The organism is Candidatus Neomarinimicrobiota bacterium, assembly GCA_041862535.1.
Lineage (GTDB): Bacteria > Fidelibacterota > Marinisomatia > SCGC-AAA003-L08 > TS1B11.
Genome location: JBGVTM010000201.1, coordinates 1 through 56906 on the forward strand (window position 1 = coordinate 1; position 56906 = coordinate 56906).

55 protein-coding genes and 2 tRNA genes are annotated in these 56906 nt (G+C 56.2%); 28 read left to right on the top strand and 29 right to left on the bottom strand.

Annotation, left to right across the window (positions count from 1 at the left end):
- Positions 1–124: 124 nt before the first annotated feature.
- A complete protein-coding gene (gene ruvB / locus ACETWG_07125; protein ID MFB0516359.1) occupies positions 125–1156 on the bottom strand; it encodes a Holliday junction branch migration DNA helicase RuvB in 1032 nt (343 codons plus the stop codon).
- 342 nt (positions 1157–1498) lie between these two features.
- On the opposite strand from ruvB, the gene ACETWG_07130 reads away from it, so the two are divergent.
- Both ACETWG_07130 and ACETWG_07135 read left to right on the top strand, forming a co-directional pair.
- A complete protein-coding gene (locus ACETWG_07130; protein MFB0516360.1) occupies positions 1499–2572 on the top strand; it encodes a N(4)-(beta-N-acetylglucosaminyl)-L-asparaginase in 1074 nt (357 codons plus the stop codon).
- A gap of 107 nt (positions 2573–2679) precedes the next feature.
- Positions 2680–2934 carry a hypothetical protein gene (locus ACETWG_07135; GenBank protein MFB0516361.1) on the top strand — a complete coding sequence of 85 codons (255 nt, stop codon included), beginning with the start codon at positions 2680–2682 and terminating at the stop codon, positions 2932–2934.
- A gap of 253 nt (positions 2935–3187) precedes the next feature.
- Here ACETWG_07135 and ACETWG_07140 read toward each other — a convergent pair whose 3' ends face one another.
- Entirely contained in the window at positions 3188–5539 is a 2352-nt protein-coding gene (locus tag ACETWG_07140; GenBank protein ID MFB0516362.1) for a PKD domain-containing protein, read from the bottom strand.
- 238 nt (positions 5540–5777) lie between these two features.
- A complete protein-coding gene (locus ACETWG_07145) occupies positions 5778–6611 on the bottom strand; it encodes an RNA polymerase sigma factor RpoD/SigA (protein MFB0516363.1) in 834 nt (277 codons plus the stop codon).
- A 444-nt stretch (positions 6612–7055) separates the two neighbouring features.
- Between ACETWG_07145 and ACETWG_07150 the strand changes: the two genes are divergently transcribed.
- Positions 7056–8048 (top strand): asparaginase, encoded by a 993-nt coding sequence (locus ACETWG_07150; protein ID MFB0516364.1) that lies wholly within the window; start codon positions 7056–7058, stop codon positions 8046–8048.
- A gap of 201 nt (positions 8049–8249) precedes the next feature.
- On the opposite strand, the gene ACETWG_07155 is transcribed toward ACETWG_07150, so the two are convergent.
- Complete coding sequence (locus ACETWG_07155) at positions 8250–9350, bottom strand: GNAT family N-acetyltransferase (protein MFB0516365.1); 1101 nt, start codon at positions 9348–9350, stop codon at positions 8250–8252.
- A 342-nt stretch (positions 9351–9692) separates the two neighbouring features.
- Between ACETWG_07155 and ACETWG_07160 the strand changes: the two genes are divergently transcribed.
- The 15 genes from ACETWG_07160 to ACETWG_07230 all read left to right on the top strand — a co-directional run bounded on the left by ACETWG_07160 (position 9693) and on the right by ACETWG_07230 (position 22111).
- A tRNA-Gln gene (locus ACETWG_07160) sits at positions 9693–9763 on the top strand.
- 32 nt (positions 9764–9795) lie between these two features.
- Positions 9796–10734 carry a ribose-phosphate diphosphokinase gene (locus ACETWG_07165; protein MFB0516366.1) on the top strand — a complete coding sequence of 313 codons (939 nt, stop codon included), beginning with the start codon at positions 9796–9798 and terminating at the stop codon, positions 10732–10734.
- A gap of 3 nt (positions 10735–10737) precedes the next feature.
- Entirely contained in the window at positions 10738–11406 is a 669-nt protein-coding gene (locus ACETWG_07170) for a 50S ribosomal protein L25 (GenBank protein MFB0516367.1), read from the top strand.
- Between the two features lie 9 nt (positions 11407–11415).
- A complete protein-coding gene (gene pth / locus ACETWG_07175; GenBank protein ID MFB0516368.1) occupies positions 11416–12012 on the top strand; it encodes an aminoacyl-tRNA hydrolase in 597 nt (198 codons plus the stop codon).
- Positions 12009–14060 (top strand): sodium-translocating pyrophosphatase, encoded by a 2052-nt coding sequence (locus ACETWG_07180; GenBank protein ID MFB0516369.1) that lies wholly within the window; start codon positions 12009–12011, stop codon positions 14058–14060. Before pth ends, ACETWG_07180 begins: the two co-directional genes overlap by 4 nt.
- 17 nt (positions 14061–14077) lie before the next feature.
- Entirely contained in the window at positions 14078–14572 is a 495-nt protein-coding gene (gene rpsF / locus ACETWG_07185; protein MFB0516370.1) for a 30S ribosomal protein S6, read from the top strand.
- A gap of 84 nt (positions 14573–14656) precedes the next feature.
- On the top strand, positions 14657–15064 hold the full coding sequence (locus tag ACETWG_07190; GenBank protein MFB0516371.1) for a single-stranded DNA-binding protein: 408 nt from the start codon (positions 14657–14659) through the stop codon (positions 15062–15064).
- A gap of 78 nt (positions 15065–15142) precedes the next feature.
- Positions 15143–15373 carry a 30S ribosomal protein S18 gene (gene rpsR / locus ACETWG_07195; protein MFB0516372.1) on the top strand — a complete coding sequence of 77 codons (231 nt, stop codon included), beginning with the start codon at positions 15143–15145 and terminating at the stop codon, positions 15371–15373.
- 20 nt (positions 15374–15393) lie between these two features.
- The gene (gene rplI, locus ACETWG_07200; protein MFB0516373.1) at positions 15394–15837 is read left to right on the top strand and encodes a 50S ribosomal protein L9; all 444 of its coding nucleotides are present in this window, start codon (positions 15394–15396) and stop codon (positions 15835–15837) included.
- Positions 15838–15948: 111 nt separating this feature from the next.
- Entirely contained in the window at positions 15949–18183 is a 2235-nt protein-coding gene (gene priA / locus ACETWG_07205; GenBank protein MFB0516374.1) for a primosomal protein N', read from the top strand.
- A gap of 59 nt (positions 18184–18242) precedes the next feature.
- On the top strand, positions 18243–19190 hold the full coding sequence (locus ACETWG_07210; GenBank protein ID MFB0516375.1) for a peptidase MA family metallohydrolase: 948 nt from the start codon (positions 18243–18245) through the stop codon (positions 19188–19190).
- A 3-nt stretch (positions 19191–19193) separates the two neighbouring features.
- Positions 19194–20201, top strand: coding sequence for a hypothetical protein (locus ACETWG_07215; protein ID MFB0516376.1), 1008 nt, complete (start codon positions 19194–19196; stop codon positions 20199–20201).
- Positions 20202–20274: 73 nt separating this feature from the next.
- Positions 20275–21156, top strand: coding sequence for an endonuclease/exonuclease/phosphatase family protein (locus tag ACETWG_07220; GenBank protein MFB0516377.1), 882 nt, complete (start codon positions 20275–20277; stop codon positions 21154–21156).
- Between the two features lie 359 nt (positions 21157–21515).
- Entirely contained in the window at positions 21516–21740 is a 225-nt protein-coding gene (locus tag ACETWG_07225) for a hypothetical protein (protein MFB0516378.1), read from the top strand.
- A gap of 152 nt (positions 21741–21892) precedes the next feature.
- The gene (locus ACETWG_07230; GenBank protein ID MFB0516379.1) at positions 21893–22111 is read left to right on the top strand and encodes a hypothetical protein; all 219 of its coding nucleotides are present in this window, start codon (positions 21893–21895) and stop codon (positions 22109–22111) included.
- A gap of 215 nt (positions 22112–22326) precedes the next feature.
- Here ACETWG_07230 and ACETWG_07235 read toward each other — a convergent pair whose 3' ends face one another.
- Positions 22327–25347 (bottom strand): M1 family metallopeptidase, encoded by a 3021-nt coding sequence (locus ACETWG_07235; protein MFB0516380.1) that lies wholly within the window; start codon positions 25345–25347, stop codon positions 22327–22329.
- 152 nt (positions 25348–25499) lie between these two features.
- On the opposite strand from ACETWG_07235, the gene pip reads away from it, so the two are divergent.
- Positions 25500–26444 (top strand): prolyl aminopeptidase, encoded by a 945-nt coding sequence (gene pip / locus ACETWG_07240; protein MFB0516381.1) that lies wholly within the window; start codon positions 25500–25502, stop codon positions 26442–26444.
- A gap of 13 nt (positions 26445–26457) precedes the next feature.
- Here the strand turns inward: pip and ACETWG_07245 are convergent, their stop codons facing one another.
- Positions 26458–27045: an ACP phosphodiesterase gene (locus ACETWG_07245; GenBank protein ID MFB0516382.1), complete on the bottom strand. Its 588-nt coding sequence runs from the start codon at positions 27043–27045 to the stop codon at positions 26458–26460.
- 63 nt (positions 27046–27108) lie between these two features.
- Between ACETWG_07245 and ACETWG_07250 the strand changes: the two genes are divergently transcribed.
- The gene (locus tag ACETWG_07250) at positions 27109–27528 is read left to right on the top strand and encodes a secondary thiamine-phosphate synthase enzyme YjbQ (protein MFB0516383.1); all 420 of its coding nucleotides are present in this window, start codon (positions 27109–27111) and stop codon (positions 27526–27528) included.
- A gap of 38 nt (positions 27529–27566) precedes the next feature.
- Here ACETWG_07250 and ACETWG_07255 read toward each other — a convergent pair whose 3' ends face one another.
- From ACETWG_07255 to ACETWG_07275, 5 genes are all read right to left on the bottom strand, one after another.
- The gene (locus tag ACETWG_07255) at positions 27567–27791 is read right to left on the bottom strand and encodes a putative signal transducing protein (GenBank protein ID MFB0516384.1); all 225 of its coding nucleotides are present in this window, start codon (positions 27789–27791) and stop codon (positions 27567–27569) included.
- Positions 27792–27817: 26 nt separating this feature from the next.
- Complete coding sequence (locus ACETWG_07260) at positions 27818–29842, bottom strand: M1 family aminopeptidase (GenBank protein ID MFB0516385.1); 2025 nt, start codon at positions 29840–29842, stop codon at positions 27818–27820.
- Between the two features lie 159 nt (positions 29843–30001).
- A complete protein-coding gene (locus ACETWG_07265; GenBank protein ID MFB0516386.1) occupies positions 30002–30745 on the bottom strand; it encodes a hypothetical protein in 744 nt (247 codons plus the stop codon).
- A gap of 79 nt (positions 30746–30824) precedes the next feature.
- Positions 30825–32069, bottom strand: a complete 1245-nt coding sequence (locus tag ACETWG_07270; protein MFB0516387.1) for an OmpP1/FadL family transporter — start codon at positions 32067–32069, stop codon at positions 30825–30827.
- Between the two features lie 20 nt (positions 32070–32089).
- Positions 32090–33097 (bottom strand): hypothetical protein, encoded by a 1008-nt coding sequence (locus tag ACETWG_07275; protein MFB0516388.1) that lies wholly within the window; start codon positions 33095–33097, stop codon positions 32090–32092.
- Positions 33098–33435: 338 nt separating this feature from the next.
- Here ACETWG_07275 and ACETWG_07280 point away from each other — a divergent pair, with 338 nt between their 5' ends.
- A complete protein-coding gene (locus tag ACETWG_07280; GenBank protein MFB0516389.1) occupies positions 33436–33822 on the top strand; it encodes a DoxX family protein in 387 nt (128 codons plus the stop codon).
- 157 nt (positions 33823–33979) lie between these two features.
- Here ACETWG_07280 and ACETWG_07285 read toward each other — a convergent pair whose 3' ends face one another.
- The gene (locus tag ACETWG_07285) at positions 33980–35797 is read right to left on the bottom strand and encodes a M14 family metallopeptidase (GenBank protein MFB0516390.1); all 1818 of its coding nucleotides are present in this window, start codon (positions 35795–35797) and stop codon (positions 33980–33982) included.
- A 638-nt stretch (positions 35798–36435) separates the two neighbouring features.
- Between ACETWG_07285 and ACETWG_07290 the strand changes: the two genes are divergently transcribed.
- Positions 36436–36672 carry a CDGSH iron-sulfur domain-containing protein gene (locus ACETWG_07290; protein MFB0516391.1) on the top strand — a complete coding sequence of 79 codons (237 nt, stop codon included), beginning with the start codon at positions 36436–36438 and terminating at the stop codon, positions 36670–36672.
- Positions 36673–36675: 3 nt separating this feature from the next.
- Here ACETWG_07290 and ACETWG_07295 read toward each other — a convergent pair whose 3' ends face one another.
- Positions 36676–36990 (bottom strand): BolA family protein, encoded by a 315-nt coding sequence (locus ACETWG_07295; protein MFB0516392.1) that lies wholly within the window; start codon positions 36988–36990, stop codon positions 36676–36678.
- Positions 36991–37028: 38 nt separating this feature from the next.
- Positions 37029–37101: transfer RNA gene (locus ACETWG_07300), tRNA-Thr, on the bottom strand.
- A gap of 165 nt (positions 37102–37266) precedes the next feature.
- Between ACETWG_07300 and ACETWG_07305 the strand changes: the two genes are divergently transcribed.
- The 4 genes from ACETWG_07305 (at position 37267) to ACETWG_07320 (ending at position 41455) form a co-directional block, all read left to right on the top strand.
- Entirely contained in the window at positions 37267–37974 is a 708-nt protein-coding gene (locus tag ACETWG_07305) for an SGNH/GDSL hydrolase family protein (protein MFB0516393.1), read from the top strand.
- A gap of 112 nt (positions 37975–38086) precedes the next feature.
- Positions 38087–39394 (top strand): aminotransferase class V-fold PLP-dependent enzyme, encoded by a 1308-nt coding sequence (locus ACETWG_07310; GenBank protein ID MFB0516394.1) that lies wholly within the window; start codon positions 38087–38089, stop codon positions 39392–39394.
- 352 nt (positions 39395–39746) lie between these two features.
- On the top strand, positions 39747–40208 hold the full coding sequence (locus tag ACETWG_07315; protein MFB0516395.1) for a RidA family protein: 462 nt from the start codon (positions 39747–39749) through the stop codon (positions 40206–40208).
- Between the two features lie 41 nt (positions 40209–40249).
- Positions 40250–41455 carry a DUF1343 domain-containing protein gene (locus ACETWG_07320; protein ID MFB0516396.1) on the top strand — a complete coding sequence of 402 codons (1206 nt, stop codon included), beginning with the start codon at positions 40250–40252 and terminating at the stop codon, positions 41453–41455.
- A 68-nt stretch (positions 41456–41523) separates the two neighbouring features.
- On the opposite strand, the gene ACETWG_07325 is transcribed toward ACETWG_07320, so the two are convergent.
- From ACETWG_07325 to ACETWG_07370, 10 genes are all read right to left on the bottom strand, one after another.
- Positions 41524–41652: a hypothetical protein gene (locus ACETWG_07325; GenBank protein MFB0516397.1), complete on the bottom strand. Its 129-nt coding sequence runs from the start codon at positions 41650–41652 to the stop codon at positions 41524–41526.
- A gap of 79 nt (positions 41653–41731) precedes the next feature.
- Positions 41732–42694, bottom strand: coding sequence for a hypothetical protein (locus tag ACETWG_07330; protein ID MFB0516398.1), 963 nt, complete (start codon positions 42692–42694; stop codon positions 41732–41734).
- 9 nt (positions 42695–42703) lie between these two features.
- Complete coding sequence (locus tag ACETWG_07335; protein ID MFB0516399.1) at positions 42704–43705, bottom strand: glycosyltransferase family 2 protein; 1002 nt, start codon at positions 43703–43705, stop codon at positions 42704–42706.
- Positions 43706–43776: 71 nt separating this feature from the next.
- Complete coding sequence (locus ACETWG_07340) at positions 43777–44442, bottom strand: hypothetical protein (protein ID MFB0516400.1); 666 nt, start codon at positions 44440–44442, stop codon at positions 43777–43779.
- Positions 44439–45131 carry a WbqC family protein gene (locus ACETWG_07345; protein ID MFB0516401.1) on the bottom strand — a complete coding sequence of 231 codons (693 nt, stop codon included), beginning with the start codon at positions 45129–45131 and terminating at the stop codon, positions 44439–44441. Before ACETWG_07345 ends, ACETWG_07340 begins: the two co-directional genes overlap by 4 nt.
- Positions 45106–45612 carry a GNAT family N-acetyltransferase gene (locus ACETWG_07350; GenBank protein ID MFB0516402.1) on the bottom strand — a complete coding sequence of 169 codons (507 nt, stop codon included), beginning with the start codon at positions 45610–45612 and terminating at the stop codon, positions 45106–45108. Before ACETWG_07350 ends, ACETWG_07345 begins: the two co-directional genes overlap by 26 nt.
- Positions 45609–46691, bottom strand: a complete 1083-nt coding sequence (locus tag ACETWG_07355) for a hypothetical protein (protein ID MFB0516403.1) — start codon at positions 46689–46691, stop codon at positions 45609–45611. Before ACETWG_07355 ends, ACETWG_07350 begins: the two co-directional genes overlap by 4 nt.
- Positions 46688–47785, bottom strand: a complete 1098-nt coding sequence (locus ACETWG_07360) for a glycosyltransferase family 4 protein (GenBank protein ID MFB0516404.1) — start codon at positions 47783–47785, stop codon at positions 46688–46690. The genes ACETWG_07355 and ACETWG_07360 overlap by 4 nt, the downstream gene beginning before the upstream one ends.
- Positions 47782–49278 carry a lipopolysaccharide biosynthesis protein gene (locus ACETWG_07365; GenBank protein ID MFB0516405.1) on the bottom strand — a complete coding sequence of 499 codons (1497 nt, stop codon included), beginning with the start codon at positions 49276–49278 and terminating at the stop codon, positions 47782–47784. Before ACETWG_07365 ends, ACETWG_07360 begins: the two co-directional genes overlap by 4 nt.
- A 60-nt stretch (positions 49279–49338) precedes the next feature.
- Entirely contained in the window at positions 49339–50319 is a 981-nt protein-coding gene (locus tag ACETWG_07370; GenBank protein ID MFB0516406.1) for a GNAT family N-acetyltransferase, read from the bottom strand.
- 240 nt (positions 50320–50559) lie between these two features.
- Between ACETWG_07370 and ACETWG_07375 the strand changes: the two genes are divergently transcribed.
- Together ACETWG_07375 and rnhA are read left to right on the top strand one after the other, a co-directional pair.
- A complete protein-coding gene (locus ACETWG_07375) occupies positions 50560–51306 on the top strand; it encodes a hypothetical protein (GenBank protein ID MFB0516407.1) in 747 nt (248 codons plus the stop codon).
- Between the two features lie 3 nt (positions 51307–51309).
- Positions 51310–51765, top strand: coding sequence for a ribonuclease HI (gene rnhA / locus ACETWG_07380; GenBank protein ID MFB0516408.1), 456 nt, complete (start codon positions 51310–51312; stop codon positions 51763–51765).
- 31 nt (positions 51766–51796) lie between these two features.
- Here the strand turns inward: rnhA and ACETWG_07385 are convergent, their stop codons facing one another.
- The 5 genes from ACETWG_07385 to ACETWG_07405 form a co-directional block, all read right to left on the bottom strand.
- On the bottom strand, positions 51797–52378 hold the full coding sequence (locus ACETWG_07385) for a hypothetical protein (GenBank protein ID MFB0516409.1): 582 nt from the start codon (positions 52376–52378) through the stop codon (positions 51797–51799).
- Between the two features lie 90 nt (positions 52379–52468).
- Positions 52469–53308 carry a rhomboid family intramembrane serine protease gene (locus ACETWG_07390; GenBank protein ID MFB0516410.1) on the bottom strand — a complete coding sequence of 280 codons (840 nt, stop codon included), beginning with the start codon at positions 53306–53308 and terminating at the stop codon, positions 52469–52471.
- Positions 53280–54077 (bottom strand): alpha/beta hydrolase, encoded by a 798-nt coding sequence (locus ACETWG_07395; GenBank protein ID MFB0516411.1) that lies wholly within the window; start codon positions 54075–54077, stop codon positions 53280–53282. The genes ACETWG_07390 and ACETWG_07395 overlap by 29 nt, the downstream gene beginning before the upstream one ends.
- On the bottom strand, positions 54074–54826 hold the full coding sequence (gene recO / locus ACETWG_07400) for a DNA repair protein RecO (protein MFB0516412.1): 753 nt from the start codon (positions 54824–54826) through the stop codon (positions 54074–54076). Before recO ends, ACETWG_07395 begins: the two co-directional genes overlap by 4 nt.
- A 33-nt stretch (positions 54827–54859) precedes the next feature.
- Positions 54860–56587: an amidohydrolase gene (locus tag ACETWG_07405; protein MFB0516413.1), complete on the bottom strand. Its 1728-nt coding sequence runs from the start codon at positions 56585–56587 to the stop codon at positions 54860–54862.
- Positions 56588–56906: the final 319 nt, after the last annotated feature.

Genomic DNA, 56906 nt, shown 5'->3' on the forward strand with positions numbered 1-56906 from the left:
AGGCGGCAGCGATCGCGCTGTGGTGTGGGGAACTGGGCAATGAGCTGGTCGGGAATATCCAGGTCGAAGTCCGATAGTCGTGGTGCGCTTTCATTAGTAGGGCGATCCATCCCGCAGACGAGGGCTACCAAAGGCGTTGCTGAGGTTGTTTTGCGTTGCCAGGTGACTTCAGTTTGAGGTAGGAATACACGCGCTCCAGAGCGACGCGTCCGCGGGGGGTTCGCTGCAGGAAGCCTTCCTTGATGAGGTACGGTTCATATACCTCTTCGATGGTTCGGGGGGACTCATGCAGCGCTACCGCCAGCGTCTCGATGCCCACCGGCCCGCCGTTATAGTTGTTCACCAGCGTGGTGAGGATACGCCGGTCCATCTCATCCAGGCCGATCTCGTCGATACCGAGTCGTTTCAACGCGTTTTTAGCCATCTTGACCGAGAGATGCCCGGTACCATCCACTTCTGCAAAGTCCCGTGCTCGGCGAAGGATGCGGTTTGCCACGCGCGGAGTGCCACGTGAACGGCGGGCGATTTCTTCCGCCGCTTCCGGGTCCACGCCAATTTCGAGCAGCTCCGCAGACCGGACGATCACCTCCTTGATCTCATCCGGGGAATAGAAATCGAGTCGCAGGACGACACCGAACCGGTCACGTAGCGGGGAGGTGAGATTTCCCAGGCGGGTGGTTGCGCCGATAAGGGTAAAGGGAGCCAGGGCCAATTGGACAGAGCGGGAGGCGGGGCCTTTGTCCAGCATGATATCGATGCGATAGTCCTCCATGGCCGCGTATAAATACTCTTCCACGGCATTGTTGATACGGTGTATTTCGTCTATGAAGAACACGTCCCGCTGGGCCAGGTTGGTGAGAATGCCGGCCAGATCGGCGGGCCGCTCCAGCACCGGCCCGGAGGAGGCCTTGATATTGACACCCAGTTCCCGGGCGATGATATAGGCCAGGGTGGTCTTCCCAAGACCGGGAGGACCGAACAGGAGTACGTGATCGAGGTTCTCACTGCGTCGCAGGGCGGATTCGATATAAACCCGCAGGTTTGCCACCGTCTCCTCCTGGCCGATGAACTCTGTGAGTCTGGACGGACGCAGAGATTTTTCGGCGATAATATCTTCTTCGGTGGGCCGCGGAGCAGTGAGTTTGGATTCGATCATTTCAAAACACGCTGGATATCATCTTCAGGGACGGATGAAGGCCACATTGTGATATGCCAAAATTAGTACGCGTTATAGCCGACATTCAGGCCACATTCTCCCTGCTGCTACCATTGAGTGGAGCCGTTAACGGTCACGGAATACAATAGCCGTTTCCATACCACGGAAAAAAGTTACTTCGGTGCCCATAGTAAACAAAGCGGGAAGTCAGGTGCGAGCTCACCCCTGAGATCGGAGGTGATTCACTGACCGGCTGGTGCAAGTGACTATAGCCTACCTCCATGAGCGGCAATTAATTTTGCTACTGCCGATATTTTGTACATTTTTATTGAGGAGTGCGCCATGCGGCAAGATCTGATTACCCGCGGCCGTTTTATCAAGACTGCCGCCGGCCTGCTAGCGGGACTGCCTTTTGCTTCCCACCTGCGGGCTGGATTTTCAACTATCTCACGGGTCAGTAAGCAAAGGTATCCGGTGCGGGTCATTGCTTCGGCCAACGGCCTCGAAGCTATCAAGCGAGCTTACCAGCTGATAACTAACGGAAGCGACACTCTCGAGGCGGTCATAGCCGGGATCAATCTGGTGGAGGATGATCCGGAGGATGTGTCGGTGGGTTATGGTGGCCTGCCTAATGAGGATGGAGTGGTGGAGTTGGATGCGGCGGTGATGCACGGTCCCAGCCACCGGGCCGGCGCGGTAGCTGCCCTCAGGAACATCAAGAATCCTTCCAGAGTGGCCAAGCTGGTCATGGAGACCACCGATCATGTGCTGCTGGTCGGGGAGGGGGCCCTGCGGTTTGCCCGCGCCCACGGATTCAAGGAACAGGACCTATTGACCGAGAAGGCCCGTAAGATCTGGCTGAAATGGAAGCAATCCCTTTCTCCTGATGATGATTGGCTGGCGCCTCCTGATGAAGACCCGCAGACCGGCTCGGTGGGCTTTCTGGCCCGACCTATGGGAACCATTCACTGTGCGGCGATGAACTCGCGGGGGGACATCTCGTGCGCTACCACCACCAGTGGCCTGGCCTTCAAGATTCCCGGCCGGGTGGGCGACTCGCCCATTGTGGGGGCGGGCCTGTACGTTGACAATGAGGTGGGTTCCTGTGGCAGCACCGGCCGGGGCGAAGCCAACCTCCAGAACCTGTGCAGCTTTGCAGCGGTGGAGTTGATGCGCGGTGGCATGTCACCCAAAGACGCCGGACTGGAGGTGTTGCGCCGGGTGGTGAGCCATACCCGCGAGGCCCGTCTGCGGGATGAAAAGGGGCGGCCCAACTTCGGACTTAAGTTCTACCTCCTCGGCAAAGGGGGCTCCTATTCCGGTGTAACCATGTGGGGGCCGTCCAAGTTTGCCGTGGCTGATGCCAAAGGTGCCCGACTGGAGGAGTGCGCCTTTCTCTATGCAAGGGATAATTGATCGGCCGCCGGGGGCGAGGTAACTTCCGCCCCGGCTAGCGGCGTGAAGGAGTAACTGTGGCGAATCAGTCCCGAAGGTCCCGGAGGGACTCCTCGGCGGGAGATCCCGTGGGAAAGCCAACCTACGATTTTCTATACAAGAATTATGCCTGGCCGGAGCCGGGCACCGAGCGCGTGTGTCCCTTTTCGGGCATCCCCCTGCAATTGAACGAGCAGCGGCCTGGTTATAATGGTAAACCCTGGACCTGTCCCGAGTGCGTCTGGTTTTTCAGCGAGGAGGAGCTGAGGGCCCCGGCTGCCTTCAAGGGCAAAGACTGCCCGTACACGCTCCAGCTTAAAGAAGAAACATCCATCGGCGAATAGCCGTCAGCGGCCAGCCTTCAGCAATCAGCCGGTAGGAACATAGCGCGGGCTCGCCGTGTCGGCCGTCACCCTTCGACGGAGCTCAGGGTGACACCTGGCCTTTACTTCAACAGCACCAGCTTGATACCGTGGATTTTCAAAGGGCGTTAACGCCCTGCGGGTTTCCTTCTGTTCCTTTGCCCCCCAGCCGTAAACGGCCGGGTTAATCTGCAAATCATTCGTTCCCTCGCTCACCTGGCCATTTATGGTGCCTCTACTTCATGAGGATCATCTTGATGCTTCTGGAATATAGCGCCGTTACCAAGCGGACGATGTAGACTCCGCTGGGGGCCGGCTGGCCATTGGCTAGCAGGCCATCCCAGACTACGTGGTGGTATCCGGTGGGCCAAGGCCCATCCAGTAACACAGCCGTCTCCCGACCCTGGAGGTCGTAGACCACTAGCTGCACCGATGTTGCGCGGGGCAGGGCGAAGCGGAGGGTGGTGGCGTGATTGAAGGGGTTGGGGTAGTTCTGGTGCAGGGTGAAGGCGGTGGGTAGGCTTGGGGATTCCTCCGTTCCTAGCACCGTCACTGACACTGCCTGGGAATAGCCGCTCTCATTGCCGTTGATATCCATGGCCGAAACCCAATAGTCGTAGCTCTGGCCCCTTTCAACAGTGGTATCTGCAAGAGCGGGATCATAGGTCTCAGCCATGATTTCCGCATTAGTATTGGCGGCGGCCTGCCGATATACCCTGAAGAAGTCGAAGTCGTAGTCCACCGGGCCATTCCAGACCAGGGAAACGGTGGGACCCTCAATCACCGACGCTACCAACCCCGTGGGGGCCGCCGGGATCAGGTTATCAATAGAGTAACCCGAGTCCATCGGTGAGGTGTAGTATACGGCAGGATCGGTGGTGTGGGCGGTGACCTGGAACCGGCTCCAGACGAGGCCGTAGGCGCTGGAATCGCCGAAGGTGGCGGCCAGGTAAGTGTAGCTTTCGGCCTGGCGGGCAGTCACCGTGCCCAAGTCCACCCATTCACCGTGGGGGTTCTGGAGCTGGATGCTGTATTGTGTGAGGCCTCCCAAAGGGTCATGATAGCTTGCAGACCAATTAAGATAAACATGACGCCCCTGGTCCTGTGGGACGTCCACGATGCAGGCGATAACGGGATAGTAAGGAGGATTAACTGTGACATAATTTTCTTTTGTGATTATTAGCGTATCAACACCATCTGACACCGTTAAACTCACGGTATACAGACCTATTTCAGTATAAGTCCATACGGGATTCTGTTCCTGGGAATCCATGGTTCCGTCATTATTGAAGTCCCATGCCCAAGATGTAATATGACCCATTGGATAAGAAAGATCCGCAAATTGTACGGTGAGAGGCACCCTTCCTTCGGTTGTGTTAGCACTAAAATCAACAACAAGCTGTTCGTATTCATCGGCACTTGTCTTAATCAGCCATACATCATTAAGACCTGCTCCATAGGAATAGGTAATGCCAGTAATTACATATCCATTGTCTTTCGTTTGCTGCACGGAGAGGCCTAAATCTTGGTCATTCCCCCCAAACGTCTTTTCCCACTGCACGTCGCCATTTATGTCGGTTTTGATTAAATATACATCGGTATATCCATAGGGATTGTCATAAAAACCAGTAATTATATAATTACCGTACTTAGTTTCCTTAACAGATCGGCCTCCATCATATCGATTATCTCCGAAGGTCTTTGTCCAAAGAGTATCACCATTACTATCTGTCTTAATTAGCCACACATCAGAATACCCTGCCCCATAGGATCTAGTCTCTCCAGTAATGATGTAACCTCCATCCATTGTTTGCTGGACCGAATGACCTTCATCCTCATCACTTCCACCAAATGTCTTTGTCCAGAGAGTGTCGCCGTTGATGTCAGTCTTGATCAACCAAACGTCTGAATATCCTTCTCCATAAGACCACGTCCACCCAGTAACGATAAAACCACCATCAACAGTTTGTTGAACAAACCTTCCAAAATCAGCACTACTTCCTCCAAAGGTTCTTGTCCATAAGGTGTCGCCATTGGTGTCGGTTTTTATCAACCACACATCACCATCACCTGCACCATAGGAACGAGTATACCCAGTAATAATGTAACCGCTGTCAGTCGTTTGCTGGACAGAAAAGGTAGCATCACCACCTGTCCCACCAAAAGTCTTTATCCATAGCGTATCTCCATTACTATCTGTCTTGATTAACCAAACGTCAGACTCATCTGCAATTATGGGATCATAATAATAGCCTGCGATGATATAACCATAATCAGGCGTTTGTTGGACAGACATACCTCTATCATCACCATGTCCACCAAACCTGCTTGTCCACAGAGTTTCACCATTGCTGTCGGTCTTTATTAGCCAACCTCCGACACCATAGGAGCGGGTATAACCGGTGATGATATAACCTCCATCAATCGTTTGTTGGACACAGTATCCTCCATCCTCATCACTTCCCCCAAAGGTTCTCGTCCATAAGGTGTCGGGTCCTTCGCCCTGGCTCAGGGCAGACTGGGCGCGTAGTGAGTTGGCAATACCGGTGAATAATAGGATTACAGTCAACAGATAATTCAGTTTCATAGGGCGCCTCCGTCTGTTATGGTTGAAGCAGGTTTGCGGACTGGCACTAGGCGAAAAACGCAATTTTGTCATCGAGAAAAACCTACTATGAAAAGGTATTGATTGCCGGTGAGTCAGGCAAGGGATTAGGGACCTGCCCTGAGTGTTCGCCTGAGATCACATCGAAGGGGATGAAAATCGCTGGGGCGACTCACCGAGTCGCCCCTACATACTGATGATTGCTAACTGCTGACTGCTCTTACAGGTACGGCCGCAGGTGGGTGCTGCGGGACTTGTGCTGCAGGCGGCGGATGGCCTTTTCCTTGATCTGCCGCACCCGCTCGCGAGTGAGACTGAACTCCTCGCCGATTTCGTTGAGCGTCAGAGCATAGTCCTGGTCGATTCCGAAGTACATCTTGATGACGTCGCGCTCGCGATCCTTGAGCGTGGACAAGGCCGACCGAATCTCTTCCTTGAGGGAGTCGTGGATCAAGATAGTATCCGGCTCCGGTGACTCGGGGTCGGCGATGACATCCATCAGGGAATTGGAGTCGGTGTCGGAGAAGGGCATATCCAGAGACTGGTGCCGCCGGCTGATCTGGATGGTGTGGGCCACTTCGTGGGGTTCCTTATCCACGTGCTTGGCGATCTCCTCGACCAGGGCCGGACGCTCGTACTGGTGCTCCAGCTCCTCAGCCGCTTTCACGATCTTGGTGATATCCCCCTGGCGGTTGAGCGGGACGCGCACCATGCGGGAGTGCTCGGACAGGGACTGGAGAATGGACTGGCGCACCCACCACACGGCGTAGGAGATGAACTTGAAGCCCCGGGTCTCGTCGAAGCGCTCGGCGGCCTTGATGAGACCGAGATTGCCCTCACTGATCAGGTCTTCCAGCGGACGACCCTGACCCTGGAACTTCTTGGCGACGCTCACCACGAAACGCAGATTGGATACAATCAGCTCGTGCTGAGCCCGCTTGTCACCTTTCTTGATGCGCTGGGTGAGTTCGATCTCCTTGGCCGGCTTCAGCGGTTCATATTTGCTGATTTCCGCCAGGTAGTTACCTAAAGCGCGGTTGGAATCACTTCCCATAGATGTCTTTAAAACTCTCCTTACTTTTACCTAACGAGCGTTGATTTATTTTGCCTGCTTTATTCAACAGGGCAAAACCTGAACTTCATTAAGGGACGAATTGTTCCCATCGTCGTGAATAAGCGGAAACCATCCTTCACTTTCAGCGCTTCCTCAGCTGCACAAAAACGCTTTATTTGCCTGAAAATCAGAGTTCAAGTCTACAGATAAATTCATAATTTGTAAAGAGTCGTTCCCTAACGTTCGTAGTTCTTTCCCCTGGCTTCCTGGCTACTGTAGGTTTAGCCAGATATGTTTATCGGCAGCCAGAGGCAGTTTTTGAAGGGGACGGTGATTTTGGTCGTAAGGCACATAATGTGGTGTTAAACAGGTCAGGTTGGCCTGTATGGGCCGGTCCCTTAGCGGTAAATTTTCACCTCAAACTATCATGCGACGGGTGTAGTCATGACCAATCCCATCATGAGTTTTGTATTGCGCAGTGAGCGGGGGGAAAGTGTGCATCTCACCGCCGCCGTGCTGATTGATCCCTCCGGTGCGGCGGTATTGTCCGCCGGGCTGGTGGACATTCCCTTTTTTATTCGATCCACCGCAAAGCCCTACCAGGCCATTGCCCTGTTGGCCACGGGTGCTCTTGAGCAGTTTCGGTTGACAGAGGAGGACCTGGCCATTGCCTGTGCCTCCCACAGTGGAGAGCCGGGTCACGTGGAGGCGGTGCGCGCCTTCATGGCCCGGGCCGGCGTGTCGGAGGCAGCCCTTCTGTGTGGTCCCCACTTTCCTTATAATCGGCAGGCGGAGGAGGAACTGCTGCGTCGGGGAGAACGTCCCACCGCGCTGCACAATAACTGCTCCGGCAAGCATGCCGCTTTTCTGGCCGCGGCACGGGCTATGGGCGCTCCACTGGACGGTTACCTGAGCCCGGACCATCCGGTGCAGCAGCTGATTCTGGAACACCTCCAGCGGCTCTCAGGGATCGAGGACATCCCGGTGGGGGTAGATGGCTGCTCGGCCCCGACTTTTTTCCTGACCCTGACGCTGCTAGCCCGCCTGGCTCAGCGCCTGGCAGCCGGCGACGATCCGCTGCTGGTACCTCAATTTAAGGCCATGGTCAGCAATCCCTTCCTGGTGGGAGGTACGGGAAGGTTTGATACTGATTTCACCACCGTGATGAATGGCCGGGCCGTGGCCAAGGAGGGGGCTGAGGGCCTGCAGACGGTGGCCATTCGAGGCCGCAAGGGCCGCGGCTGGGGCCTGGCGCTGAAAGTGCTGGACGGCAGCGCCCGCCCCATGGGCCAGGTAGCCCTGGAAATCCTGAAGGCCTTCAAGCTGGTCGGATCGGCAGAATTGGAGCAGCTGGCCGCGCACTACCGGCCTGCTTACACCAACCGCGCCGGACTGAAAGTGGGTACTCTGCTAACCCAACTGGAGCCGGGGCCGTAACAGGGCCAGTATCAGGTACCTTATCGTTCAGTGCCTTGCCTCTCTGATAACGTTTTTATTGTTAAGTAAACTGTTATTCCCTTGTCTTTTTCAATAAATGGCATGTAATAGGCGTAGAAGCGAGTGGATGAGATCACTCGAAGGGAGCAGGTGTTGCCGCGCTGAGGACCGATGATCTGCCGCCCCTTTGCCGAGCGGAGATCAGGTTAAAGTGAAGTCGTGATACAGGCGCTTGCCTTCAGGAGCCAGCTCTTTTTTGACATTCCGACCTGACAGTGAACAGGCCCACATTTTCAGGGTGACGCGGGTGCGGAAGATGCCGCGGTAAAGGCGCTCCATGGCATCTCCTCGTTGGACAGCTGCCATGAGAAAATGGTAGCGGCTGCCTTTCATCCGGTGATAGAACCATCGGACCAGTCTTGTCAGGTCGGGTTCGTACCCCGGACCGCAGGCGATATCGCGGAGCCACAGATAACGTAGAATACCTCCCGTGATAGGCAGCGCCGGCAAAGGGGTGAAGCGATTCAGTAACCGCGTTAAGGAGGCCACCAGTGCCAGGTAGGGACTGTAGGCCTCTACAATCGGTTTTTTGAAGGTGCCCTGGTCCCAGGTATGGGCCACGGCTACAGCTTTCCCATTTCTGTGGGCCAGGACGTAATCTTCTATCCGCATCCCTTCTTCTGTCAGTGCCATCACTCGCTGGAGCCTTTCAGGGGTGACCTCGATACGGAACTGATGGCGTTGATAATAACTATTCAATAGTTCGCAGATGGTTGTTAGATCGTCCCGGGTTGCCGGCCGCAGCTCCAGTCCCTTAAGGCTGTTTTGCACCGGCAGACCGGGATAAAGCTGGAGCATATCAAAAGTCGCGAGGTAGACGAAGTGGGGGAATCCCGCCCGCCCGGGAGTGAGATTTTCCACCGCCGAGTTGCCTACCAGGGTGGTTCCGATAGTCAGATCCACGCCATCAGCGCTGGCCTGCTGGTGTGCCTGGCGGAACAGGTGATAGATCAGGGGTGACTTGCGATAGTCGGGGTGCACGCGCACGTCGGCCAGCCAGCCCACTGGCTCCGGCCGTTCATTGACCAGTACCGGTTGCCAGCTCCAGCTGACGCTCCCGACTAACCGATCCCCGACCTCGGCCACCCACATGTAGCTGCGGGTGAAAAAGCGTAGTATCCGGGTATAATCGCCTTCGCGATAGATAAACAGGGTGGTATCGCCCGCCATGGGGCAGGCGCGTTCCAGCTCATCCAGGCGAGAAAAATCGGCGGGGGTTGCTGGCCGGATGTGAGGGGGCATGTTGAAAACTACGAGGGTAGCTTCCAATCAGAAAAGGTTTTTATGATAGATTTACACCTTAAGAAACGATCCGACTATCACGAAGGCATTGTTTCTGGCATATCGGACATGTAAGTTCGCCACGTTTCAGGTAAGCTATTGCAGTTAAATGATAAGCGCCTGAGACGAAAGTCGTCATATCCGTAGGCGGGCTGTGGTCCCGACTGTCCGGCTCAGGAGTTCGGGCTGTGGCGATCGGTTAATACTCATACCAGCGGCACTATTGCTGGCCGCCTAGCTTTCACCATCACCCTACGGATAACTGACTGACACGAATGCCCCGGGCTTGCTTTATGTATCCAATCGGGGGTCGTCTAAGGGCAGGACTACGGGTTTTGGTCCCGTCAATCGAGGTTCGAATCCTCGCCCCCGAACGCGATTCAATGGAATTAATGCACATATCGTCATGAAGCTATTCGCCGGTCGATCCAATCCGAAGCTGGCCCAAGAGATTGCTGATGAGCTGGGTATGCCCCTGGGAGCACTAACCATCAGGAATTTCAGAGATGGTGAGATCTGGGTAAAATTTGAGGAAAACATCCGCAACGAGGATGTTTTCATCATCCAATCTACCAATCCGCCGGCTGATAATATCATTGAGCTGATGTTATTGCTGGACGCCGCCCGCCGGGCTTCCGCCTACAGTGTCACAGCCGTGGTTCCCTACTATGGCTATGCGCGGCAGGACCGGAAGGACAAACCGCGGGTACCCATTTCTGCCCGGTTGTTTCTGGATACTTTCGAGGCGGTGGGGGCGAGTCGCATCATAACCATGGACCTGCATTCGCCCCAGATCCAGGGCTTCGTGAATATTCCCTTTGATCATCTCTATTCCCGGTTGGTCCTGCTCGAGCGTCTGAAGCGGGAGGGTTTGACCAATGAGACCGGGGTGGTGCTCAGTCCTGATATGGGCAGTGCCCGCATGGGCCAGGCATACGCCCGCTACCTGGATGTCGGCTTTGCACTGATCGACAAGCGTCGTCCGTCTCCCAACCGTGCTGAAGTAGTACACCTGGTAGGGCATTTGACAGACCGCCATGTGCTGGTCATTGATGATATGGTAGATACTGGCGGCACCCTTATCAGTGCAGCGGAAGCCGCTGTCGAGAACGGTGCCCTATCGGTGACGGCCATCGCCACCCACGCATTGTTCTCGGGTCCCGCTTCTGCGGATCTGCAACGGTCGCCCATCGACCATATTATCGTTACCAATACCATCGACTTTCAGACCAAGGGTTTAGAAGACAAGTTGGAGGTCATTTCGGTGGCCAAAATTTTTGCTGCCTCCATTCGGCGTATCACTGCCGGTCAATCCCTGAGTTCCCTGTTTGAATTGGAGAGTTAAGTCATGGCGACAAAAGAGTACAAGATTGAAGTTTTCAAGCGAGAAGAAAGCGGTAAGAGTGGTTTACGAAAACTCCGGGCGGAAGGAGTCATACCCGGCGTTTATTATGCTCACGATCAACAGGATGCTATTCCCTTTAAGGTAACCCTTAAGGAGCTGCGCCAGGCTTTGCAGAGTGACGCCCTGGTTTACCATGTGATTGTGGGTGGCAAGCGACGGAACGTACTAATCAAGGCAATCCAGTACCACCCCGTAACCGAAGAGATCATGCATGTGGATTTCCAGGGCGTCCGGATGGATGAGCAGGTGGAGGTACGGATACCCATCCACACGATTGGCCGGCCTATAGGTGTGAAAGATGAAGGGGGGCAGATCCATCAGGCCCTCATGGAGCTCGAGATCCGCTGCCAGGCGAGTGATATCCCGGCGTACATCGAAGTCGATATTTCTGACCTGCATATTGGACATGCTATCCATGCTGTTGACCTGGATATCGGGGAGGTTGAGTTAGTGACCAGTCCCGATACCATGGTGGTTTCAGTTTCCAAGGCTCGCGGTGCTGTAGAATTACCAGTTGTGGAGGAAGTTGAAGAGGAAGAATTTATATTTGAAGAAGGGGCGAAAGGGGAAGCTGCAGCGGAAGCGAGGGCCGAGCGATCCTCTAAAGAATAAGGCGGCGGTTTGCGACTGGTCATTGGTCTAGGGAACCCCGGTTCCCTGTATGCTAAGACCCGGCACAATTTCGGATACTGGGTGGTGGATGCCTTGGCAAGTTCTCGGCGGCTTCAATTTGGCCCGGGGAAGGGTGATTACCTGGTGGTCGTCCAAGAGTCCGCTGATCTGGCTCTGATAAAACCCACGCGTTTCGTGAATGAGAGTGGTCTGTCGGTACAGGAGGCGCTGGCGTTCTTTCGAGCTGCCCCGGAGGATATGTTAGTGATTTTCGATGATATTGACCTGCCGCTGGGCAGCATACGCTTCAGGCCGCGGGGCGGAGCAGGGGGGCATAAGGGTATGAGCTCCATCATTTATCAGGTGGGTTCGGAAGATTTCCCCCGTCTGCGGCTAGGCATTGCCACTAACGCGCTGATGCGCCCCAGTGAAAAGTATGTTCTGGAACCGTTCCGGCCTCAGGACGGTCCCCTGGTAACAGGGGTTCTAGAGCAGGCGGTTGGGGGGGTTAACTATTACCTTGAGCAGGGTATCGAGCGTGCGATGACCCAATATAACACGCGTATGATGGAAACACAGACAGAAAGAGAGACGCATTTAAGTTGAACCAGTTATTGGGGCTTATTCTCACAGCTGGCTTCCTGGCCCTGGTATTCGCTTTCTGGAAGACGCGCTGGATTGCGCGGCAGGATCCCGGTTCGGAGAGGATGGTGGAAATCGGTAGGGCCATCCGTGAAGGAGCGATGGCCTTTATCAAGGCCGAGTATCGTGTTCTGGCGGTTTTCGTAGTAGCGGTAGCACTGTTACTTTATTTTTTTAACCAGGGGCGTGGTTCCGGCCTGGGTTTGGTGGCGATATCATTTATAGTAGGGGCGTTGTGCTCCGGCCTGGCTGGTTTTATTGGATTGCGTGTCGCTACCAGAGCTAACCATCGCACCACCCATGCCGCCTCCAAGAGTCTCAATGCCGCCCTGGAGGTAGCTTTCGCTGGCGGCTCGGTCATGGGCCTGAGTGTTGTAGGACTGGGCGTGGTGGGATTGGTGGTGCTGTTTTATATCTATGAACCCATGTTCGCTGGACTGCCCCAGACCATGGAGGTCCTCTCCGGGTTTGCCATGGGAGCCTCTTCCATTGCCTTGTTTGCCAGGGTTAGTGGCGGTATCTATACCAAGGCCGCTGACGTCGGTGCTGATCTAGTGGGCAAAGTAGAGGCTGGTATTCCGGAGGATGATCCGCGCAACCCGGCCACCATCGCTGACAATGTAGGCGACAATGTGGGGGACGTGACCGGCATGGGGGCCGATCTGTTTGAGTCCTACGTGGGATCAATTATCGGCGCGATGGTGTTGGGATCATTGGCTGTCACCTCCGGTGGCAGTGCTACCTCCCGTCTGGTGGTGCTGCCCCTCTATTTAGCTGGTGCTGGTATTCTAGCGTCCATCATCGGCACTTTTTTCGTGCGGGTCCGCGAAGGGGGCAGTCCCCAGAATGCCCTGAATCTGGGGACCTTTACGGCAGGTCTGATCACGCTGATCGCCGCCTGGTTTATCACCCGCTGGCAGCTGCCTGAGGCGGTGCAGGTGGGTGGTAAGGTCATCGCCGCTGGCTCCGTTTTTGTCGCAGCTGTAACCGGAGTAGTGGCGGGCACCCTGATCGGTCTGTTCACAGAGTACTTCACCGCCGAGAACCGGGCGCCAGCCCGGCGTATCGCGCGGCAGTCGGAAACTGGGGCAGGCACTAACATCATCGCCGGTCTTGCTAACGGTATGTTCTCAACGGTGGCGCCGATTGTGGTGATCGCCGCAGCTATTATTTTGAGCCACGTTGCCAGTGGTCTCTACGGCATCGCCATCGCCGCCCTGGGCATGCTGTCCACCACGGGCATCCAGTTGTCCGTGGATGCTTATGGTCCGATTGCAGACAATGCTGGTGGAATCGCAGAAATGTCCCATCAAGCGCCGGAGGTTCGTCAACGCACGGATCGTCTGGACGCGGTGGGCAATACCACAGCGGCGATCGGTAAGGGTTTCGCCATTGGCTCGGCGGCTCTCACCGCCCTGGCTCTTTTTGCGGCCTATACGCGGGTGGTTGGACTGGAGAGTATTGACGTGGGCCAACCGATGGTGATGGCCGGGATTCTGTTGGGTGCCATGCTGCCGTTTCTATTTTCCAGTCTGGCCATGCAGGCGGTGGGAGCAACCGCCTCTGATATGATTGAGGAGGTCCGGCGGCAGTTCCGAGAGATTCCCGGTCTGATGGAAGGCAAGCAGCGGCCTGACTATGCCGCCTGCGTGAATATCTCTGCTAGGGCGGCCTTGCGTAAGATGGTGGCCCCCGGTCTGGTCGCCATTCTCACCCCGGTGCTGGTAGGCTATTTTGCAACCCCTGGCATGCTGGCGGGTGTCCTGACCGGGATAACCTCTTCAGGTGTGCTGCTGGCCATTTTCATGGCCAATGCTGGTGGCGCGTGGGATAACGCCAAAAAGCACATTGAAGGTGGTGCCTATGGGGGCAAAGGTTCTGCAGCCCACAAGGCCGCTGTTACCGGCGATACGGTAGGGGACCCCTTCAAGGATACCGCGGGACCATCATTGAACATTTTGATCAAACTGACAGCGGTGGTATCACTGGTGATAGCACCGTTGATCAAGTAGTATTCGGGAGAGTGATCGTGAGGTATTACGAAGCAATCTATATTGCCCACCCGAACCTTGAGCAGGAGGATTTATCCAAGCTCATTGAGGAGACGAAGGGTATGCTGAAAAAGCGGGGCTGTGAACTTCTGCACGAAGAAGTACTGGGTAAGAAACGCCTGGCCTACCCGATTCAGAAGCAACGGTTCGGGACTTACGTACTGCTCCAGTTTCAGGGTGATGGCATCAGTAATGCCGGCCTGAACCAGGATCTGGAGCTCAACGACAACATATTGGCTCACATGATCGTGCGGATCGATGAGGATGAGATCCGCGAGACGCGGGTGGAAGAATCTAAGGAGGAGCTCGTGTTTGTCGAGGGCCAGGAGCTGCCGGCCGGGATGGAAGAGGGCGAGGCTGAGGAGGAGGAACCCAGTCAGCCGCGACCGGAAATCGCCCCGGCTGATTCCACCTCGAATGAGGAAACCGAATTCTCAGAAGAGAAAGACCTGGAGCCAGAAATAAAAGAGTGAAGTCGTCGATAATGGTGTATCGCCATTCATTGATCGTCTTATGTCGGTATACACATGAAGGGGGATGGGCTTATGGATCTTCGAATGCCTGATCTGAACCTAGTACTGCTGGCGGGGAACTTGACCAATGATCCCAAGTACTCCGAGACCAAGAATGGTACGCCAGTGGTCAACTTTTACATGGCCTCCAACAAGCGATTCAAGGATCGCAACGGCATTATCAAGGAGGACGTCTGTTTCGTCGGTGTGGTGGCGTGGGATAATCTAGCTGTCAGTTGCCGGGACAATCTCCAGAAGGGCAGCAGTGTGTTGGTAACAGGAGAATTGCAGAGCCGCAAATTGTTCTCGGAGGATGGTTCCGGGCGCAATGTGGTCGAAATCAAGGCGAAGAAGATTCAATTCCTGGATGCACATCGGGTCATGGTGGATTCCTTTGAAGTGGAACCGGAGGAGGCATCCACCCGGAATCCCGATCTGGACGAGGAAACTTAGACCTACAACTTAGTGACGGCCTGGTGGCTGATCTCGGCCGGGATCAGCGACCTGAGGCAAATTAGAGGAGTCTGACAGATGGCTTTTGTAAGCCGGCGGAAGGTCTGCAAATTTTGCGAGAATCAAATCCGGAAGATTGATTACAAGGATGTCCGGACCTTGCGGCGATTCATCACCGAACAGGGTAAGATCATTCCCCGCCGGATAACGGGTGTTTGTGCTCGCCACCAGCGGCAGTTGACCCGTGCTATCAAGCGGGCCAGGAATATCGCCTTGATTCACTATACGCTTGATGTCACCCAGTCCTAGGTGAGCCGGGAGAAGTGCTGATGGAAATCATTCTGATGCAGGATGTTGACAGCCTTGGAACGGCCGGACAGGTAGTGCAGGTTAGTGCCGGATATGCCCGGAATTACCTTTTCCCCAAGCGTCTGGCCCTGCTAGCTACGCCAGCTAACCTTAAGAAGGTAGCGGAGGAGACGCGGTTGGGCGAAATCCGGGTTGCCCGACAGCGAGCGGAGATGGCCAAGGTGGCCGAAAAGCTAAGGAAGGTCGCCGTTACCGCAACGGTCAAGGTTGGAGAAGACGAGAAGGTATTCGGTTCGGTCACTTCGCAGACCATTGCCGACCTCCTCGCCGGGAAGGGCTATGAGTTTGACCGAAGGGACATCAACCTGGAGGAACCACTCAGGTCCCTGGGGCAGTACGATGTGGAAGTGAAGCTAGGTCATGGGATTACCAGCACCGTGAAGGTGTGGGTAGTACGGGAGTAGTACCCACGGCTCGGTCTGCTGACTGCATCCCGCCATCTCTGCTACTATCGTCCCGGCTATACTACCAGTGAAAAATTCCCTCATTCTGGGTTCTAAGCGGCGTTTTTGACTGTGTACGCCCAAGTTGTTCTGCCCTTCTCCAGTTACAAATCCTTCACCTACCGGATTCCCCCCGAGATTGAGTCTGCAGTGCGGGCCGGGAGTTTTGTGGAGGTGCCCTTCCGCCAGCGAAGCGCCACTGGTGTAGTAATAAGCCTTCACGGGCGGGCACCTTTTAAAGGCAAGATCAAGCCTATACGGGCTATCAGGGAAGAGCCGACGGCCCTTCCGCAGGATCTCTGGGCCACGCTGGAATGGATCAGCCGTTATTATGTCACGCCGCTGGGGCTAGTGCTGAAAAGTGCCCTTCCGCTGGGCTTTTCCGAACGGGCATTAGTAGCGCAGCGGAGCCTGGTGTCGGTCACGGATGCGGGTTGTCAAGCCCTATCGGGATGGTCGCAGCGGGCTCCGGTCCAGAGGGCAGTGTTGGAATTCCTGGTGGCTCAATCGGGGGAAGTACCTGTTACCGATCTCGCAGGAATTGCAACTGATCCTTATGCGACCTGCCGCAGGTTAGCGGCCCATGGCTGGGTACGGTTGGAAAAGGGCACGGTGCCGGCTGACCCCTTCAGCCTGATGGAGCCGTCAGGCGGTAAGGAGGTCTGTCTCACTGAGGAGCAGGAGCGGGTGCTGGCGTCGGTGATGCGAACCAGTGCTGAAGGGCGGTTTGCCCCGATTCTGCTGCGGGGTGTCACTGGCAGTGGTAAGACGGAGATTTACCTGAAGGCGGCGCAGGAGGTGCTGGCGCAAGGGGGCTCAGTTCTGGTGCTGGTGCCGGAGATTGCCCTTACGCCGCAGGTGGCCCAGCGGTTCCGGGCGGCGTTCGGCCAGCGCGTAGCTCTCTGGCACAGTCATCTATCCCGGGGGGAGCGGGCCTGGACCTGGCAGGAGCTCCTTCGGGGGCGTTTTTCGGTGGTGGTAGGGGCCCGGAGCGCACTGTTTGTGCCTTTACCGCGCCTACGGCTGTTGATTATTGATGAGGAGCAGGAAGGGAGCTACAAGCAGCAAGAACCGGCGCCCCGCTATCACGCCAGGGATACGGCCTTGATGCGCGGGAAATATGCTGAAGCCGTGGTGTTGATGACCAGTGCTACTCCCAGTGTGGAATCTTATTATAATAGCCTGATGGACCGGTTCACGAGCCTGGAGCTCACGGGGCGGTTCGGCGGGGCGGTATATCCCCGTGTTCGTTTAGTGGACCTGAAGGCTGAACGCCAGCGGACGGGGAACTATCAGCTGGTCCTTTCAGAGCCCCTCGTGGCGGCCATTGGAAAGCGCCTGGAGCGCAAAGAGCAGGTGATTCTCCTGCAGAACCGGCGGGGGTTTGCCCCGATCATCGGTTGCAACGATTGCGGCTACGTGATGGAGTGCCCCCACTGTGCGGTTTTATTCACCTATCATAAGTCCAGGCGATTGCTGGTGTGCCACTATTGCGGCGCTACCGCCCCGGGTCCCGAAGCCTGTCCCCAATGCGGCAGCCCCTACATCTACCTCCATGGTGTTGGCACGGAAAAGGTGGAGGAGCATTTGCGGCAGCTGTTTCCGGGGGCGAGTATACGGCGCATGGATGTTGATACCACCCGCCGTCGAGGTGCCCTCCAGCAAATTCTCCAGGAATTCGCCGAGGGAAAAATTGACATCCTTCTGGGCACTCAAATGATCGCCAAGGGGCTGGACTTTGGTAACGTCACCCTGGTAGGAGTAGTGAATGCCGACACCGCCCTTTTTTTACCTGATTTCCGGGCGGGAGAGCGTACTTTCCAGTTAGTATATCAAGTTTGTGGCCGGTCGGGACGGCGTCCGGAGAAGCCGGGAGAAGCTATCATCCAGACCAATCATCCCACGGATATTGCCATCAAAGCGGCAGCTCGTCTCGACGCCCATCGGTTCTACAATCAGGTTTTGGCTGAGCGTCAGGAACTATTATATCCCCCTTTTTCCCGATTGGTCAGGCTGCTACTTCATGGAAAGGACCGGGAGAAGGTCTGGCAGCGGGCCCGGGATCTGCGTAGCAGATTGACGCCGTTGCAGAAGGGCATGACTCTCCTGGGTCCGGCCTCGGCGCCCTACGAGCGGCTGCGGGGCCTGTGGCGGGTGCATCTGCTATTGAAGTCCAGCCGGGAGGTCGATACCAAAGGCCAGCGTCTACATCAACTCGTCCTTGCCCGGGTCCCCCGCGCCTGGCTGGAGCGGAGTCATCAGGGTGTTCGGCTGATAATCGACGTCGATCCAGTGTCCCTGCTATGATCTGCGCTGCTGATAAATGGTTAATATGGCTGCTATTTCCCTGGTGGTTTGGGGCCGCGGTGGAGCCACATCCATCGGATTCGGTTATCACCACCGGGTCTGTCGCCAGTTCGCTGGGGAATTTTACACTTCATTTCCCGGCTGATTATCCGGTGGAGGTGGAGACATATCTCCGGGAATTGACCGTGGATGTGACCCTGGCCCTCGTCAGTCGGTTTGGCCCAGTGGAGCCGGCCCCTTTTCAATTGATGATTGTGGATTCCCGGGCCCAGCTGGAAAAATGGGTGGGCGGTAAGCTACCTACATGGATTCATGCTGTGGCCCGGGAACATCCCCCAATGGTTGTAGTGCTGGGACCCGCTACCGAGGTAGCTGAGCCGATCAGCCACCGATTTGAACAGATCCTGCTCCACGAGTTGACTCACGTCTACCTCTATCGTCTCTATCCCAGCCGTAATGGTGAGCGCTTGCCCGGTTGGTTCCATGAGGGGTTGGCCGTCCACGTCAGTGGTGGCCTGGATCGGGGTCTGCACCAGGCCCTGGTCCGGGGCCGGCTCACCGGGCGGTTCTATACCCTGGACCAGCTGGACCGGATTTACCACACCTCGTCCGTACTCAGCGAGCTGGCCTATGCCCAGTCCGTAGTTGCGGTCCAGACCATGGAAGATTTTTATGGCCAGGGGGTATTCCGGTCTCTTTTTGATGAGATTCGCGGTGGACTGCCTTTCCCTGCGGCCTTTGCGCAGATAGGGGGGGAGCCACTGGAGGAGTTTCAGGCCCGCTACCAGGCGGCGCTGAGACGGCGCTATAATATTCTCCTGGTGCTGGCTGATCCCGGCGTTCTGTTTATCCTGTTGCCACTGCTGTTATTGACAGCCTATCTAATAAAATTATGGCGTAATCGGGCTATTGCTGCCAGGTGGGCCGCTGAAGATATTGGAGGCGGTGATCGTCCAGGGAACCTGGCCCCACCTGATGATAACCACCAGGTGAATGGGTGGGAATAAGTCGTGAGCCGGCATAACGTGGATGAATGGCTGCAACGCCGTTCCGTAGTTGCAATACTAACTGCGAGTCTGTGGCTTCCGGCGATGGTATCGGCTCAGACGAGCTTCGAATGGCTGACCGATGCCGTCCATCCGCGTGGCATGGCGCTGGCTAACGCAACGGTAGCGGACGCGGATCCCGCCGAAGCTTTGGGCCTGAATCCCGCTGGACTCCAGTGGGCCTTTTCCCCCGCTGGCTCGACGCGCCTATTCCAGTTGGGCCTCAGGCGCTATCCTGCCGATATCACTCAACAGGTGATCCAGGTTGTTTTTCCGGCTGGTGAACAATTGGTAGGGATTGAAATCCGCCATTTCGACTATGGGACTTTTTATGGTTACGACGATGATGGCCGGAGGCAGGAAGACTATACAGCTGGTGATCTACTGTTGCGTAGCGGCTTGCGACACATGGTGGGGAGGTACCTAGCTGTGGGAGTGGCGGTTGGGATGCTGTCCAGCCAATTAGAAGCGGTGACTGCCCGGGCCCTGGTGTGGTCTTTGGGGGTGCAACTGGAAGTGGTGCCTCTGGCGGCCCGTCTGGGTGTCGTAGTACAGAATCGAGGTCGATTCACCACTCTCTTTGGGAACACTTTGCCTGATGAACTTCCTGGCACCTGGCTGGTGGGGCTGGCCAAGTCGCTGGCCTACCTGCCGTTTACCCTCTATATATCTGCTGGCCAGAATGTGGCGGATAGCCGACTGCTTTGGCGCCTGGGTGGTGAGTTTCGGCTGCATAGGCGCCTGGTCCTGCGCTTCGGTGTGGACCAGGGAAAAACGGACTACCGCCGGGGGAATGCCTACGCCGACCTGTTCTCCGGGTTCTGCCTGGGATTTGGCACCAGTGTGGGAGAGCCTGACCTGTCGAGGGTGACAAGCCGCAAACGACCTATGGTCCTTGCGCTGGATGGCGCGGCGAAGTTGTTGGGCCCGCTGGGATTCAGCACCTCGGTTGCCCTGGGACTGAGGTTTTAGGACCATTATGTCCATTGCGGTGTTACGGTGGGCCCGGTATTTGTTTGGCCTCTTGAGCCCGGGAGTCATTTTCATGGTTATAGTTAGATGCCCCGGACCGGCCCCTCCCTCCAGTCAGAATGGCGCTGAGGGACAACAAACGTGGGACATTCCCGCTTTTGGGACCGATTCGACCTTTGAGATAATGACCTGGAATCTGAGCAACTTCGGCCAGCGTTCGCCCGTGCCCCTTCATCGCGTGGCGGAGATTGTTCGTGATCTGGATGTGGATGTGGTGGCCCTGCAGGAAATCGTCAGCCAGGCGGTTTTTGAGGCGTTGGTGGATAGTCTCGCTGGCTGGAGCGGCTATCGGGCTTCGCCGACCAGCCCGGGGCAGGAGCTGGCCTTCCTTTACAAGGACTCCCTTTTTACCGTCGTCACGCCGCCATTTGAAATCTATGCGGCTGAGGACCTGGCCTTTCCCCGTGAGCCCCTGGTGCTGGAGCTGGCGCTCGATACTGTCCGGATTGTCGCCATCAACAACCATCTCAAATGCTGCGGCGATGGAATCATAGATGATGATCCCGATGACGAGGAGGCCCGGCGCCGGACTGCCAGCTTGCTGCTTGAAGACTACCTCCGGACCGAATTGCCGGAACAGAATGTCATTGTTTTGGGAGACCTGAACGACGAGATCGATGATCCCGAGGGAGAGAATGTCTTCCAGAACTTCATTGCTACTGACAGCCTGTTTTTCTTTGTGACCATGACGCTGGTGGAGGATTCCACCCAGATCACCTATCCCCAGGCACCCTGGTTCAGCTTCATCGATAACATTCTTATTACCGCCAGCCTATTCGACGAGTGGGAGGCTTCCGGTCAAGTGGCGACTATGCGCCTTGATGATGTGATGGACGATTATCTGGAGGTGGTTTCCGATCACCGCCCTGTGGCCTTGAAGCTGCAGATACGGTGATCGGTGGCGTTTCTTTGATGGCAGACATAGTGTCGCGAGTAGGTCTCCAGGTGCTCAGGCCACCATTTGTTGCCGTTTAAGAATTAGTAATTGCCTGTGTCGAACGAACTTTACAGTATACTTGACTATTATCTTAGAAATAGCTTATAATTAGTATTGAGGGCAAGTGGGTAAAAGCGCCAGTACTTACTACGCCAAACCCTCTAAACTTCTATATGGCCTCACCGGGCATTATATTAGTAGATGGTAGCTACAGTTTTGGAAGCTCACCTTGGAAACTTGGGGCACTTACACATTATTCTACCAAGGTAAAAGGTAGAGTATAACCGACACCAACCTGCATAATAGGAGGGTACAGCATGGCAGCTATACAGGATTGGATTGATACCCTGGTATCATGGCTAAAGGCCTTAGTTGAGTTTGGATTGGCCTTGGCCGTGGTATTCCTGGTTATCGATATTCTGTTCCCTGGCCAGCCAATAGGTATTGTTGACAACGTGACCGGCCTGGTAAACGTTTTTGTTGAGAATGGTGTGGTTGGCCTGATTGCCCTGTTATTTTTCCTGGCAATCTATCAGAAGTAGCGTTTCTTAAGATACGGCATTCGCCCCCTTTGCAAGGGGGCGAATCATACTTTTCTTGAATCGCCTTCCTCTCATCCTAAGGAGAGAGGAGCTTGTTTGCTCGGAGATTCTGAAAGCGGTGGTCTACTCTTGCCAAAAATGGAGGGATAACGATGGCAACGTTTAAAGATATAATCGACACTTTCATTAGCTGGCTCAAGGTCTTGATTGACCTGGGACTGTCACTAATTGTGGTGTTCTTACTGATCGACGTTCTGTTTAGAACAGGATTTGTGATTGATAATGTTAGCGACATTGTGGCCACCTTCGCTGAAAACGGCGTGGTCGGCCTGATTGCTTTATTGCTCTTTGTATTGATCTATAAGAAGTAAGCTGCCCAGCAAATTCCGGCCCTTTCCCTGTTATCGGGGAAGGAGACCATTATTTGTGGCCGGGAGCGGGCATTGATTGTCAATGACTAAAAAGGCCCCGTGTGGGGCCTTTTTTATCTTCCGGGTCAGGCGGGACGTGTTTTTATATCCTCAGCTTCACCCCCACCCCACCGAGCGGGCATAGTGGAGCTATAATATTCTGCCTTCCGCCCCGCTCACAGGCTGATAGAGGGAAGCGACAGGCCGATCCGCCAGCCTTCATAAGGGGCCTCGCCGATCTCGGGTTCCCAGCTGTGCCACAAAGGGACGATAAACTTGATGGGTCCCAGGCTCCAAATGATACCCGCATCTGTATATGTCTGCCAGGATTCATCGTCACCGTTGTTGGTGCCGGCGATATCGGCAAACAACGCCAGCGGATATTTGCTGGTAACGTCGAGGTTCAGGGCCCAGGCAGTAATCCCGGGGACTTCGGTGTTCAGGGCCCGGATAGCCGGACCCTCGTCGGGGATATAAAACTGATGATAGACCCTGAAGGTGCCCGATCCTGTCCGGTTGAAGGCCAGCGGGTTACTGAAATCGGTATCCAGTCCGCCGCTGAGCCAGAAGCGGTACTGGTTGGGGATAAGGTCTTTGTCGGTGAGGGTGTGTCCCAGCCAGCCGCGCAGATACAACCGGCCCTGGCGGGCATAGCGGTAGGAAGCCTTGGCGGTGCCCTGCAGGATGGTGGCTTTTAGATCCGATTCGAGCTCGTCGGCGCTTCCTGATACCATATGGGCTTGTCCCGCTAGGTCCCAGCGTAGCAAGGCGTGGGTGTGATTCCAGTACCTGGTATTCAGGGCGGCGCTGATGAAAGTGCCGGTATCCCAGAGGGTGTTATCAAGGGCGCCCTCCGTCAGCTGCTGCCATGCCAGTGCCATGCCCAATTGTAGGGCGGGGGAGCTGACCGCCCTTTCCCGGAAAATGGCGTCCAAATCCAACTGTGCCATACTGTAATCCGGATAGCTGGCGTAATTGACTTTCCCGGTCAGCTTATCGGTTCCCCACAGGCGGTAGCGGTTGATGGCCAGCCCGGTGCCGCCAGCCAGGCGTTTCTGCTTGAGGCTGTAGAAAAGGCTGCCGGTGAGGTGGTTCTTCGATGGTGGCAGTACCCCGCCATAAAAGATCGTGCCGGGCAGCAGACCACTATAGGTGCAGTAGGAAAGCATAGGAATAAAATACAGCTGGGAGCGGCCTGGTTCCGGTGCGCTGAGCAGGAACCGTAGCGCTGGCTTGTGCAGGTAGATATCTGCCAGGCGAATGAGGGGCAGGTAGTCGTTGGAGTGGTCCACATCCGGCGAGTAGCCGCCGGGATCGGTGGTGGCGGAGTGTACGGCTTCGCTATCGAAGGTGATTGTTCTGGAGCCGGAGAATCCGGGCAGCCAGCGACTTTCCAGCACCGCTCCCTCCCGATCCAGGGTGGCCACTTCTACCGGTGCCTCGATCTCACCGTAATTAGTTATTGTGACCTGCACCACATCCTTGCTGGCTACCATCCGGCTCACGCCGTAATCCAGGCGCCGGTTGGTCTTGACGATATCGTCGAAGAACCAGGAAAGGTCTTCCCCGGAGATGGTTTCGAAAGCGGCCCGCAGGTCTTCCGGTCCGGGATGAGCGAAGGACCAGATTCGGGTGAACGCGTCCCAGGCGGCCTGGTTGCGCTCCGGGCCCAGGTAGTGCTCCAGAAAATCGAACACCACGCTGCTCTTGTAATACACCACGGTACCGTAGTTGGTGGGCTCAAAACCGGAGGAATGACCTTCCATGGGCTGGTCATCGTGTGTGCCCACGGTAAAGTTGGCGACGAATTGTTGGAAGTGCCGCTTGGTGTAGGGATTCTTCATGATCCTGGTCAATCTCTCGGGGATCAGGCCCATGGAGAATAGCCCACCCGTTTTTTCACCGTACTTGGCGTACCAGTACCGGATTTCCGAATAGACGGTCAGACCTTCATCCAGCCAGGGGTGCAGCCGCTCGTTGTAGCCGAAGATGCCGTAATGCCAGTTGTGGCCTACCTCGTGCATAATCACGTCTTCCAGGGTTTCCTTGGTGCCGCCCATGGAAATGACCGTGATGTTGGGGTACTCCATGCCGCCGCCGGCCGCCATGTCCCCGGATACGGCCGACACGTGGTTATAGGGATAGGTCCCGTACCACTGGCCGTACCAGTAGGCGGCGTCGTGGGCATATTCAAGGGATTCTTCCCATAGGTCAGCGAAATTGGAGCGGTGCAGGCACCAGACCGTGACGGCCCTCGTGGAATCCTCCACCCACAGGGTACCCTTCTGCACCATATAGCGCTTGTCGGCGAACCAGGCGAAATCGTGAACCTTTTCCTGGTGAAAGTGCAGGGTCTTGGTGGGTCCATCACCCGGCGCAGTGAACTCCCGCTTATCGAACTTTTTAAGCCACTTCTTGCGGGCACTTTTGTCAGGTTTGCCGTCGTCTTTTTTCAGGGCATAGTACTCGGCGGTAACCGCGACCAGGCTGTCCAGGAACTCGTAATCGGGATCGCCCTGTGGGAGATCACCCGTCGCCATAACCACGTATTCTCTGGGCAGGGTGATGTGCACGTCGAAGGTGCCGAATTCGCTGTAGAATTCCCCCATGTCCAGGTAAGGCATGGCATGCCAGCCGTCCCGGTCATACACCGCCGGCTTGGGATACCATTGGGTGATCTCATAGTGGTTATCAGTGTGGCCGAGGCGGCTGAAAATATTGGGGATCTTGACTAAAAAGGGTGTTTCTATAGTTACCGTGTCCCCGGGAGCTAAAGGATGGGCCAGGTAGACTTTGGCTACGTCGATCCAAGCGTGGTGATATTCCCACTTGAGTGCATTGTCGCCTGAACGGAAGTCCAGGCTGTCGATATAGCCCCGGTCTTTGTCCTTGGCGAAGTAAAATCTGGTGCTGCCCTGCTCGAATTCCTGCCTGGCAAAAGCCGTCTCATTGCTCCGGTAGGCATTGGGCCACAGGTGGAACCAGATAAAGTTTAGGGTATCGGGCGAGTTGTTAATATAATCTAGCGAGAGGAAGACCGACAGCGTGTGGTCTTCATCGTTGAGGGTAACGTCAATGCGGTAGGCCACCTCCTGCTGGAAGTAGTCGCTGGGGCGTGTGAGGGTTTGGGCCAGGATCCAGTTTGTGAGGAGCAGTGTTCCAAGTAAAAGATAGCACTTCCGAAGAAGGTAAAGCATGAGGGCCTCCTGCTGGATAAATTGATTACGTGTACCGGCAAGATTATTATGCTACTGACTCAGCCATCAATTTATTGCACCTGCGGCTGGAAGTTATCAGCTTTTTCAGGCTGACCCTGCCCTTTATCCAGTGTCAAATATAAAGGTTAACCATGCGTGAGTTGTATCCACCTATTGAGCCCTACCAGGAGGAGTTCCTTAAGGTTTCCGATATTCACACCATTCACTACGAGGAGTGCGGCAACTCCGGAGGGAAGCCGGTGTTATTTGTCCACGGGGGTCCTGGCGGGGGGATCGAGACGATTTACCGAAGATATTTCAATCCCGAGCAGTACCGGGTGATTCTGGTAGACCAGCGAGGGTCAGGCAAGAGCACGCCCCACGCGGAGCTGCGGGAGAATACCACTCAGCACCTTATCGCCGATATGGAGCGGGTGCGGGAAAACGCCGGGGTAGAGCGGTGGTTGGTATTCGGAGGCTCATGGGGCAGCACTCTAGGGCTGGCCTACAGCCAAGCCCACCCCGAGCGGGTGACCGGACTTATCCTGCGGGGCATTTTCCTGTGCCGGGAGGAGGAGATTCAGTGGTTTTATCAGGATGGGGCCAGCCGGGTATTCCCGGACTACTGGGAGCAGTACCTGGCGCCTATTCCACTGGAGGAGCGGGGCGACCTGCTCCGGGCCTACTACCGGCGTCTGACCAGCGAAGACCCGCAGGTGCGTTTAGAGGCGGCCCGGGCCTGGAGCGTCTGGGAAGGGTCCACCAGCAAGTTATACTTCGACGAAAGCCTGGCAGCGAGATTCGGTGAGGACGAGTTCAGCCTGGCCTTTGCCCGCATCGAATGCCATTACTTCATCAACCACGCCTTTCTGGAAAAGGACCAGCTCCTCCGGGATGTGCCTAAAATCCATCATATCCCGTGTGTGATTGTGCAGGGGCGCTACGACATGGTCTGTCCGCTGACCAGCGCCTGGGAGTTGCATCGAGCCTGGCCCGAGGCTGAACTGCACGTGGTACCGGACGCCGGTCATTCCATTACTGAGCCCGGAATTGTAGACAAGCTTATCGAGGCCACGGACCGCTTTGCAGAGACCTAGATAGCAGCGGCTGCTAGCGAATGATCCCTTTCAGCGAAGCAACGTAGTCAACCAGCTCGGGGAAAAAGGCCCGGAAGTCGTTTTCCAGGCTAGAGTAATTTCTTCGGAGCTCTTCCAGTCCCTGGGCCAATTCGTTGTCACAGCCCAGTCGGTGGGATAGCCCGCGCAGCGCGTGCCCGATATTGGTCAGATCGCGGTATGACAGCAGCCAGTTATCCGTGATCATAGCGGGCAGCATCCGCTGCAGGCGTGGCGGCATTAGCTCCACATGCTTATCCAGAACGTAATATACCCGCCTGGTAAATTCCGGGAGGGGTTCGCCAGCGTATTCAGCCCAGTTCCGGGCCAAAAAATGATCGTAGAACAGGTCGACCAGGATACCCCTGGTATGGCGGAATTTCCGGTTGAGGCGAGCCTTACTCTGCTTGTGAAGGGGGTGCGCATCGGTGAAGGTGTCGATTTTGCGATGGATAAGGATGGCCCGTCGGACGCCCTCGCTATAGCCGTTGTAGTCGTCTCCTTTGACGAAGTCTCCCAGGAGGCTGCCCACGAGCGATTCGGCGGTATCATCAGCCAGGTACAGATGGGCCAGGTAGTTCATGCGTATAAGGTCGAGAGATCGGGTTAAGTTTGGCTGCTAACTTACATCAGAGGAGATCGTATTATGAAATCCTATCGCAAGGAGCTGTGGTTCAACGTCCTGGCCCGGATGGACTTTGTCAATATCACGCCCCAGGTAGCGACGGCGGTGCGGGAAAGCGGCGTGCAGGAAGGGCTGTGCCTGGTGAACGCCATGCACATCACGGCCTCGGTGTTCATCAATGACGACGAGCCGGGCCTGCACCGGGACTACAAGCGCTGGCTGGAGGAGCTGGCCCCCCACGAGCCCCTGTCCCGCTATGACCATAACCGCACGGGAGAAGACAACGGCGATGCCCATCACAAGCGGCAGGTCATGGGCCGGGAGGTGGTGGTGGCCATCAGCGAGGGCCGGCTGGACTTCGGTCCGTGGGAGCAGATCTTCTACGGGGAGTTCGATGGGCGGCGCCGGAAGCGGGCGCTGATCAAGATTGTCGGGGAGTAGGAAGTGGGTGTCAAACGGCCGGGGTGGTGTTGGCGCGGTTATTCCGTCTCCGGCCTGGCATTCAGCAAAGCCAGAGCTTCTTCGGCCTGGTCTTCGGCTACCAGAAGGCGCACGCCCTTGCTGCCGAAAGCGAGGCCCGGTGCCATGCCCCCCAGGTCATCGGCATGGATCACAGCCGCTATGCCGTGGGATTCGAGGAAGGCTTTGTCAATCTGCGCTCGCTGACGATCAGGATAGGTTTTGATGCAGATATATTCCGTCATGGTAGGTTTATTTCCGGTTCTAGCGGTTATCTAAGCAAGACCATCTTCCGCGTCTGGCTAAATCTAATACGGCTGCCTGATCCCAGCTCACTCATTTCAATGCGGTACAGGTAGATCCCGCTGGCAACCGGTATGCCGCGGTGATCGATACCCCTCCAGATAAACTCATGTCGTCCGGGTCCGCAATCAAGTGCCCTCATACTGGTTACTTTGCGTCCCAAAAGGTCGTAAATCACGAGTTTTACATCCGAGTTTAGGGGTAATTCGTAGGGTATGGAGGTTGCGATACTCGTAGCCGTATTGAAAGGATTGGGCACGTTCTGGTATAAGGCGTAGTAAATCGGGACCCAGGGTTCCACCATCAGGGTATCAATTTTCTTGAGGATCCAGCCTTCAGGATCCAGCGTCACAGCCAGGGGCGGGGCCGGGAGATTGAAGTAATATTGATCGGTGGGGGCGTTATTGAATACGGTTATGATAGTGTCAGCGCCAGTCATATCAATAGCGATATCGATAGGCATAGGGAAAAGGGCTTTTTCGGGATACTGGACCTGATCGATGCGAATGGAAATCAGCTCCAGGCCATTAGTAGTTCCTGCACCCCATACGACCTTGTACTCAGGGCGGCCGGCTTCATAGATCCACGGCTGGAAGAACCAGTCGAGATCCTGGTCCGAAACCGTTTCGCAGACATCCTGGAAGCCGCCGGTGGTGGCATTGCTGTAGGCGAAGCGGGGATCGTTCGAGTAGGCCAGCAGAATGTCGAAGAAGGTCGAATCTCCGACAATATGGCGCAGCATGTGCAGGAACCAACCGGCCTTGTCGTACACCGTGATATCGAAAATGCGCGAGACGGAGGTGGTATCATCCACGTAGATGGGATAAAGGTAATCCCGGTCCATCATGCTCATATATTCGTGGTAGTAATCTGTGCCCAGGCTATGCTCGAAGTACAGCGCTTCGGCGTAGGAGGCGAAGCCTTCATTCAGCCAGATTTCGTGCCAGTTGGCGTTGGTGATCTTGTCGCCCCACCACTGGTGAGCGAGCTCATGCACAGTCAGGATAAGCCTGAAACGGCCCTGGCTGGTGATAGTTTGATGCTCCATACCCCCACCCCAAGCAAACTGAGCAATGCCGTATTTCTCCGTCAGAAAGGGATACGGCCCGAAGATCTCGTGAAAATAGGCCAGCATGTCGAGGGTTTCCGTGAATTCGTTCCGGGCCTGCTCGAGATCCTCGGGATAGATGTAGTACTGGATCTCCATGGAGTCGCCGGCAGTGTAGTGGAACCACTCCGAGTAGGTGGCGTAGTTGGTTATGGCCAGGGAGACCAGATAGGTAGTGATGGGGTAGCGCTCCTGCCAATGGAACGTGCAGCCGCTGTCAAGACAGACCTCGCTGACCAGCATACCATTGGAGGCCACGATCAGTCCTCCCGGCACGGTCACGATCATATCCACCGAATCGGCCTTATCGCTGGGGGCATCCTTGCAGGGCCACCAGGCCCGGGCGCCATAGGGTTCGCTCAAGGACCAGATAATGGGCTCCTCTTCGTGATAATCAAAACCGAAGGCGCCGAAGCCGCTCTTGGCTGGCTGGCCGTGATAGGTTGTGCTCACATTGAAGTACTCGTCGTTCGAAACCGGCTGGGATAATTCCACGACCAGAAGATCACCTGCGCGGGTGTAACCGGCGGCATCGCCGCCAACCGCATCCACCGACATGTTGCCTGCCAGGTCCAGTTCCACCGACGTGAAATCATCGACTTTTGCCCTGGCCGTCATCGTAACTGTCCCGGATATCTGCTTGGTGGTAGTATCGATATCGAGGTTGATCCGGTAGTAGGTGACGTCGTAGTTCTGTTGTGCTGGGGAGAGCTTGGTGGCTTTCAGCAGTCGCTGGCGCTCGAGTGCAGCCTGCCGGGCGTTGATTTCCAACCGCCGCATCTCTAAAAGCTCTTCACGGGTCGGCAACACCTGTTGCGCCCATACATTGCCACACGAGAGTAGGCTAATGAGGCCCAGGATAGGAAGCACAGGTCGCGGTCTCATACGACGATCCACTCTAGTAAAACTACTGTTTCTTTATCCCTGGTCAAGCGCGCCGCCATAGATTACGCCACTTCCTGCCTTGATCCCAAAGCATAACTGCAGCTCGCTTAATGAGGAGCGTTGGCCCGAAAATGGAACCGGCTTGGGATCACTGATGCGCTAGCGGTGAGTCCGGAATGCCAGGCCCAGTTCCATACTGAAACCGCCAAAGTTCATGTCCAGGTACTCCAACTCGGTATGAGAATTCTGGTCTTCTATTCTCGCTTTTCCGGGCATGAAACTGTACCTGAATTCGCCAACCAGCATCAGATCAAAATAGACCGGCCGGTAAAATCCGAGCAAAAAGTGAAAATCCGGCACAATAAACTCTCCCTTGTACCAGTTGGGTGATCCGTTCTCAATATCACGTCGTGTCTCCCAACGCATCAGGTTCATACCAAAACCCATACCGAAATACGGCTGCACGGATACGCCGCCGGAAGAGGATCTCATGATCCCGGAAGGCAGAAGTCCGTGAATTCGGCTCAACTTCACACTGCCGGCCGTCATTTGATGGAAATATTCCTCCCACAATCCATCCGGCGCCAGGCTCATCCGGTGATCCAGCCGCTGAAGTCGGCCACCAACCTCCAGCAAAAGCGCACTCTGACCACTCCGGCTGTATCCGCCGATCAACCCAAATTCCATTCCCGGACCAAAGCCGGTTGCATGCAGACTGGCCGGGGACCCTTCGGCATTATAACCGACGGTACTGTAGCCCTGAAGAAGGGTATGCAGGGGAGCAAACGGGCCCCCTTTCAACCCGAGAAGGAACGTCCTTTCCTGGGCCTGAAGAAAGGAGCCCATACCCACAAAACAAATAATCAGGATTACAACCCTTAATCCGAGTCGTTCGTTTTTCATAATGCTGACTCCTTATGATGGAATGCTGTCGGGAAAGATGATGAGAAGCGGCTTCGGTACCTTTTCGGTAAAGTCACGTTCAGAAACGATACACGAAGTTTACCGTGATATTAACGGCACCGGACTCTTCTTCGATGTTTGTGTCCAAGCTTCGCTCCCAGGTGGTGAGACTGAGGGCGGTGTCGATTTTGATCTGCGGGACGGGTACAACGCTCAGACCCAGATTAAGGGTGTGTTGGGGTACCTGGGGAAAGGGCTTCCGGTAGAGGGGGGGATCGTAGCGGTATCCGCCCCTGAGTTTGATATTGATCATTGGCAGGAGAAATTCGGCCCCAGCGGCATAGCCTGGGAGATTGGCGTATTGCGTACGGAGGGTATCGTTGATGGAGATGTCGATTGGGACCTCAATGGAGTCGATAACATCAACCAGGTCTGACTCGAACCGAATCTGGGAGTAATCGAACCATGCTAGATCACCGCTAAGGAGAAGCGGGCCTACAGTGAGGGATGAGCCTACCCGCAGGCAGTAGGAACCGCGGATCTTATAGTCGCGCTCCTCTTCGAAGCCGATGTAACTGTCATAAGATGTTTCGCTGACACTGACCCATTGTGGTGAGCGCAGGAGCAGCCCGATCCGCCAGGGTGGCAAGGGCGCGAGGAGTATCCCGAGGCTCAATCCTACACCAATGTATTCCGGCTCGACAAGGAGATAGTCGCTGGAGGCGACCGTCGCTCCGGTATAGTAAGTATTATTGTCAGTGTAGACATTTTTGCCGGCGAGGATATCAAACGCACCCCCCAGAGCCAGCTGGGTGGACACCTGGTAGCCGACGCCTAAACTCCAGTAGCCAATCCGTCCCTCTTCAGTCAATACTTCATGTATGGTGGATGCAGCATCACGGGGATAGGTTTGTTCCAACTGGCGCTCGAATGCCCGGGCCTGATTATAGCCAATAGCTATGGTCAGTTTCGAGTTGGGGAGGGGCAGGGCTACCCCGGCGTTGCCGAGTCTGGTTGCCGTGATGGTGGCAGTGCTGGTGTTTCCCGGGCTCCTGACGTCCGTCGTGGCGGTCAGGTAAGTAAATCCCAGGTTGATTTCTCTTTTGGTGATGTGAGCCAGTCCGGCGGGATTGTAGAACAGGGCGGTGAGGTCGTCAGCGATGCCAGTGAAGGCCTGTCCCATGCCAAGGGCCCGGCTTCCCGGTCCCCCGAGGCCAGTGAAGGGACGTACGGCGTCAAGATCAATCTGCCCGTTCAGCAGAGCGGTAGTGACGAAGATTAACGATACAATCCTGCGAGGGAGTTGAATTTTTGGGATTGCCATCGTGAATAGTGGACGAAAGCCTAAGGCTGCCGGTCGCGAGTACGGGAAGTTTTGGTGCTCCTGCTGGCTTTGCTGCTAGATCTAGGCGCAGATTGGGATGTTCGGCTGACACCCGGTGATGATCTGGTTGTTGTTCCGCCGGTGGTATAGCTTCCCTGTCGATCGGAGGACCGGGCGGTCTGGTCGGATACAGCGCGACTGCTCTCAGGTTGCTGTTGGGAGGCCTGCTCGGTTGCGCCGGTGGAGGTGCTCTGGGATTGGGTTTGACCGGTCTGTGAGGCGACGGTCTTGGTCATGTCGCCACTAAGTTCTGAGTCGGGAGTCAGTTCGGGACTCAACCCGGTAGGCAGATCGCGCCGGTTTCGGGGGCGCCGCTGGGTGGCTTTTGTCGGCGCGGATACAGTAATGGGAGTTCCATACCAGGGATACGAGCTATACCCGCCATAGTAGGAATAAGGGTACCCATAATCCCAGTAGGGATCGTAGTACCAGGGGTCGTAGTACCAATCATACCAGGGATCATACCACCAGCTGTAGCGATTGTAGCCGTAATCCCCGTATGGATACCCGGTGCCCCAGTAAGGGTAATCCCACCACAGATCGTCGAACCACCAGGGGCTGGCGTACATAGGCAGCCGGTTCCAGCGGCGTTGGTATTGCATCCAGTAGCGGGTCTGCCAGTCGCGATAATAATAGGGGCCGTTGAGGTGATACAGGAGGTTGACGCTAATGTGGGTATCGTCTTCTCGATAGCGGTCCCGATACCAATCCTGGTAGGTATAATCCACGTCGCCGGGTTCCTCGATTTTCCCTGGCTGATCAGGTGGAGGTTGGGTTTCAGGGATTGGTGCTGTTGGGGCGAGCGCTTCGCGATCGGTGATGGCTGCGGTCAGGCCCCGGGACGGGTCACTCCGATGGTAACCGGCAAAATAGGGATCGTCGGATAGCCGGGTGAAACTGGCACACCCGACCAGTAGAATCCCGCTCAAGAGGAGGAACGTCAACCGGAATGATGCGCGTGCAGCCATTAGAATCACCTCCTGCCTAAATGTAGGTGCTGGCTATCGCGGTTACAACCTTTTCCGCTCTAATATGCTAACGGCTGGCAGGGTCGGTTGGTTCCCAGCCCTGATGGTCGTATCGGCGGGGTAGGTCCTGCTACGGAACGAGATAAACCCTTTGATCCAATGAACATACGTCAATTTATATTTGATGCTTCGGGCCTCGATAGGTAATATCGACGTGGTAAGAGGAGCATATCATAGGTTCAGGTGTTAATGATCTTCTTCATAAATGGTAGTTAGGCGTCTCGTGTCAGAATGACACGTAATCCCAACCATATATCAGTAGAAAAGGAGAAGCATAAATGGAAATCGCATTTCTAATCGGTCGAATAATTGTCGGTATCTTATACCTATTTAATGCCAGCAATCACTTTTTTCAGTTGAATACCCTAAGCGGTTTCGCCCAATCCAAGGGAGTGCCCGCGCCAAAACTGGCAGCCCTCGTATCTGGTGTGCTACTGCTCATTGGTGGCCTGAGCATTATTACTGGCTTCCAGCCTACCATTGGTGTCGCGGCCTTAGTATTGTTCTTCTTGCCTATCACATTCATAATGCATGCCTTCTGGAAAGTGGAAGACCAGATGATAAAGATGGGCGAGATGGTAAACTTCACCAAGAACATGGCGCTAATGGGTTCTGCCTTAATGTTCTTGGCAGTACCACAGCCTTGGCCTTTCAGCATAGGTTAGGCAATAAAAGCCCAAATTGAGAAGCAACGTCTTCGTTAGAGACGCCGCCTACCCAGCGGTTCCAGCCGACGCACTGCGCGCACGAATCAGATCGCAGCCGTAGGACGAAATCAGACTACAACCGGGCGGGCGCTGTGATGAAAACTACTAAGGTCGTTCAAGGCTCCCGTCCCACGGGATATAGCCGCCACTGTTGATCATAATACGGCGTGCGTTCGTAGAACCACTGGAGCCGTGCCCGGGGGTTGGCGGCGAATTCGGCGTCCTGGGCCAGCTGCTGTTTGAAGGCTTCCTTCAGTGCCGGGTCACGGTCCAGCATGCGCCGCGCCAGCGGTTCCATGACGTAGTCCTCGACGTATTCGGTGTGCTGGAGGACTTCGAGGAAGAAGCCCCATTGGAAGAAGGAGTCCGGCGAGCGCGGTTCCAGGAGCAGGATGGCCAGGTCACCCAGGGGCTGGTCTGTGGGCACGCGCACCGAGCCGGCCGGGAAAGTCACCAAACAACGCTCGGCGGTAGCGGCAGCCGTTACCGGCACGTGCCCCTCGTAGGGCCGCCTGGCCAGTTCGACCTCGCTGAGCCGGTAGAGCTCCACCTCCACCTCGCGGGGCTCGGAAATGGTCTCCACGTAGATGCCGTGGAGTTTCAGGCGCTGAATCACCTCGGGCCAGGCAGATGGTATCCAATAGGCCCGGGGGCGGGTGACTGATAGATCAGGTTCGGTGAATTTAATGCGGGGTACTGTCAATGTTACTGGTTGCCCGGTATACTCGATGTGATCGGTACCGCTGATCTCAGAAGGGATTGTTTTTAACTGAATGCCCAGAAAATTCACCATATCTGGCTGAGTATCGGGGGCTTTCCATGTCAGGGGGAGCTGTTCAGAGGCCCGGGTGCGGTCGGCGATGGTGGCGCGGTGTAGCGCAGCCTGGTATTTGGCCAGGATTCGCAGGGCGCTTTCCAGCAGCACATAGGTGCCGAGCACGCGTTGCCGGTACGGCTTCAGGGAGTGGTTCTCCACCAGGACGGTGGGCAGGTGGCGGGCGTCGCCATAGCCGTTGGAGAAGCGGGGCTCGGGGGTCCAGGCCGCAAGGCCTTTGGAGGGGTCCAGGTTGTTAACGGCGAAGATGAGGGGCCCAGGGATATGGCCCATGGCCGCCAAATCCTTGTACAGGGCCGGGGTCAGGCGTTTGTCCAGCCAGGCGGCGATGCCGGGTGAATAGCCGTGCTGTCCGGTATAGTCGAAGGTGATGTCGTACTGGTAGTCGATGCCGTCAGTCACGTGGATGTCGATATAAAGGTCCGGCTCCCACTGATTGATGGCCCGCACCAGAGCCTGCATTTCGGGAGTGTCCAGCTTGCTGTAGTCCCGGTTGAGGTTCAGGTTACGGGCGTTGGTGCGCCATCCCGAAACTTCGGGACCCCGCTGGTTAATGCGGCCGTAGGGTGAGGAGCGTTCGTACCCGTCGGGGTTGAGGATAGGTATGAAGAGGAAATTGGTCTCCTTCAATAGCCCGGTCTTGGTGCCGCTGACGGTCAGGTCCCGCAGGAGCATCAGCCCCGCGTCCTTGCCGTCGATCTCGCCGGGGTGGATGCCGGCCTGGGCCAGCAGGATGGGCTTACCGGTGGCTTTCAGGGCCGCCGGTGTGAAGACCTGCTCCGTGGAGGCAATGACCATCCAGATGTCCCGCCCTTCATAGGACTGGCCGAGGGAGGCCATGCTGAGCTGCGGCGCGGCAGCCACCAGCTGCTCCAGCCAGGCGACCGTTTCGTCGTAGCTGGGGGTGGCGGTCAGGCCGGTGCGCTCCGCGGGTGTGATCCACGGATCATTCTCAGCCGCAATGAGTTCCTGGCTTTTACCGTCCCAGGGCAGTTCCGGAGGCAGGGGTGCGGACCAGTCCTGGGCCGTGGCAGGCATCCAAGCGGCAGTGAGCAGGCACAGTGGCAGTAATAATGGCCAGCGGCGGATTGTGTTCATAACCTGGTTCCTCTGGGTGTGGAGTTTGCTTGGAGCTAAGTTAGGGCGGAGGCCCTGGAGGTTGCCAGCCCGCTGGCAGGATTCAGTTGTCCAGCTATGCCGGGCGCTTCTGGGAGGACCGCCGGGTGGTTCCGCTTTCAGGCCTGGCACGGGCTGGTCGGCGATATCAACTAGGGGACAACCGGCGAGGGCGTTATAGTCTGCAAAGACGGCTCCGGCCTGTTCTGTGAGATGGAGGTGCAGTAGCCAATACGAAAGAGTGAATATCCTGTAAATTATTCAATTGATTTACTGGAATAACAATTCCTATTTACTCCTTATACATCATTACTTCTGCCGCTCTATATAGTGGTTGACGCCACTATCTCTGCCCCGTCGCTAGTGCCGTTAATGGTTTGGCGTTAAATTGCCGGCTATGGAAGGTGATCCCTTTTTTGTCACTCATGCCCGCCGGTTGGCCGGCCGCTGACGAATTGGCTGCCCCGTCGGATGGTGGATCGCCTCCGACAGGTGGTGGCCGATGGGCGGTACAGCCGCTATTGCAACTGGTGGTCCTTTGTGACCTGAACGGATATCACATGGACCTGTACCAGAGCCCAGACACTGCTAACCGAGTCTGATAGTGAGAGGAGAACGCTATGCCTGAGCCGGTAATTGCATTTAAGAAGCCAGCCATTTTGAACCTGAAACCAGGTACTTACCGGTGGTGTCAGTGTGGCCGGTCAAAGGGGCAGCCGTTTTGCGACGGCTCGCATCAGGGCACGGGTTTTGAGCCGGTTGAATTTGTTATCGATAATGAGCGGCGGGTGGCCCTGTGCCGGTGCAAGCACTCGGGCACCAAGCCCTACTGCGATGGCTCCCACGCCCGTTTATAAGCGCTAGTCGGCCTGCTCGGTGGGGAGGGTTGGCTGTATCCGTTCCCACTCACCTGGCGTGAGCGTCTTCATGGACAGGGCGTGCACTTCGGTTTTGAACAGATCATGCATCGCCTCATAGACCATGCGGTGGCGCTCCACCAGATCCTTTCCCGCGAACTGTTCCGAGACGATGAAGATGGTAAAATGCCTGCTGCCAGGGGTCGTTGCCTCGGGGCGACTGACATAGCGCTGGGAGTCGTCCTGAACTTCCAGGTGACTGGGGGACAGCGTGTCTTGAAGGTGCTGTCGGAGTTTGTCGGTATGCGAATTGATCATGTCTGGCCGGGTAAGTTAGATTGCGTCATTCGCTATTGAGCCACCTGGCGGATTCGAACCGTCGACCTGCCGATTACGAATCGGCTGCTCTACCAGCTGAGCTAAGGTGGCCTGATCCTGCTCCAGGCTCTGCGACTAAAGTTAATGAAATTTCGCTGGTCGTGGGGGTGAATCGGGTCAGCGATGCTAACTGGGTGGTACGCGCCAAGCCAGGACTCACATGCTGAGGTTTCATAACTAACTTATCACGATAAATATCAAGTCAGGAACTGAGTGATGAATTTGTTTCGATTGTGCCTATTACTATCCCTTTCAACAGCGCTTATGGTTTCAACGGCCTGTCAGGCTCCGGCGCCAGGTTTTGAACCCGGCGGCCGGATTGTCTTTCTGGGTGATTCTATAACCGAAGCCGGGGAGCAGCCGGGAGGGTATGTGGCCATCGTGCGTGATACCCTGGCGGCCCGGCATCGGGAGCTGGGTCTTGAGGTTATCGGTGCCGGTATAAGTGGTGACAAAGTTCCGGATCTTGAGGAGCGCCTTCACCGGGACGTGCTCGCGAGGCATCCCACTATCGTTTTTATTTATATCGGGATTAATGACGTGTGGCACTCCATTATGGCCGTTGGCGGAACACCCAGGGACCGCTACGAGGCGGGATTGCGAAGTATCATCCGTCGAATAACCAGTACTGGAGCCAGGGCGGTGCTGTGCACGCCCTCCGTCATTGGTGAACGGCACGACGGCACTAACTCGCTGGACGGTATGCTGGACGAATACACCGCCATCAGCCGCCAGGTGGCGCGAGAGATGGACGTGCACCTGATCGATCTGCGCAAGTCTTTTCTGAAATACCTGCGCCGTCACAACGCGGCCAATCTGGAGAGCGGTATTCTCACCTACGATGGGGTGCACCTGAATGGCGCGGGCAACCGACTGGTTGCCAGGGAAGTGCTACAATCGCTCGGGGAAAAATTGCGGGAATGATGAGGACTGTTGGGAGTATATAAGGCCGTCCATCTTTCACTTGCCATTTTCCTTCCAAGCTTGTTCCTTTCACGTGTACTTCACTCCCCAACACAGTTAGGAGACGACTGCCATGCAATTATATAGCCGGCGTCAGTTTTTGGGGGCCCTTGGCCGGCCCGCCATGGCCGTTCTCGCCGTGGCTACCCTGGACCCTGACGCGATGAAGGACGCCCTTGGTGCCATAGCCAAACGCAAGGGCAAGCCGGAAGAGATCGCTGCGGATGAAAGCTACTGGTATCCCATTCAGCAGGCCTATACAGTGGACCGCAGCCTGGTCAATTTGAATAATGGTGGTGTAAGTCCCTCTCCGGCCATGGTCCAGAATGCCATGAAGCGCTACCTGGACTATTCGAACACGGCGCCCGTGTACACCATGTGGCGGATTCTAGAGCCCCAGCGGGAAGGGGTTCGCAAGCGGATGGCGCGGGCGTTTGGCTGTGACCCGGAGGAGGTGGCGCTCACCCGCAACGCCTCTGAGGGACTGGAAATCTGCCAGTTGGGCATTGACTTTTCCTCCGGTGATGAAATCCTCACCACAAACCAGGACTACCCGCGCATGATCACTACGTTCCAGCAGCGGGAGCGCAGGGAGGGGCTCGTGCTCAAGCAGTTCTCCATCCCAGTGCCTGCTGAAAGACCCCAGGAGATCGTGGACCTGTTTGCGGAGCACATCAGTCCCAAGACCAAGGTTATCCTCATGTGTCACATGATCAACCTGACCGGTCAGATTTTGCCGGTGAAGGAGGTGGTGGCCATGGCCCGCAGGCGGGGGATTCCAGTGATCGTGGATGGGGCGCATGCCCTGGCCCATTTTGTCTTTTCGCTCCAAGATTTGGACTGTGACTATTATGCCACCAGCCTGCATAAGTGGCTTTGCGCCCCTCATGGCACTGGGCTGCTATATGTGCGCCGGGAGAAGATTGCCGGTCTGTGGCCGATGATGGCGGCGCCGGAGACCATGGATGAGGATATCCGCAAGTTCGAGGAGATCGGGACCCATCCCGCAGCTAACTGCCTGGCCATCGCCGATGCCCTTACCTTCCATCAGGGCATTGGCGCTGCCAACAAAGAGGCCCGGATGCGCTATTTGCGGGATCGGTGGGCCAAGCGCCTGATTAAGTATGACCGCGTCCGGCTGCATACCAGCCTGAAGCCCCAGTTCGCCTGTGGTCTGGCCACGGTGCAGATCAAGGAGGTTGATTCTGAGAAGCTGGCGGATTATCTATGGCAGCGGTACCGCATCATCGTAACCCCCATCAAGCATCCGGAGTTCGAAGGTATTAGAGTGACGCCCAACGTGTATACTACCTTGGAAGAGATTGATCGCTTCACTGATATTATGGAGATGGTAATCCGGAAAGGACTGCCCGAAGCTTGAGGCTTGGGACTAGGGGCTTGCCCTGAGCATTCGCCTGAGCTCACGCTGAAGGCTTGTCGAGGAGATGGGTGTTTGTGGCTGGCTGAAAGAACCACAGAGGGCTCAGAGAACGCAGTGAGGGAAAAGAGAAGAGCGGCGGGCGAGGAGCGACAAGCGAAAGATGCCGTCACGCTGCTCAAGGTGATCTTTGGCTTTTCATGAAATGAATAACAGTAGTTGCGCTGAAGTTCTCGAAGCGCGATATGCCCGCGCGGTCGCAAGGCATATCTGCAGCTGGGGACATGGAGTAAGAAGTTAGTAAGAACAAACTTGGAACTTGAAACTCGTAACTCGTAACTAGGGATTTTGAACGATGAACTCGAAACCTAAATCGCAGTTCAAGCCTGTATTGCTATTACAACTGCTATTGGTACTAGGATGCGGCTGGCCTATGCTGGAGCGGGAGATTATTGCCACCGATAAGGCCCCGGCGGCCATCGGGCCCTATTCCCAGGCGGTTCGGGCGGGGCGTACGCTCTACCTGGCCGGGCAAATCGGCCTTGATCCTAGTACTGGCCAACTCGTGAGCGGTGGTATTGAGAACGAGACGCACCAGGTCATGGCCAACATCCAGGCTGTGCTGGAGGCGGCCGGCTACACATTGACCGATGTCGTCCAGGTGCAGGCTTACCTGGCGGATCTGGATGAGTATGGCGCTTTCAACGCGGTCTACGCGGGCTATTTTGGTGACCGGCCGCCGGCCCGGGCCGTAGTGCAGGCTGTCCGCCTGCCCCGGGACGTCAGGGTGGAAGTAATGGCGACGGCTGTGAAATAAGTCCGGACCGCAGATTTATCCCGGGCAATAAGGACGGAGCTATGGCACCGCTACTGGACCTGAAGGACGAAGTCTTGTATGAAGGGCGGATAGGGCTGCTGTGCAACCACACTGCTTTCGATTTCGAGCGCGGACAGTATATCTTTGAGGCTCTGGCTGCGCGCGGCACCCTCAAGCGCCTGTTTCTGCCGGAACATGGCCTTTTTGCTGAGTGGCAGGATCAGGTTCCCCTAGCCGGAACTAAGATTTATGCCGACCTGGACATCGAGGCGGAGGTGGTTTCGCTATATGGGGGCACGGAGGCATCATTGACCGTCGGTCGAGAGCACCTGACCGACCTGGACGCTGTTGTCATTGACTTGCAGGACGCAGGCTGCCGGTATTTCACGTACACGACCACGGTCGGCCTGCTGTTTGCGGCCCTAGCCGCGAATGATGCGGCTCTAAAGGTCTATGTAGTGGATCGTCCCAACCCCGCCGGGCGGCAGGTGGAAGGCATCCCATTGCCTGACGCCTATATCTCCTTACTGGGCTGGTCCGGATTGCCCCACCGCCACGGCCTCACTCTGGGAGAGCTGTGCCAGTTGTTCAAGGATGAGGTTGGAAGCCGTTTCGAGATGGAAATAATACCGTGTTCAGGCGAGGGTAGGGAGTTGCCGGCGATCTTACCGCCCAGGGAGACGTGGGAGATAGCGCCATCGCCCAACATGCCTGGTCCGTTAACGCCCCTGGTCTATAGCGGCCAGTGCCTGCTGGAAGGTACCAACTTGAGTGAGGGTCGCGGCACCACCCGCCCGTTTGAAATCTTCGGTGCACCTTACCTGAAGCGGATTCACCGCCAGGGCGATCTACCCCCAGCCGAAGGGGCGGTCCTGCGACCCCTGCGGTTTGTGCCAACCCATCATAAGTACGCTGGTCAGGTCTGTTACGGTTTCCAAATCCACCTCACCGGTGAGCCCTACCATTCTCTGGCCCATTCATTAAGGCTCATCCGGTTTATCCGGGAGTATTCCGGCGAGGACTTCGCCTGGCGGGAGGGGCCGTACGAGCTGGGTTCCGATCGCCCCGCCATCGAGCTCCTGGCTGGTGACAGCACCCTGCTTAATTACCTTAAGGGGAGTGCATCGTTCAGGACAGTCCAGGAAGCGCTGGCGGAGGGTGAGCAGATCTGGATTGGGCGGGCCAAGCCTTATTTGATCTATCCTGAGCCGTTGGGGAGAGTTACCATTAAGGCTAAGAATGATTAGGCCTAGACTTCGACCAATACCGGGACCTGGAGCGTAATATGCCGGGCCAAGGCTCGGCAGGCAATGTTTTAGCGGCTTTTGCCAGTCTGGTTATCCCGGGATTGGGACAGCTGCTCCAGGGCCGTCTGGGAATGGCCATTTTCCAGTTCGGGCTGGCGGTATTCATGGGGCTGTTTTACCTGGGCTGGATCATCCACCTCTGGTCCCGAAGTTTCGGGACGCGGCCTGGTTTACCCCCAGGTACTAGGGGGTTATCAGCGAGATCCGGGCGGTGGACTATGAGGTCTGAGCCGTCGGCCTTTCCTGCTCGACCATCTCCAGCACCAGACCCCAGCGAAGCCCCTGGTCACTCACGGTCACTGTTTCCAGGCCGAAGTGGGCTATAATGGCCTGAAGGATCAGGCCGCCGGCAATGATCACCTCGGCCCGTCCGGGTTGCAGACCGGGCAGCTTTAGCCGCTTCTCCAGTGGCAGAAGCGAGCAGCGGGCCAGGATCTTCTGCAGGGTCGAGCCGGTCATGGTGGCGCCATGAACGCGGTCGTGATCGTAGGTGACCAGTCCCAAGTGCATAGCAACCAGGGTTGTGGCCGTGCCTCCGACGGCTACAATAGTATCCACTGGTGGTGCGAGTTTCGAGTGGGTGAAGATGTCCGAAATATTGTGCTCCGCGGCCGCTAGTTCTTCGGGTGAAGGCGGGTCGTGGTGCAGCCAACGCTCGGTAAGTCTTACGCTCCCCAGCGGTAGGCTCTCCGAGTCGGCCAGTTGTCTATCCTTTTCCAGGATGAGCTCGGTACTGCCGCCGCCGACATCTACGATTGCCCGGCTGCCCTGTGTAGAGGGAGAGGCATGTTGCACAGCCCGGAGGACCAGCTCCGCTTCCTCCCGGCCACTGAGCTCAGTGATGCTGTAGCCGGTTGTATCCTTGATGCGTCGGTGGAGGACTTCCTTATTGGAGGCTTCCCGGAAGGCGCTGGTGGCCACGCACCGCACCCGATGGCAATTGTAAGAGTCGATCAACCTCTGGTATTCCTTGAAGACCAGAGCGGCCCGGGATATGGCCTCCTGTGAGAGTTGTCCGGTTTTATCGACCCCGGCTCCCAGACGGATAGTCCGCAGCTCCTGGGCGAGGGGTACTAGTCTGGTACCATCCCAGCGGGCTATCAGTAACAGGCAGGTGTTGGTACCCAGATCTATGGCGGCGTAGCAGTCTGAACTGTCGTAGGCGGAGAGGCCTGCCATGCAGAGCCTTTAACGCTCGGTTGGGATAGAGGGGTTCAGAGGTGACTGCGCCTCAACCGGGTGGTTGCGCACATAGCGGCGCAGGCCACGTACCACGCTGCTTACCGTCAGGAAACGCACGAGGATGCTGCTCGCCGGGAAGGGAGTGATAGGCAGCAGGGCCCGTGCTAGCGAGTTTGTCAGCCGGTTAAACAGGAGCCGTCCCGCTCTGCGGCGGCGGCGGAAGTAATTTCCTGAAAAGGGCCAAGCGTAATCGGCGGCCAGAGGGGTGGCGATTTCCGGATAACGGGTGATTATCCGGGGCAGGTTGTGATACCCATAGTCGCCAAAGTCTTTCAAGTGTTGCCGGAGGGTCCGGTTGTGGTGATGGACCGCCACCGGCTGGGGACTGTAGAAAATGCTGTTGGGGAGCTTACGTGCCAGGCGGTAACCGAAGAGGGTATCCTCACCGCCATAACAGCGGAAACTCTCTTCTAATGGACCACCCGCCTCCAGTGCCCGCCGGCTCAGGGCCAGGTTGTTGGTGAGCAGATATTGAAAGCCTATGGGGACGTCGGGGCCGAACTGCCTGGCCCCACGACGGGGGTATTCATACAGGTAGCGATTCAGTTTCGATCTGGTCAGCCAGGAAGCGGGCACAACCCGGCCGATCACCGCTTCACGCCCTGGCCGGGCCAGTTCGTCCACGTGGGCCTTCAGGAAATCGGGCTGCACCTCCATATCACCATCCAGGAGGATAACCACCTCCCCGGTGGCATCGCTCAAGGCCAGGTTGCGCACCCGGGCGCGTCCCAGGTTGGCCTCGGGGAAGTGGAGCCGGATGAAGTCGGGCGGCGACTGCCGCTGGAGGTACTCCCTGGTACCGTCGGTGGAATAGTCGTCGATGACGTGGATTTCGAGGCTGCCAGAGGGGTATTCGAGTCGGCTCAGGGCCTCAAAGCAGGTCGGGTAGTGGGGGCCGCCATTGTGGATGGGCGTAATGAGGGTTACGTACGGAAGGTGGTCCTGCATGAGCGGTCCTGATGCAACCTGTATTGAAGCCCGATGAATGATCCGGGCTGGATAAGGGTTGGGTAGTACATTCAATAGTTTTCCAGTGGTGTCTTGTCGTACCACCAGAAACCGTGCGTAAGAATGTATAGTTGGTCTGTTCGGCCGATATGTTGGCACATACACCCTTCCCGCCAGTAGGCGGAACTGTCGGATATATACTTGAGCGGGGTGAACTGGCTGCTGTAGGCTTCGTACTCAAAACCAAGGGCCCGAAACCAATCCTCTTCCCGGTTTTTCCTTATCCTGAAAGGTTCATGGACACTCAGACCGGTCACCTCTGTACCGATGATGCGGGAAAGCAGTTCTCGCTCCTGCCGCAAGAGAGATTTATCGCGATCTTCCACCTGTGGAAGGGCGTGGGTTTCCCCATGGAGACCGATTTCGTGCCCCTGTTGCTGCATTCCCGTGACGACAGCCAGGGAGGGCAGCGATAGCAGGTTGTACTGGCAGGCATGAAGACGGAAGAAGAACGAGGAGCGAATACCGAGCGCAGCCTCGACATCTGCCAGTCGCCTGGCCGCTTCCAGGGACAGGTCTTCATCATGGCGCATGATAATGATCCGCTCGTCCGTCGCTGCCCCTTTGACGTACGCCTGCATAGTGAGAAACCGGTAATTCTCATCCAGGCCCTTTTGAAGGCAGTAGCGGTAATGGCCCAGGGAGAAATTGCAGGAAGGATCGATTTTCGATGTCAAGGTGGTCCTCCAAAAAGATAAGTCCTGGCTTCAGGTCCCGTGTTAAATAAAAGGTCGATAATACTCAGGTTGGGGATGAATTCCCCATAAAGCTGGGGATAGAGTATCGGTGTATAGTGCTGGTATTCGAGCTTGATCCCGGCTTTCTGGAAGGCCCCCTCATCCAGGTATTCTCGAGCGCCCATACCTGATAGGTAAGTGTCGGCACCTGCGTGGCGGGCAATGCGGATTAATTGCCCGGTGTGCTGGCCAAAGTCCACTCCCAGCTCCGATAGCCGCAGGGAGGGAGTCGCGATCTCCAACTCCTGGCAGATATAATTGATCAATGCCAGGTTAAGGCTTGCGAGAGATGCCCATTTCCTGCGGAGAACATCCATCAGATTGTCTATGTAGAGGTGATAATAAGGGGCCTGGTGATAGCTGTTGTAAAGTCGGTTCTGGATTATGGTTCGCCATTCATCATTTGCCAGGCGCACCCTGTTGAGCGGTTGGGCAAAAGGATTGCTGCCGGCTCTGTGGACGATAATCCACCGTTTGGAGCCGTCGGGGATTTTGATCCAGTTGCGGTGATCGAATTCCAGGCGGACATGCTGTGCCGTGTCCATATGGACCATGAGATCCGCCAGGGCGTATTTGTGAAAATAACCGGGCCATGGCAGGAAGTTAGGCTGGTGGATCGCTACTTTCATATTCCGGGCATCGCTGAAGCAGTATATCCAAAGCTACGGACATGTGACCGTATGCCAGATCATCATCGGGATCGATATAGCTATCGTCAAAGGTTAGACCAAGTGTCTGGTGGAAGGCAACCGCTACTTTGTCGCTCAGGATGCAATTGGCAGTGAGCTTGATCAGGCCATCCGACCGGGCCTGGGATGCGATGCGGCAATAGGCCTGTCGTGCCAGGCCCTGGCGCCTATATGCGGGGTCGATCGCTACCTGGTGGATATGAACGGAGTTCTGTTTTTTAGAAGCTATGATCACGCCCGCCACTTCATCCCCTGCCAGCCAGAAACGGCTGTAGTGAAATTTGTGCGGTCGTTCCTGCAGCAGTTCCGTCTCCCGCCACGGTTTCCCAGGTATGGTCCCGATCAACTCAAGAAGCCTGGAGGCATAATGACGGGCAAGGGGGCGGGTAAGCGGGATCAACCTGGTTTCGTGGCCGGTCATACGATGCCGAGTTCGCGGTAATAGCCGTAAAGCCGGTCCCCGGTCACGTCCAGGGCGTGATGAGTTTCGGCCCATTGGCGGGCAGCTGTCCCCCGTTCCAGAATGATGTGCGGGGCTTCCACCAGCCCGGTGAGCCTCTCCAACAGGTTTTCCCGGGTAACCTGCACAAAGGGATGGTCCGGCATGAAGGCTTGATAGTTCTCATCCATATCGGTGCAGCAGGCCAGTCCCAGGGCCATGGCCTCTACGGAGTTCATACCGTAACCGGGCCCCACGTTGGCTACCTGGTCGATGTAAATATCGGCCTGGCCTTTAAGGCGCATGGTCACCTCATGTGATTGATTTTCGATGAGAATGAACCGAACTCCGTGAGACCGCTCCAAGGCTCTGCAAGCCATGATAATGGTGTCGGAACCCTTCGCATACCGGTTGCGCGTGGCGTGGCAGATGGTGATGGGATCGTGGAGTTCTCGATGGGGATCGAATGCATGCACATCGAAGGGCAGGAACAGGTAGTGCAGGTTCGGGTGGCGCGAGATCAGGTCGTACTCGCTGGTGAGGCTGAACTGAACGTGCCGGTCCACTGCCGGGATGACACCCCGGTGCCGCAGGTCCTGACCATGGTACGTGCAAAGAATGGGCTTGCTGCGTTTATGCAGCCGCTCAACAAAGCTGCCGTTGCGATAGAACTCCAGGCCCCATTCCAGGTGATAGATGTCGAAGTCAAGCAGATCATAGCGCCGGATAGCCGGTTCCACCCAGAAGCGCCAAAGCCAATCTCTGAAGTTGAAGAAAGCTCTCTCGACAGTGCTCTTCGGCTCCCAGATGGGTGGATTTCCGGGCAGCGGGGTTTCGTCCCCCAGGGGGCCTTTCGACCAGGTGTAGACCAGGTTGCGGAGCTGAATGAACCACTTGGCACTGCTAATCAGGGGCAAGTGCAGGCAGATGTCATCGGGGAATCCCATGGGAGAAGGGAAGTAGGTGATATAGCGACATTCGTTTCCCCGGTTCCGATGAATGCGCTGCCACAGGCCCAGGGTACCGACGGTATTCTCCGGTGAGATATAGAGGATTTTCAAGCTAACTCCTCATAAATAGTGAGGTACTCGGGCTCAACCAGTTCCCAATGATACAACGATTCAATGAGCTGCCTACCCTGCCTGGTGAGTGATCTGCGCAAATCCTCATCTCTTAACAGACGGATCAAGGCCGTTGTCAGGGCCTCGGCATCATCGGGCGGGACGAAATAAACGGCAGTTTTACCCTGCTCCCGGAGGACGGGAAGATCGCTGGCAGCAACCGCGCATCCACAGAGCATATATTCGTAGAGTTTATTGGGAGGGGCAACCCGAAACAGGGGGGCGTCTGTAAAGGGGATGACCCCAACTCGGGCACCGGTCAGGCGCATGAGGATGTTCTGATAAGGTATGGTAGGCTTAATGGCAATGGACTTGCCCATACCGATGTGGTTGATGGACGCGTGCAACCTTTGTACCAGGCCAGGTACCCACTCATTACCATAGATCTCCAACCTTGCCTCTGGCACCGCTGCCACTACGCCGGCGAAGGCGCTGACCAGCAGGGGGATGCCTCTTTTCACTGAGAGTTGGCCGTGGTAGATCACCAGCGGTTCCCGCGGTATGTTGAGGTCGATAGATATGAGATGAGGGTAGTTAGGAACAAGCACGACCTTGAGTCCCCATTTCTGATATTGCCGCTGAATATGCGGCGAAAGAGCCGATACCCGATCCACGTATTTCAGATGTCGTTTTTCAAATTGTAGCAGACCCTGGTTGATAATGTGTTTAATTAAGGGAGGCTTGGAAGAGAACGTAGCCCACATTTCCTTGTGAGCATCTTGTACATCATAGATGATAGGGATGCCCAGTTCCCTTTTTATGCGGCCGGCAGCTACCAGCAGATCGAATTCGTGGATTTGAAGGGCGGCTGGTTGCCATTCGCGGGCCAGTGTTTGGAGTTCCTTTGAGAATTGAACAACGCCAATAGGACCAAGGGCCAGGTTTCGGAATCGGGGCAGGCCGGAGTCAACGGTCTGCTGTATGCGGGTTACCAGGGTAACTTCATGGCCATGTTTCAACAGGGACCGAATTTCCTTGTGGAAGATGCGGTCATCGTCGGGTGAGTGGCCCCGGGTGGCGACGAGGATTTTCATGACTGTTTCAGTGCGCGGTGAAAAAATTGCCGTTCTTCCGGGGTCGCTACCCGGGTAACCCATATGCCCACCGGCAGCAGGAAAGTAAGGCTCAGGTTGCGCCACAGGTTGGGAGGTAGGCTGTATAGGATGATAATGCCAAGTACGAGCAATCCGGCTATCCTGGCCAGTCGGCTCCATTCATACGGCACGGGATAGATGCGGTTAATGACCAGGAAGGTGACCAGCCCCATGCCGGCAAAAGAGATACAGGTGGCCAGTGCCGCTCCCATAGCGCCCCAGATGGGAATGAGCATGATATTCAGGGCGACGTTTATAGCGGCGCCGATACCCCGGAAGACGATTACCCAGTGCGTCCGCGAACACAGATGGATACCGGGGAGCAGGAGGACATACAAGCCGAAAAAGAGATATCCCAGCATGATGATAGGCACGATTCCCGTGGCGGACCAATAGTCCTGACCGAAAATAGTAATGGGCCCTAACGGCAAGCGGACCAGGTCGTCTATCCAGGCGCCAGTAATCAGCATCAGTGTGGCCATGATGGTCACCATGTAAGTGGCAGTGCGGGCGAAGACCGGCTGAGCACCTGCCGCTTTACCCCTGCGCAGGAAAAAGGGCTGCCATCCCATATTGAAACCCATGACCAGAATAAGCATGAGTATTCCCAATTTGTAGCCAGCGGAATACAGGCCAACGGTCTCCAGGTCGGCCAACCAGCGCAGTAGATACCGATCGGCCAGTTCAATGGTCATGGTCAGCAGTCCCGCGGGAAGGAAGGGCAGGCCGAATTTCAGGAGTACCTTGAGCGTTTGTGATGAGTAGGCAGACAGGGATAGCCGCCGGATGAGGCTCGGCAACGTAGCCGCGAAGATGGTGCCCGAGGCGGCCAGGTTGGCCCATAGCGCACCGGCGACCCCCATCTTGAGGTGACCTATCAGGATAATACTGAGGGTCATGATTATAATGACATTCAGTAGGCTAAAGGTGATATAGGGACGGGATTTCTCGTGCGCCCGGAATAGATGCATGGGGATAATCCATAGTACGTCAAGGAAAATGATCGCAGCTAGCAGGATTATCCACTCTGGCTGATTGACGCCCAGGAGGGCTTCAGCCAGGCTGCGGCGGAAAGGGAGGATGACGGCGGACAGGACCAATCCCACTCCCACTTGTGTGAAGTACACGGTGGCTAGTACTTTCTTTTGCTTTTCAGCGGACTCGCCGACGTAATAGCGCAGGAGGGCTGAGTCTAGCCCCAAGTGGTACACAATCAGTCCGAAGGCAGCAAAGGCGAAGGCCAGGGATAGGACACCCATTTCCTCCGGCGCCAGGGCGTTGGTATACAGCGGGAGGAGTAGGAAGGACACGGCCCTGGTGGCCAGGTACCCCAGGACATAAGCTATGGACTTGCGTCCCAGCTGGAAGATATCCTCCTTCATGGACGGAACGCCGCCGGAGAACTCCTCCGCGCCGCTGTTAGCCACCGTCATGGGCCTGCCACCCCCTGAATAACCGATTTTCGGAAATCCATTCCGCGGGTTATGGTCATGCTAATCGACCGGCTGTAGCTGGATCGTCAGGGTATCGCGGAACATGCCGCTGGCACCGAAGCTTTCCTTGAAGCGGGCCAGGCCAAAGTTGGGCTCCATATTCACGGTGAAGATGCCAAAGTCCAGGTAGCGGAAGCCTTTCTCGCTGGCCCAGCGGATCATTTCGTAGAACAGCAGGTTCACTGCCCGGTACCGCTGATAGGCTTCATCGTGGCTGATGTAGAAGGCCAGGGTGACATCCGGGTTGGCGTCGAAGATCGTGATACCGGCGATCATGCGGCCCTCCAGGTAGGCCGCCAGCAGGCGGATTTCATCGGGGAAGAGGTCCGCCAGCCGTAGCAGCTCTTCCAGGGTGTGGGTGGGTTGGACGTTGTGGCGGCGCTTGAGGTTGTGCAGCAGGATGTCGTAAAAGGTGGCCAGATCCTCACTGAAGTGCATGTCTATTCCGGACTGGTGGGCCTTTTTAACTGCCCGGTGGGAGGCAGCGGTGAACTTGGCCAGATTATCTTCCGGGGTCGGCTCCAGAAAGAGAATGCTGGAGACTTCGCGCCGCAGATAGGTGAAGCCGTGTTGCAGGAGGGCAAAGTCCACGTAATTTGATAGGCGGCGGTTATAGATGGTTGGCGGCAGGGTCAGGGTGATCCGGCGGAAACCCTGACCCTCAGCGTAGTCCAGGAGGCTTTCTACCAGTTCATAGCTGTTTTTGAAGGACAGCCCGATGGGAGTGACCAATCCGCCATAGGAGGCGCCCGGGTGGGAAATGAGATGCCGTTGGCCGTCTACCTCTCGCCCGGCGGCAGGCATAAGAGCCAGCACGCCTTTGGGACCGGTGAAGAGGAGTGAATGGTCCTGGAACCGTCCCTCCGGGTGATAGCTCAGGAATCGTCGCAGGTGAAACAGGGTGCCGTTGTTGGCCTCACGGACGTAACGGTCCCATTCTTCCTGAAAGGATGGCTGATACAGGGAAACGGTCAGGGACATATTAGCAAAGCGCGTGGGAATTTATCGGCGTGAGGGAAGAAGTGGAAGGGAAGAGTTCAGTGCCACTTGAACTCCCTTACATCCGGAAACTGATGCTGGCTTCAGCGGTGGACTTTACCGTGCATCTTACGACGGACAAGGATAAATTGGTGGGTTAGTCGTAATAACCGCTGCCAGATTGAAAGCGTCAGAACGTGGATAACAGCATGTTATCTTAGACTAAAGAACTGAAAATCAGCGATGAATTCACGCCCCTTGATCTATTACCTGCCGATTGCCACCACCATCCTGGCCCTCGTTTTTGCCTGGAACATTTACCGGCGCTATGTGCAGCGGGGACGCCAGGGCACTCACCTGCGGTGGTGGACCATCGGTGTGCTGACGTATGGTATGGGCACCTTCTCCGAAGCTTACATCACTCTCCTGGGCTGGAACCCGGTTATATTCAAGTTCTGGTTTATCGTGGGTGCCCTGTTGGGTGGTGCGCCCCTGGCCCAGGGCACCGTGTGGCTGCTACTAAGGCCCCAGACCGCCAGGCGGCTCACCATCGCCCTGATAACTGCGGTGGTGATAGCGGCCATCTTTGTGATCGCCAGTCCGATCAATCTGGCCGCAGTGGATCCGCAGCTGCCCAGCGGCCGGGCTCTTGGCTGGCAGTGGGTGCGGCGCTTCAGCCCCTTTATCAATACCTATGCCGTGATTTTCCTGGTGGGTGGTGCGCTCCTTTCTGCCTGGCGTTACTATAAGGTATCTCGTAGGGGGGAGGGCCTGGCGGCGGAGCTGGCCCGGGATCGGTTTATCGGGAATAGTTTTATTGCCGTTGGGGCCATATTCCCTGCTATCGGGGGCACATTCAGCCGGTTTGGTCACACCGAAGTCCTTTACATACTGGAGCTGGTGGGGATTATACTTATCTGGCTGGGCTACTGGTTCAACATCCGCAAGCATCCCGTAGATGAGCCCCTGCCGGTTCAGGCCAAGGAGTAGCACATGTCCTCGGACCTGCCGCAGGTGACTCTTTACACCGATGGGGCCTGTTCGGGCAATCCCGGTCCCGGGGGGTGGGCCGCCATTTTACAGTACGGCGGACGCGAGAAAGAACTGGCCGGCAAGGCGGATAACACCACCAACAACCGCATGGAGCTCACGGCCATCATCAAGGGACTGGAGGCCCTTAAAAAGCCCTGCCGGGTTATCCTGTACTCCGATTCGCGCTATGTCGTGGACGCCATCGAGAAGGGTTGGCTGGAGAGCTGGATGGAGCGGGGCTGGCGCAAGATCGTCAAGAAGGGGCGCGGCCAGCCAGTGCTCAATGTGGACCTATGGGAACGGTTGGTGGCGCTGCTGCAGGTGCACAAGGTGGAATTTCACTGGGTCCGCGGGCACGAAGGGCATCCCGAGAACGAACGGGCGGACCGATTGGCCGTTTCCATGATCACGAAATAGCAAAGCTAATCGGCTGATCCTATCCAGGTGCTCATAAAGCTGCGTAGGTCAAAGCCACCGAAACCTTCACCTGGTCCTTCTCCAGAGCAATCGCTCGACCCTCCACGGTCACGCCGATGCGACGCTTATTGCCATCGCCGATGTCCATCTCCACCTCCTGCTGCACCGGCTCGGGGCCGTTGAATTCGAACTTGGGCTTGTAATATTGGCCGATATCCAGGGTGGCGAGTTTCACTTTGGTGCCCAGGACTTTCACGTAAATCGGGAATTTGGCCTCCACCACCTGCATGCGAATCTTGTTGGTAGCGGCGTCGTAGTCTACCGCCAGGCGGCCATTCACCCGGTTCGTGAGCGTGACGATTTTGGTTTTGACTTTAACCTGGGCTTTGAAACCGGCCGTACCGGGCTCAAAATCCACCTGCGGTTCAGAAACCGTCCAGTTGTAGTTGATTTTCCGGGCACCGGTGCCCTCCCCCTTCACCGGTCCCACCGCGCCCAGGAAATCGTTGACCGTCTGTTCACTGATGACTACTGCTACGGATTGTCCCTTGACTATTGGTGGGAAAATGCCCAAAGCGGCCATGACCAGGAACGCGATAATTGACGTACGCATAATTCCCCTCCTTATAAGTAATAAATCTGTGTGGGAAGTCGCTCGCTCGTATAGGAGTTGCGATCGACCCGTAAAATGCCACTGCGTGTGCTATTCTTTTACGCTTTTGCGCGAGAATCGGACGCTGGCCCGGTAGAGGATATCCTGCTCTTCCTTTGACAGGGCGACATAGCCTTCGGTATTGATTTTGTCCAGGATCTGGTCGACTTGCTGGCGCAGGGCTTCATCTTCCTGATCCTCGAAGAATTCTTTCCGGATGTGCCGTTCTTGCTGAAGGCTGGCTACTCGCTGGCCCAGGTGGTACCAGGTTGAGCGCCACCCCGACTTGAGGTAGAACCAGCCGATGACCATCCCGGACAGGTGGGTGAGGTGACTGATGGTTGATACCCCGGGCTGGATAGACGCGAAGAAGGCCATCAGGGCAAAGAAGCCCACGAAGTACTTTACTTTTACGGGAAATATAAAGTAGAGGTACACCTCCCGGTTGGGATATGCCAGGCCGTAAGCCAGGAGCACGCCGTAAATGGCACCGCTGGCACCGATGACTGGTATTATTGAGTTGAGGCTGAACAACATGGTAACCAGGCCTGATCCCACGCCGGTGATGAAATAGTAGCGGAGGAAAGCCGCTTTACCCCATTCCCGCTCCAGTTCGGAGCCGAACATCCAAAGGGCGAACATGTTGAGGGCCACGTGCCAGAATCCGGCATGGATAAACATATAGGTGATGGGTTGCCAGACCATGAGCCGGGACCAGACCAGCTTGGGCACCAATCCCAGGTAGGGGAAGATCAGCCGGCTGGACTCACTAAGGGTCAGTAGCACCCAAATGGCCAGGTTGATGATGATCAGAGCCCTGATAATGGTCGTGCGGGGGCGGCCCCAGCTGAACGAGTCGTAGCTACCGGGACTGGTGTAGCGGTATCGCACGGGTCTGCTTTGGGATATGGAGGGTTAAGAAGTTCAGAATATCGGACCAGACTTTCTCTTTCTCAGAGCTGTCGGGGAGAACGTGGCCGGAATGACCGTAGGTGATTAGCGTTTTGTCTTCGGAGCGGATTCTATTAAACACGAGATTGGCGTTCTCGAAGGGTGCGGTAGTATCAGCCCGGGAGTGCATGACCAGAGTCGGAAGAGTAACCTTTGAGAGCCCGGCCTGGATATACCGGTTCAGCTTGAGCATTGCCCGCAGCCCATTTGGGGGATAATAGTGATAGCCATAGTGAGGATGTTGCGCAGTATTTTTCCGTGCTTCGGCCCGGTCTTTGGAAATGGATGAACAGAATGGAGCTATCAGCGGTAAGTACCAACGCAGCCAGCGGAAGTTCAGGATTAGCGCGGATGACATGGCTACGATCCCTGCCACCGGGAACAAGGTGGATAGGTATAGAGCCAGGCCGGCACCCATACTGAGCCCGAGCACGAAGGTGGTCTCACACTGCAGGAAAAATTCAGTAAAGTGAAATTCTATCTCGTGCACCCAATCCTCGGCCCGCACCAGGTTGCAATCCTGGATAGTAGTACCATGACCAGCCAGCAGCTTGGCGGTGACCCGGAAGCCCTGGCGGGAGAGAAATTCGGCCAGTCCCTGGAGCTCATAAGTTGAACCGGTGAAACCGTGTATGAGAAAACAACCTATTGGCCCTTCGCCCAGCTCGATTTCCCGGGGAGAGAATCGTTCTGTGATCGTATCGGTCACCTCTTCACCTGCCGCCAGAACTTGATAGATTTCAAATTGCTCATGCCGTCCACATAGAAAAACAGGTGATTCAGGAGGAAGTCTTCAACCTCCTTAGTCGTTTTATTATCAGGTTGAAGTGTTGCCAGCTCTGAGATGTGGGTTCGGCTGAGGGTCTGGAGGTGTGCCAGAGCCGGGTTCCCCAACCGGATGTCACCTTTAGGTCGGCACTGATCACACAGCAGTGAGCCAGTGGTCATGTCCAAGGAGGCTTTTTTTAAGGGACGTTGGCATTGGCTACACGACGATAACTGGGGGCCAAAGCCCAGCTGCTTCGCTAGATGGAGCTGGTAGAAATGGAGCACCACTGTCACATTCCCATCGGTCTGGTCCAGGTGTCGGAGGGTAGAGCTAATGAGCCGGTAGAGCATGGGATGGGGATCGGAATCGTGAACTGATCGGTCCAGCATTTCCACGGCCAGTAAAGCGGCGGCGCTTTTAGCCAGGTCGCTGGTCAAACCAGTATAACGCTCAACAAACTCCGACTTGGTCAGGGTCTGGATATCACGTCCTTCCTTATGGTAGTACCACACAGCGATGTGATTGGGCGTTTGCAGGACACCGGCTGAGGCCTGTTTCGGTCGTCGAGCCCCTTTTGCAATGACCGTTACCTTGCCGAACTGTTCGGTAAAAAGGCGGACGATCAGGGAGGTGTCCGAATAATCGATGGTTCGCAGCACGACGGCGTCCGATGAAAGCGGAATTGACATGGGGCGCGAAGGTAAGCCTTTCCGTTCCGATTATCAATTGTTGCCGTTGGCGGATGACTGTACCTCGGCCTGAGAGGACATCGCTTGGAAGCCCTCTTTATCATGCCACACTACTTGCCCTCCTACTATAGTCATGAGAACCTTGGCATTGAGCAAGGCCCGGGGATCGCAGTTCACTGGATTGAGGGACAACACCGTGAGGTCGGCATCATAGCCGGGCAAGATTTTACTGCGGATAGAGTCCTCGAAGGCGGCGTATGCGGCCCAGGAGGTCAGTGACTTCAAGGCCTCCAGCCCGCCCATTTTCTCACCGGGAAGCCAACCTTTTTCAGGCCAGCCACTGGTATCCTGCCGGGTGCGGGCAGCATAGAGCTGCAGCAGGGGCTCTTCCCGCTCTACCGGGCAGTCGGAACCACCGGCGATGATCGATCCTGAATTCAGCAATTGCCTCCAGGCGTAGGCGTGGTTTACACGGTCAGGACCCAGTCGGTTTTCGGCCCAATACATGTCGCTGGTAGCATGGCTGGGCTGCATGGCCGGGATAACCCCCAGGCAGGCAAACCGACGGATATCGCTTTGGGCAAGAACCTGAGCATGTTCGATGCGGGGCCGGAGCTCCCGGCCTTCAAACTGGGCCATTGCCTGCTCGTAGATATCCAGGACCAGGCGGTTGGCGCGGTCGCCGATGGCATGGGTGCAGGGCTGGAAGCCGGCCTGGAAGGTACGCCGGACCAGTGCTTCCAGTACATCAGGTGGGGTCACGATAAGACCGCGATTGCCGGGATCATCACTGTAATCGTCGAACAATGCTGCACCACGGCTCCCCAGGGCACCGTCGGCAAAGAACTTGACTGCTCGAACTGTCATGCGACCACCGTAGTTGATCAGTGTTCCCTGACTGAAATAGGTGTCGAGGAGGGACAAAGAGTCACCATCCAACATGCCGTAATAGCGCAGAGTAAAGAGTTCCTCATCCACCAGTTCCCGGATAACCTCCAGGGTGGTATTGTCCACTCCCGGGTCGTGTATTTCGGTCAGTCCGACCTGATTGCAGCGCTGCACTGCCGCCAGGAGCCAGCGGCGAATATCATCCCGAGTTGGCTGGGGAAGGACCTGGCGAACGAGGTCCATAGCCTTATCTAGGAACACTCCTGTGGGACGGCCCTTTTCGTTACGGATAATGGCGCCGCCTTCGGGGGCGGATGTAGAGGATGTGATCCCCGCCAGGGCCAGGGCCCGGCTGTTGGTCCAGATGGCATGGCCGTCTATCCTTGCCAGTATCACGGGGTGATCGGGAGCGGCCTTATCCAATGGCTCGCAAGTGGGAAAGGCCGGCACTTCCCAGTCGTTCTGGTCCCAGCCCCGGCCTTTGATCCACGTACCTGGTGGCAGATCCCGGGCTTTGGCAGCTACCAGTTTGGCAATCTCATCAGCGGAGGTTGTACCAACGAGCTGGAGTTCAACGAGGGAGCGGCTGAAGCTCCACAGATGAAAGTGGCTGTCTGTCAGACCCGGCATAACGACCGCTCCCCGCAGATCGATGCGCTTTGTCCTGCGGGTAGCCAAGGGCAGAATCTCGTCCTCTGAGCCCACCGCCAGGATCCGGCCGTCCACAACGGCCAGAGCCCGCGAAGGGGCAAGGTATTTGTCCATGGTCAAGATCGTACCGCCGCTCAGAATCACGTCGGCTCCGGAGCGTGGTGTGCATGCCAGGGTTATCATAAGTCCGGTCATCAGGAGAAAAAGAAATCGTTGTTTCATATAATACAGATTAGCAATTGGACGGTAGGTTAGTCAAGGTACATTACGCAACACTATGTTTTATATGAAACCTGATCACTTACTTTCGCATTTCCCAGGATACCTCAGCGGGAGGACGGTCGTTCAGCGAGCGCAGGTTCGCGTCGGAAGAAGGATATCATTACTTCACTAAGAAGTGCTTGCGCCCTTTGCTAAACAGGCGTAATCTTGCCGATGGCTCGTAGCCTTGTATCTTCATTTGTCTGCTTTGAGGTGCATGCTATATCACGCTTCCCGCTCAATTCCCGTTGACAAAAAGAAGTCCTAGGTAACGACCAAT

Coding starts and splice junctions, on each gene's coding strand:
- ruvB (MFB0516359.1), bottom strand. CDS start 1,156: ATGATCGAATCCAAACTCACTGCTCCGCGGCCCACCGAAGAAGATATT.
- ACETWG_07130 (MFB0516360.1), top strand. CDS start 1,499: ATGCGGCAAGATCTGATTACCCGCGGCCGTTTTATCAAGACTGCCGCC.
- ACETWG_07140 (MFB0516362.1), bottom strand. CDS start 5,539: ATGAAACTGAATTATCTGTTGACTGTAATCCTATTATTCACCGGTATT.
- ACETWG_07145 (MFB0516363.1), bottom strand. CDS start 6,611: ATGGGAAGTGATTCCAACCGCGCTTTAGGTAACTACCTGGCGGAAATC.
- ACETWG_07150 (MFB0516364.1), top strand. CDS start 7,056: ATGACCAATCCCATCATGAGTTTTGTATTGCGCAGTGAGCGGGGGGAA.
- ACETWG_07155 (MFB0516365.1), bottom strand. CDS start 9,350: ATGCCCCCTCACATCCGGCCAGCAACCCCCGCCGATTTTTCTCGCCTG.
- ACETWG_07165 (MFB0516366.1), top strand. CDS start 9,796: ATGAAGCTATTCGCCGGTCGATCCAATCCGAAGCTGGCCCAAGAGATT.
- ACETWG_07170 (MFB0516367.1), top strand. CDS start 10,738: ATGGCGACAAAAGAGTACAAGATTGAAGTTTTCAAGCGAGAAGAAAGC.
- ACETWG_07190 (MFB0516371.1), top strand. CDS start 14,657: ATGCCTGATCTGAACCTAGTACTGCTGGCGGGGAACTTGACCAATGAT.
- rpsR (MFB0516372.1), top strand. CDS start 15,143: ATGGCTTTTGTAAGCCGGCGGAAGGTCTGCAAATTTTGCGAGAATCAA.
- rplI (MFB0516373.1), top strand. CDS start 15,394: ATGGAAATCATTCTGATGCAGGATGTTGACAGCCTTGGAACGGCCGGA.
- ACETWG_07220 (MFB0516377.1), top strand. CDS start 20,275: ATGGTTATAGTTAGATGCCCCGGACCGGCCCCTCCCTCCAGTCAGAAT.
- ACETWG_07225 (MFB0516378.1), top strand. CDS start 21,516: ATGGCAGCTATACAGGATTGGATTGATACCCTGGTATCATGGCTAAAG.
- ACETWG_07230 (MFB0516379.1), top strand. CDS start 21,893: ATGGCAACGTTTAAAGATATAATCGACACTTTCATTAGCTGGCTCAAG.
- ACETWG_07235 (MFB0516380.1), bottom strand. CDS start 25,347: ATGCTTTACCTTCTTCGGAAGTGCTATCTTTTACTTGGAACACTGCTC.
- pip (MFB0516381.1), top strand. CDS start 25,500: ATGCGTGAGTTGTATCCACCTATTGAGCCCTACCAGGAGGAGTTCCTT.
- ACETWG_07245 (MFB0516382.1), bottom strand. CDS start 27,045: ATGAACTACCTGGCCCATCTGTACCTGGCTGATGATACCGCCGAATCG.
- ACETWG_07250 (MFB0516383.1), top strand. CDS start 27,109: ATGAAATCCTATCGCAAGGAGCTGTGGTTCAACGTCCTGGCCCGGATG.
- ACETWG_07255 (MFB0516384.1), bottom strand. CDS start 27,791: ATGACGGAATATATCTGCATCAAAACCTATCCTGATCGTCAGCGAGCG.
- ACETWG_07260 (MFB0516385.1), bottom strand. CDS start 29,842: ATGAGACCGCGACCTGTGCTTCCTATCCTGGGCCTCATTAGCCTACTC.
- ACETWG_07265 (MFB0516386.1), bottom strand. CDS start 30,745: ATGAAAAACGAACGACTCGGATTAAGGGTTGTAATCCTGATTATTTGT.
- ACETWG_07270 (MFB0516387.1), bottom strand. CDS start 32,069: ATGGCAATCCCAAAAATTCAACTCCCTCGCAGGATTGTATCGTTAATC.
- ACETWG_07275 (MFB0516388.1), bottom strand. CDS start 33,097: ATGGCTGCACGCGCATCATTCCGGTTGACGTTCCTCCTCTTGAGCGGG.
- ACETWG_07280 (MFB0516389.1), top strand. CDS start 33,436: ATGGAAATCGCATTTCTAATCGGTCGAATAATTGTCGGTATCTTATAC.
- ACETWG_07285 (MFB0516390.1), bottom strand. CDS start 35,797: ATGAACACAATCCGCCGCTGGCCATTATTACTGCCACTGTGCCTGCTC.
- ACETWG_07290 (MFB0516391.1), top strand. CDS start 36,436: ATGCCTGAGCCGGTAATTGCATTTAAGAAGCCAGCCATTTTGAACCTG.
- ACETWG_07295 (MFB0516392.1), bottom strand. CDS start 36,990: ATGATCAATTCGCATACCGACAAACTCCGACAGCACCTTCAAGACACG.
- ACETWG_07305 (MFB0516393.1), top strand. CDS start 37,267: ATGAATTTGTTTCGATTGTGCCTATTACTATCCCTTTCAACAGCGCTT.
- ACETWG_07310 (MFB0516394.1), top strand. CDS start 38,087: ATGCAATTATATAGCCGGCGTCAGTTTTTGGGGGCCCTTGGCCGGCCC.
- ACETWG_07315 (MFB0516395.1), top strand. CDS start 39,747: ATGAACTCGAAACCTAAATCGCAGTTCAAGCCTGTATTGCTATTACAA.
- ACETWG_07320 (MFB0516396.1), top strand. CDS start 40,250: ATGGCACCGCTACTGGACCTGAAGGACGAAGTCTTGTATGAAGGGCGG.
- ACETWG_07330 (MFB0516398.1), bottom strand. CDS start 42,694: ATGGCAGGCCTCTCCGCCTACGACAGTTCAGACTGCTACGCCGCCATA.
- ACETWG_07335 (MFB0516399.1), bottom strand. CDS start 43,705: ATGCAGGACCACCTTCCGTACGTAACCCTCATTACGCCCATCCACAAT.
- ACETWG_07345 (MFB0516401.1), bottom strand. CDS start 45,131: ATGAAAGTAGCGATCCACCAGCCTAACTTCCTGCCATGGCCCGGTTAT.
- ACETWG_07350 (MFB0516402.1), bottom strand. CDS start 45,612: ATGACCGGCCACGAAACCAGGTTGATCCCGCTTACCCGCCCCCTTGCC.
- ACETWG_07360 (MFB0516404.1), bottom strand. CDS start 47,785: ATGAAAATCCTCGTCGCCACCCGGGGCCACTCACCCGACGATGACCGC.
- ACETWG_07365 (MFB0516405.1), bottom strand. CDS start 49,278: ATGACGGTGGCTAACAGCGGCGCGGAGGAGTTCTCCGGCGGCGTTCCG.
- ACETWG_07370 (MFB0516406.1), bottom strand. CDS start 50,319: ATGTCCCTGACCGTTTCCCTGTATCAGCCATCCTTTCAGGAAGAATGG.
- ACETWG_07375 (MFB0516407.1), top strand. CDS start 50,560: ATGAATTCACGCCCCTTGATCTATTACCTGCCGATTGCCACCACCATC.
- rnhA (MFB0516408.1), top strand. CDS start 51,310: ATGTCCTCGGACCTGCCGCAGGTGACTCTTTACACCGATGGGGCCTGT.
- ACETWG_07385 (MFB0516409.1), bottom strand. CDS start 52,378: ATGCGTACGTCAATTATCGCGTTCCTGGTCATGGCCGCTTTGGGCATT.
- recO (MFB0516412.1), bottom strand. CDS start 54,826: ATGTCAATTCCGCTTTCATCGGACGCCGTCGTGCTGCGAACCATCGAT.
- ACETWG_07405 (MFB0516413.1), bottom strand. CDS start 56,587: ATGAAACAACGATTTCTTTTTCTCCTGATGACCGGACTTATGATAACC.